We start from the raw sequence: 56,321 nt of genomic DNA, 5'->3' as shown, positions 1-56,321 counted from the left end.
TCGCAAGCGCCGTCGCCGGCAAGGCCGGCCGCAAGGTGATCGTGGCCGGCTCAGTCGGCCCGACCGGCGAATTGCTGGTGCCGCTCGGCGCCATGACCTATGACGAGGCGGTCGAGGCCTTTGCCGAGCAGATCGAGGGCCTGAAGGCCGGCGGCGCCGAAGTCGCCTGGATCGAAACCATGTCGGCGCCGGACGAGATCCGTGCCGCCGCCGAAGCCGCCATCCGCGTCGGCTTGCCCTATACCTATACCGGCTCCTTCGACACCGCCGGCCGCACCATGATGGGGCTGCTGCCGAAGGACATCCACGGTGTCGTCGACGGCCTGTCGCAGACGCCGCTCGGTGTCGGCGCAAATTGCGGTGTCGGCGCCTCCGATATTCTCGCTTCGCTGCTCGACATGACCGAGGCGAAGCCCGAGGCAACGGTGATCGTCAAGGGCAATTGCGGCATCCCCGAATTTCGCGGTGCCGAGATCTACTATTCGGGCACGCCCGAGCTGATGGCCGATTATGTGCGCCTGGCCGTCGATGCCGGCGCCAAGATCGTCGGCGGCTGCTGCGGTACCTCGTTCCAGCACCTTGCCGCCATGCGCAAGGCGCTCGATGCGCACACCAGGTCGGATCGCCCGACCGTCGAGCAGATCGTCGAACGCATCGGCCCGATGCGCAACAAGCAGGCGACGGTCAACGTCGCCGAGACCAGCGAAGCCCGCCGCGAACGGCGCCGCGGACGCGCCTGACGCTTTCGGCTGCGACGCGGTCCGCGAAGCGGTGCAGCCACGAAAAAAGGCCGGCAAGGTTTCCCTCGCCGGCCTGCCTCACCCGCCCGTAGGCCGGTTCCCCCTGTCAGAACGATCCCATCTGAAAGAAACCGGCCATCATTGCCACTACCGGTTACCGCCGAGCGCCGAGGCAAGGCGCACAAGCGAGAGGAACTCGGACCGGTACCCAAACGGGTCGGCTCCTCTGGCGGCGGTGGCAATCTCCATGATCTTGTCGTAGCCGAACTTCGCGGTCGCATCCTCGTCGCGCAGCTTCTGGCCGAAGGCAGCGACGGCAACGGAGAAACGCTGGTCGGTGCTGGCCTGGTCGAACGACGCCACCTCGTTGGCTGACGTCACCGGCGTGGTGATCAGCTTCGAAGTGTCCTCGTTCGGCAGCTTGTAGCGGATTTTGACGAAGGCATATTCGTCGGCATTGGCGACACCGCCATTGTTCACCGAGGCCTGGCCATAGCGCAGCTGATCGATCTGTTCGCCGCCGCTGCCCTTAGGCGTGATCTCGTAGATCGCGGTGACCGAATGGCCTGAGCCGATCTCGCCGGCGTCGACGCGGTCGTTGTTGAAATCCTCGCGGTTCAACGCGCGGGTCTCGTAGCCGATCAGCCGGTATTCCGAGACCTTGTTCGGGTTGAACTCGACCTGGATCTTCACGTCCTTGGCAATGGTGAACAGTGTCGAGGAGGCATCCTCGACCAGCACCTTCTCGGCCTCCGCCAAAGTGTCGATATAGGCGGCGGTGCCGTTGCCGTTCTGGGCGATGGTCTGCATCATCTGGTCGTTCAGGTTGCCGCGGCCGAAGCCGAACACCGACAGGAACACACCTGTCTTGCGCTCCTTTTCGATCAGCCGCTTCAGGTCGTCGTCGTCGGTCTGGCCGACATTGAAATCACCATCGGTGGCGAGCATCACCCGGTTGATACCGTCCTTGACGAAGGATTTCTGCGCCAGCCTGTAGGCTTCCTTGATGCCCGCCTCGCCTGCCGTCGAGCCGCCGGATGTCAGGTTGTCGATGGCAGCGAGGATCTTGTCCTTTTCCGAAGCCTTGGTGGGCTCCAGCACGGTACCGGCATCGCCCGCATAGGTGACGATCGAGACGGTATCGTCGGGTCTCAGCTTGTTGACCAGCAGCCGAAAGGCCGACTGCAGGAGCGGCAGCTTGTCCTGCTCGTTCATCGAGCCCGACACATCGATCAGAAAGACCAGATTGGCCTTGGGCTGCTCGGCCGGCTTCACGTCGAAACCCTTGATGGCGACATGCATCAGCCTGGTGTGCTCGTTCCACGGAGTCGGCATGACGCTGACGGTCGAGTTGAACGGCGTCGAGGCGGAGTCCGGGCCTTTCCAGTCATAGGGGAAGTAGTTGACCATCTCCTCGACGCGCACCGTATCGGCCTGCGGGATAAAACCTTCCTTCAGCGAGCGCCGGACGAAGGAATAGGAAGCGGTGTCGACATCGATAGAGAACGTCGAGACCGGGTCTTCGAGTGCGGCATGCACCGGATTGGTCTTGAAATCCTCGACCCGGTCACGGTTTTCCTCTCGCGGCAGCATCTGGTCGGCCGGCGCAGCGGCAGGCTGCTGTGCCATCAGCTTGGACTCGGCAACCGTGCCAGGCATGCGTCCGACCCGCGCGCCACCATCGACTGCCGGAGCCACGGAGTTTGCACCGCCATCCAGCGCAAACTCGCCGCTCTGCGCCGGTTCGGGTGCATTGCGGGTGAGCACATCCTGCTGCGTCAACCCGCCGACCGCGGTCGATTCCGCTTTCGGCGGCGATGTCGGCGCCACAAGCGCCTCGCCGGCGTCGCGGCTTTCGCTGTCGGCGTCCGCCTTCTTCTGCTTATCTGCTTCGGCAACAACCGGCGGTTTGACGGTCGCCGGCTTGTCAGCCAGCGTTTCGGTGATCTTATCGTCGCCGCCGAATTCGGGCCCGCCGAATTTGGATTCCCCAAGCATATAGATGGTGGCGTATCCGGCGATCGGCAGGGCAACGAGCCCGGCAATGGCCGGCGTGGCGAAGAGTTTCTTTTGCATGATTTCGCTCCAGAGCCTTTGTGCTCGCTCTGTGAGACGAAGCCCGCCTGCCGATCCTTGGGCGGCCGGTAAAGTTTTTTCTTCCATGTCATAGGCGCGCAGCGCGGCCTGGAGGGCACGCGCCTTTGCATCCGCGTCAGGCGCCGGTGCTGCGATATCGCGCAGCCTGTTCAGTTGCTTGTCGTCGACCATGGTCACACTTCCCCGGCTGAACGCATCAGCGTCTTCAACCGTTTCTTCGCCTCATGGATGTGCCAGGAAACCGTCGTCTCCGAGATCGCCATCGCCTCGGCGGCGGCTGCGTGGCTCAGCCCTTCGCCATAGACCAGCAGCACCGCGTCGCGCTGCTTGTCCGGCAGCTTGCGCACCGCTGCCCAGAGCGCCTCGACCGGGTCTTCCGCCTCGGACGAGGTTTCCCCCGAAATCAGCGCATAGGCGCCATAGGCCTCGGTCTTGGCCGTATCGCGGGCGGTCTTGCGCATCATGTCGCGCGCCGCATTCAGCGTCATGGTGTAGAGCCACGTCGTGAAGGCGCCGCTGCCGTGATAGTCGCGGATCGCCCGGCCGAGCCGAACGCACACTTCCTGGGCGATATCCTCGGCGTCGGCCTTTTTCCCGCACCAGCGATAGGCGGCGCGATAGACGAAACCGTAGTGCCTTTCGAGCAACTTGCCGAAAGCACCCCTGTCTCCGCCCTTCGCCCGCCCGATCAGTTCGGCGTCGGAGGCTTCGCTTTCGTCCAGCATCATCGCCATCATTTGCCTGTTGGACGAAGGCTAATGGCGATTCCTTGGGTGATGGGAAGAATTTTTTGGCGGGCAGTCACGTCGTAATGGTTGGCGCGCCTTGGCCGAGCGTCTCCGCAAACAGCATCGTCAGCCGCTCCCAGTGGCGTTCGGCGCCGGCTGCATCGAAGGCACTATGTGGAGCCGCCACGTTCACAAATGCGTATCGGGGTTGCTTTACGCTGGCTTTGTGCACAATTTCGCCGACTGCCTGCCATGCTATGGCGGCCTGAAGTGAACGGCGCGCTTCAATTTGCCAAGGGACGGAGCTCATATGTGGCTGACGGCATTCCTTGCTTTTTTCGCGGGTGTTTTTGGCGCCAATGGCGTCCCACATTTCGTGAGTGGGATAACCAAGGGTTCCTACCCGTGCGTCTTCGGTAACTCCGCCGTGCCCAATCTGATAGCCGGCTGGGCGAGCTTCGTGGTGGCCCTCTTCGCGTACGGGGCCAACTTCGCACAGTATCCCATCGTCTCGTTGGTCTCTGGTGCCATCGGGGTGCTGCTGATGGGTCTCTTTCACGCGGCGGGGCTGGCTTTCGGCCAAAAATCCTGAGATCGGAACGGTCGACGTCTTTGCGTGCAGCGGGGTCTTGTCTGGCTAGCGCGCGAATGCTGCCATGTGAAAGGCCTGAACCTCGGCCGGATAGCGATAATCGATGCCGTAAGGACAGGCGTTGCGATCAAGGCAGCCGCCGGTCCGGCAAGGTCCGCCGTTTTGCCCACGCACATGCGCCAGACAGGTTTCATGCACAAAACCATCCGCAGAATAAGCCGCGACCGGACAGGATTTCAGGCAAGGTTTTTCCAAACATGTGTCGCAAAGGTGAATCACGTCGCGACGTTCGTGGAGCGCAATCTCGTTCTCGAACAACAGCGCGCCGCGATAGGCATGCCAGAGCCCGTATTGCGGATGCATGAGGATGCCGAGCGGCGACGGCTTCAGCCCCTCCGCCTGCATCGCCCATTGCTGGAACGGCAGATAAGGCCTGTCGGACGGTGACACCGCGCGTGCCCCGAATTTTTCGGCCACAGCGCCGATCACTCCGCGCGACCATCTGTCGAGCGAATCGTCGATCGGCTGTGACTGTTTCTCCAACCAGCGCAGGAAGTGCGGCCAAGGTGCGGCGCCTGCCTGCCCCACCAGCAGGACGGATCTGGCGGCGGCGCCGGAGAGACCGGAAGGTGTCCCCTCACCGCCCGCAAAATTGAAGCCGCCGCGCAGGATGAGGCCGTGGGCGGAAAGCGCGGCCGCGATGGTTTCGACCATGCCGCGCTCGAGAATCATCCCTTCTTGTCCGGGTCGGAGAAGGCGCTCCGCCAGACTTCCTTGTGGATGATGTTGGCGACTTTAGCCCCGCCTGATTCGGGCTCCTTTCAGGTGAAGGCGTCGGCCATCGACGCCTTCTTCCTGGCGATGAAGTCCTTCAGCCCGTCGTCGATGCCCTGGTCGAGATAAGGCGCCTCGTAGCTCTCCAGCCAGCGGCGGGCGAGCTCGTTGGCGCGCTGCGGCGCGGTTTTTTCGCCTTCGGCCAGCCACTGCTCGTAGGAATTGTTATCGGCGATGTTGGAGCGGTAGAACGCGGTCTGGAAATTGGCCTGGGTGTGATCGCAGCCGAGGTAATGGCTGCCCGGACCCACCTGGCGGATGGCATCCATCGCCTGACCGTTTTCCGACAGGTCGACACCCTCGGAGAACTTCTGCGTCATGCCGAGTTGGTCGATATCCATCATGAACTTTTCGTAGCAGGAGGCGAGCCCGCCCTCGAGCCAGCCGGCCGAATGCAGCACGAAATTGGTGCCGGCGAGGATCGTCGAATTCAGCGTGTTGGCGCTCTCATAGGCCGCCTGCGCATCGGGGATTTTCGAAGCACAAAGCGAGCCGCCGGTGCGGAACGGCAGCCCGAGCCTGCGAGCAAGCTGGGCGGCGCCATAGGAGACCAGCGACGGCTCCGGCGTGCCGAAGGTCGGCGCGCCCGACTGCATTGAGATCGACGAGGCGAAGGTGCCGAACAGTACCGGCGCACCCGGCCGGATCAGCTGTGTGAACGACGCCCCGGCCAGAACCTCGGCCAAAACCTGGGTCAGTGTGCCGGCGACCGTCACCGGGCTCATCGCCCCGGCAAGGATGAACGGCGTGACGATGCACGCCTGGTTATGGCGCGAGTAAACTTTCAGCGCTCCCAGCATGGTCTCGTCGAAGACCATCGGCGAGTTGGCGTTGATCAGGCTGGTCAACACCGTGTTGTTCTCGACGAAATCGTCACCAAACACGATCTTGGCCATCGCCACCGTATCTTCGGCGCGCTCGGGCGCGGTCACCGAGCCCATGAACGGCTTGTCCGAATATTTGATATGGCTGTAGACCATGTCGAGATGGCGCTTGTTGACCGGCACGTCGACCGGCTCGCAAACCGTGCCGCCCGAATGGTGGATCGATGGCGCCATATAGGCAAGTTTTACGAAATTCCGGAAATCCTCGATCGTCGCGTAGCGCCTGACGCCGTCGAGATCGCGCACGAAGGGCGGTCCATAGACCGGCGCGAACACGGTCGCGTTGCCGCCGATCTGCACCGAGCGCTCGCCGTTGCGGGCGTGCTGGGTATAGACGGACGGAGCGGTCTTCAACAGCGAGCGGCAGAGGCCCTTGGGGAAATGCACCCGCTCGCCCTTGACGTCGGCGCCCGCCTCTTTCCAAAGCTGCAGTGCCTCGGCGTCGTCGCGGAAGATGATGCCGATCTCTTCCAGCACCGTGTCGGTGTTCTTTTCGATCAGCGCCAGGCCTTCCTCGTCCAGCACTTCATAGACGTTGATCTTGCGCTTGATATAGGTGAGCTGTGTACCGGGGCCGCCGCCCGAACGTGCAGCCCGGCGCGCTGCGGCGCCACCGCTGGCAGCGCGCCCGCGCCGTGCGTTTGACGCTTCCTGATCGACCGGCGCGTTCTCACTCATAATCGTTCTTCCCTGGCTTTCGTTCTGGCCTGATTTGCTTTGGCCGGGCTCTTGTTCCGGCCTGAAATCCATTTGCAGCCGCATATTGCGGTCTCTGGCCGGATCGTAGCCATGCACCTTATTCGAAACGGCCCGCCAGCGCCAACGCCTGTCGCAAAATCGACAAGAATTCCAAGAGATTTACGGTCGCTTTCGTTTTGCGGGAAGTCGCAAATCAGCTATGGACAACCGGCCCGCGCGGGTTAGGTAATGGCGCGATATTTTTAAGCTGCCGCGATAGTTGTAGCCGGCAAGGAGCCTGAGAAAAAATGGCCGACGACGAGATCATCCTTTCGGAACTCTCCGACGACGAGTTGGTGCAGCAGATGCACGACGACCTTTATGATGGGTTGAAGGAAGAAATCGAGGAAGGCACCAACATCCTTCTCGAGCGCGGCTGGGCGCCTTACAAGGTGCTGACCGAGGCTCTGGTGGAAGGCATGCGCATCGTCGGCGAGGATTTTCGCGACGGCATTCTGTTCGTTCCGGAAGTGCTGCTGTCGGCCAACGCGATGAAGGCCGGCATGTTCATCCTGCGTCCGTTGCTTGTCGCCACCGGCGCGCCGAAGCAGGGCAAGATGGTGATCGGCACCGTTAAGGGCGACATCCACGACATCGGCAAGAACCTCGTCGGCATGATGATGGAAGGCGCCGGCTTCGATGTCATCGACCTCGGCATCAACAATGCGGTCGAAAAATATCTCGATGCCATCGAAAAGCATCAGCCCGACATCATCGGCATGTCGGCCCTGCTGACGACGACCATGCCTTACATGAAGGTCGTCATCGATACGATGAAGGAAAAAGGCATTCGCGATGATTATGTCGTGCTGGTCGGCGGCGCGCCGCTCAACGAGGAATTCGGCAAAGCCGTCGGCGCCGACGCCTATTGCCGCGACGCCGCGGTGGCGGTCGAGACCGCCAAGGACTTCATGAAGCGCAAGCACAACGTCCGCGCTTCGGCCTGAGTCAATAAATTCGGCACCGACGAGAAAAGCCGCGCCTTGCAGTGCGGCTTTTTTATTCCCAAATGTTTGAAATCGTGCAGATCAGGGTTTCTTGACGGTATCGTCAACCGCCTTCGCAGTGGATTTGATATCCTTACCGACGCCGCGCACCGTGTTGGCGCAGGCCGAAACAGCCAGGGCGCAGGCGAGAATAGCGATTGGCGCAACGCGGAACAATTTCATGATTGGTGTCTCCCTCAGAATATAAATTCGCTGGACAGCAACGAAGATGGATTAGACTGGTTCCATGACTACCGCGCGAAAACAACAATCCGATCAAGGCGACAGGCTGCTCGTCATCGCCTGCGGGATGATTGCGCGCGAAGTTCTGGCGGTCAAGGAGCAGCTCGGGCTCGACCATCTCGACCTGACCTGCCTCCCGGCGGAGTTCCATTTCTATCCGGACCGCATTGCGCCGGCCATGGACAAGGCAATCGCCAAGGCCAGGGCTGACGGCTACAAACACATCTTCGTCGGCTATGCCGATTGCGGCACGGGTGGCCTGCTCGACCGGATCTGCGAGAAGCATGGCGTCGAGCGCATGGCCGGGCCGCATTGCTTTGCCTTCTACCAAGGCATGGATGCCTATGCGAAGGTTGCCGATGACGACATGATGTCGTTCTACATGACCGATTTCCTCTGCCGGCAATTCGATGCCTTCTTCATGAAGCCGCTCGGCCTCGACAAGCACCCGGAGCTGATCAAGGACTATTTCGGCAATTACGAGAAGCTGATCTACATCGCCCAGACCGACGACCCGGAACTCGACAAGGTCGCCGAAAAGGCGGCGAAAATGCTCGGCCTCGCCTATGAGCGCCGCTCGACCGGCTACGGCGACCTGACGAAGGAACTGGCTGGGGCCTCAGCCCTGGCCTGACACTTTAGGCACCGTTTTCTTCAGCTTCGAGCCCAGCGAGCACATCGGCAAAGCTCGTCTTGCAGACGAAATCCAGCCGGTCCCTCGCCCGGGACGCATCGTAGACCCGGTTGATCGACGAAAACATCGTCCAGCCTTTCTTCAAGTAGAGTGCCGGATAATCCGGAAAATAGCGCGCGACGATCGACGGTGCGTCGGCGATCAATGCCGCGCAATCGTCGGGCTGGAAAGGTGTCGGTGCCGAGATGATGAAGGTGTCGAAGCCCAATTGCGGCGCTTTCTCCAAGGCAGCGATGTGGGCGTCGGCAGCATCCTCCACCGTCAGCCGGCGAAACAACAGCTCATTGGCCTTGGTGTTGGCGTCCGACTGTTCGATCACATGCGCCATATCGTCTGCTTCGGGAAAGAAGCGGGCGGTGCGCAGTACGATCACCGGCAGGCCGAACTGGATATGGTAGAGCCGACAAAGATGTTCCGCCGCAAGCTTTGTCACGCCGTAGATGTTGCGCGGTTCAGGCGACATGTCTTCCGTTAGCCAAGCCGCCCTGCCGGGCAAGCCGGCGCGGATGGCCTGGGTAATCATCAGCGATGTCGTCGACGTGAAGATGAAGCGCTGAACGCCGAAAGTTGCCGCCGCATCGAGCAGGTTGAGCGTGCCGCGCACATTCGTCTCGACGAAATTCTCGTTGCGATGATGTTCGATGTCAGGCTTGTGCAGCGCGCCACTATGGATGATGGCCTCGATGCGGTTCTCCTCGACCGCCCTCATGACCAGGTCGCGATCGGCGACTGAGCCGACGATTCGCGTTTCCGAGGATGGGACGGGATCGAGGCCAGTGACGTCATGGCCGAGAGTCCGCAGGCGTGGCGCCAAGGCCCTGCCCAGCCAACCCGACGATCCCGTCAGCAAGATCCGCATTCTTTCCACCTCGTTTCTGCTGTCGATGCTCAAGCAAGGATGACAGAGCGCGGCGAAACATTAAGGTATGCGCCAGACAAGAAAACAGGCTGCTCCAGTCATCAAAAGGGAAACGCCACCAATGATCGCTCGCCTTATGTTTGCCGTAGCAGCTGTCCTCTGCTTGACGTTGCCCGCGTTCGCCGATGGCGAAGTGCAGAAGCTGATCACCGCTGCCGACAAGGCGCGCCTCGACAAATATGGCGAGACGCGCAAGGCAGCGCTTGACGAGGCGAAGGCCGGCGATCCCGCCGAGGTCAAGCAGCTCGACGCCTTGCTGGCAAAGCCGCTGGTTTCCTTCTCCGACAAGGACCTGACCGGCAATTGGCAATGCCGCACCATCAAGGCCGGCGGATTGAGCCCGCTCGTCATCTATGGCTGGTTCAAATGCAAGGTGAGCGACGACGGTTCCGGCTGGAGACTGGAAAAGATCACCGGTTCGCAGCGCACCAAGGGCCGCTTCTTCGACGATGGCGAGAAACGCGCGATCTATCTAGGTTCCTTCTACGTCAACGACGATCCGGCAAAGCCCTACGGCAGCGGCCCGGAAAGCGATCAGGTCGGCTATGCCTTCCGCCACAGCGCCAGCGAATGGCGCATCGAGTTCCCGGCGCCCCACTACGAATCGAAGCTCGACATCCTCGAATTCAAGCGCTGAGCCCGCCCCCGATCACCAAGGGTTAACCCGGTCAACCTAGCATTCGCGCACAAAGAACAGCTCTTTGCGGGGGTCGCGAAGCATGGCACGGTCGAAAACAAACCAACGGCCGATCGTCGTCGTCACCGAAGGCGGCCCGCATATCTGGGCGATCGTCAACGCCATCGCCGACCACCTCGCGCCTGTCAGCGTCATCCTCGAAACCCCTGAATCCAAAAGGCAATTGCTTCTCGGGCGGGCGCGGCGGCAAGGCTGGACCTCGGCCATCGGTCAACTCGGCACGATGATGCTGACCCGGCTCGGCAAGCGCTTCTTCGCCGGCCACGCAGCACGGCTCGCCGCCGAGCAAAAGCTGCAAACCGAACCGAAGCCTGGGCAAAAGATCGTCCAGGTCTCGTCGGCCAACGCGCCGGAGTGCCTGCAGGCGATCGAGAAAATCCAGCCGGGTGTCGTGCTGCTCGCCGGCTGCCGCTTGCTGTCGCGGCAGACGCTGGCGAAAATCCCTTGCCCGGTCCTCAACTACCATGCCGGCATCGCCCCGAAATATCGTGGCATGAACGGCGGCTATTGGGCGCTGGCTTCAGGCGATGCGGAAAACTTCGGCACCACCGTGCATCTGGTCGACGCCGGCGTCGACACTGGCGGGGTGCTGCGGCAGGCACGCGGCAAACCCCAACCTGGCGACACTATTTCAAGCTACGCGTTGCGGCAGGCGGCATTCTCGCGCGACATCTGCGTCGAGGCGGTCAGGGATGCGCTGGTCGGCAAGCTCGGCACGGTCGATCCCGGTCTGCCTTCGAGACAATGGTATCATCCGACGGTCTGGTTCTATCTCTGGACCGGGATAAGAAACGGCGTCTGGTGACACGCGCGCCGATTTACCCGACAGCCACCCGCCGCTAACATTGCATCATGAGCGACATCGACCACCGCACCATCATTGCCGGCCTTTCGGTTGCGGAACGTCGCGACCTCACCGCCCGGGTCGACGGGCCAGGCATTGTCCGGCTGGCCGTCCATGGCGGGCTGGTTGTCGTGCTGGGCGCACTGATCGCCGCCCGCATCCCGTTCTGGCCGCTTCTCGTCTTGCCGCAGGGGATCCTGATCGTCTTCTTCTTCACGCTGTTGCACGAGACCATCCATGAAACGGCGTTCAGAACGGCGTGGCTCAATCGCGCTGTTGCCGCCGTGGCCGGCTTCTTGATCCTGCTGCCGCCCGCATGGTTCCGCTATTTCCATTTCGCCCATCACCGCCACACCCACGACCCGGACAACGACCCCGAACTGATGGCCCCGAAGCCGGAGACCATCGGCCAATATCTGCGCTATCTGTCCGGCGGCCCCTATTGGATAGGCATGGCTCGTGTGTTCGCAACCAATGCGGCGGGCCGCAACCGCGACGGCTTTGTGCCGGAAAAGGGCCGCGGCAAGGTGGTTATTGAAGCGCGGCTGTTCCTGATCGGCTATGCGGTGTTGCTGGCCGCATCGCTCGCCGCACAGTCGGCGCTGCTGTTGTGGGTCTGGATCGTGCCGGTGCTGGTCGGACAGCCGTTTTTGCGGGCCTACCTGCTGGCCGAGCACGCATTGTGCCCGCATGTCGCCAACATGCTCGAGAACACCCGTACCACCTTCACCACAAGGCTGGTGCGCTTCGTGGCTTGGAACATGCCGTACCATTCCGAGCACCATTCCTATCCGGCCGTTCCCTTCCATCGCCTGCCGCGCTTCCATGAGATCATCGCGGAGCATTTACGCACGACCGAACGAGGTTACGTGCGCTTCCACAGGAAACTGGTCGGCAGCTTCGATGGCCGCGCCGGCTGACCAGTGCTGGAAGAGACTCCGCTTTCAGCCGCAGCCGTCGATTGCGTCGCTTTTGAAGGCCCCCGCGTCGTCCCATAACAAGCAGCCCAACAGCGCTTCCGGCAATGCTCGAAACCACTGCATCGGCCCAAAGGATCGGAATCGATCTTCGGAGGGCACGATGCAACGGAGTTAGGTGGTAGAGCATCGTTTGTGCGTTCGATTGGACGCGCGGCGCTCTCCAGGAGCAGGAATTCATGGCCGATCTGATCGTCGTCTACTGGCGCGACATCCCCGCCCAGGTCATCATCAAGAAGGGCCGGCAGAACGCCAAGCGCGAACTGCCGCTGCGCTTCACCGAGGCGATCGACATGTGCGCCATGCGCACCGGCGCCGGCGGCACCGACGACTATCTTGCCGAATGGCGCAAGGCAGAGCCCGTCCCAGTCAGTGACGATCTTGAAGTCGAGGCCGAGAAGGCTCTTCAGGAGCTCGATGCGAAATACGACCGTGAGCGGCTGGTCGCTCTGGTCAAGGCGGGCGGCAAAGAAAATGTCTGATCCCCAATCAATGCCGGCGACGACGGCTCAAGCCGGCGTGACCCAGGCGACAATCGTCAAGAAGGCGGCGCCGAAATCCGACTACAAGCCGGCTGACGTGTCGCCGCAGCGGCGCGTGCAGCGCTCGTTTGCGGTGCGGCTTTGGTCGGTGCGGCATTCGCGGCTGCTCGAATGGTTCTACGCCAAATTCGCCGACATGTTCCTGACTCTCCACCCGCTATGGAAGGGCATCGGCTACAGCCGTGTCGAAGGGCCGGTGAAATTCGTCGAGAAGCGCGTCAAGGGCTTCATGTTCGACTGCCGCATGTGCGGTCAGTGCATTCTTTCCTCGACCGGCATGTCGTGCCCGATGAACTGCCCTAAGCAATTGCGCAACGGCCCTTGCGGCGGTGTGCGCGCCAACGGCAATTGCGAGGTCGAGCCTGATATGCCTTGCGTCTGGGTCAAGGCCTGGGAAGGCTCGCAGAACATGGTGCATGGCGACAAGATTTTGGACGTGCAGAAGCCGGTGGATCAGTCCTTGCGCGAAACCTCCGCCTGGCTGCGGGTGACCGCGCAGGCCGCGGCCGCCCGCAATGGGGTCCAGAATACTACCAACACCGGGGCGTCGGCATGATCGGCCGCCAGCCAGACGAGAATCCCGCCGGCATCCATTTGCCGCTCGATCCCCTACCCGGCCACACCTCGCGCGGCCGGCTTGAGCGGGTCCTGCGACGCGGCGAGTTCGCAGTGACGACCGAGCTCAATCCGCCCGACAGCGCCGATCCGGAAGACGTCTACAACCGCGCCAGGATTTTCGACGGCTGGGTCGACGCCATCAATGCCGTCGACGCTTCCGGGGCCAACTGCCACATGTCGTCGGTCGGTATTTGCGCGCTGCTGACCCGCATGGGTTATGCCCCGATCATGCAAATCGCCTGCCGCGACCGGAACCGCATCGCCATCCAGGGCGACGTGCTGGGGGGTGCCGCGATGGGTGTTGCCAACATGCTGTGCCTGACTGGCGACGGCGTGCAGGCCGGCGACCAGCCCGGCGCCAAGCCGGTGTTCGATCTCGACTGCATGTCGCTGCTCGAAACCTGCCGCATCATGCGCGATAACGGCAAATTCCTGTCCGGCCGCAAACTCACCACGCCGCCGCAGCTTTTCCTTGGCGCGGCCATCAACCCGTTCGCGCCGCCGATCGATTTCCGGCCGTATCGGCTGGGCAAGAAGATCGCCGCCGGCGCGCAGTTCGTGCAGAGCCAGTACTGCTTCGACGTACCGATGTTCCGCACCTACATGCAGAAGGTCCGCGACCTCGGCTATACCGAGAAATGCTTCATCCTGTGCGGAGTCGGGCCGCTGGCCTCGGCCAAGACGGCCAGATGGGTCCGCTCCAACGTGCCGGGCATTCACATTCCCGATCAGATCGTCAAGCGCCTGGAAGGCGCTCAGGATCAGAAGAAGGAAGGCAAGCAGCTCTGCATCGACATCATCAATGAGGTGAAGGAAATTCCAGGTGTGTCCGGCGTCCATGTGATGGCCTATCGCCAGGAAGAGTATGTCGCCGAGATCGTCGACGAGTCCGGCGTGCTGAAGGGCCGTCGGCCGTGGAAGCGCGAAATCCGCCGCGACGACCAGCTCGTTGCCGACCGGCTCGACCACATACTGCATGACGACCTCACCGAAACCCAGGTCGACATGGTCAAGACCGCGCATTGACAGCGCGAATCGTCAGCATTCGCTTGATCAGAAACAGATAACGATATAAAGAACTCTTTATATCACGATGGAGAGATTTCATGACCCGGACCATCGTCGCCTCGGCGACACGAGAAATCATCATCGGCTTCGATCAGCCCTTCTGCGTGATCGGCGAGCGCATCAACCCGACCGGCCGCAAAAAGCTGGCCGCCGAAATGATCGCGGGCAATTTTGAGACCGTCATCAGGGATGCGCTGGAACAGGCCGCCTGCGGCGCAACCATGCTCGACGTCAATGCCGGCGTCACCTCGGTCAACCCGAACGAGACCGAACCCGGCCTGCTGGTGCAGACCCTGGAGATCGTGCAGGGCCTGGTCGACCTGCCGCTGTCGATCGACTCCTCGGTGACCGCGGCGATCGAAGCGGCGCTGAAAGTCGCCAAGGGCCGACCGCTGGTCAACTCCGTCACTGGCGAGGAGGAAAAGCTCGAGGCCATCCTGCCTCTGGTCAAGAAATACAACGTTCCGGTCGTCGCCATTTCCAACGACGAGACCGGTATTTCGATGGACCCCGACGTGCGCTTTGCCGTCGCCAAGAAGATCGTTCAGCGCTGCGCAGACTTCGGTATTCCGGCGCATGACGTGGTCGTCGACCCGCTGGTCATGCCGATCGGCGCGTTGGGCGATGCCGGCCGCCAGGTGTTTGCACTGCTACGCCGCCTGCGCGAGGAGCTCAAGGTCAACACCACCTGCGGCCTCTCTAACATCTCGTTCGGCCTGCCGCACCGTCATGGCATCAACGCCGCCTTCATTCCGATGGTGATCGGCGCCGGCATGACCTCGGCGATCATGAACCCGGTGCGGCCGCAGGAAATGGAAGCGGTGCGTGGCGCCAATGTGCTGAACGGCACCGATGAGAACTGCACCAACTGGATCAGGACCTACAAGGATTACAAGCCTGCCGAAGGCGGCCAGGCCGTTGCCGCCCGGACGCAGGTCAACGCGCCGGGCGATGGCAATGGCAATGGCGGACGCAGGCGCGGCGGCCGCGAAGCGCGGATGGCCCGGGGTTGAGCCATGGCTTGGCCGACACGATATGGGGCCTAGGACTGGGGAGGAACCGAAACACTGCGGCATCGCTGCCGCGGCCAAGACCTGAGCAGCGTAGAAAGTAAAGTCTGGAACGTATGAACTCTCCCGTCAACATCACCGATCCGCTCGTGCTGTTCATGCCGTCTGGCAAGCGGGGGCGGTTTCCGGTCGGCACGCCGGTGCTGGATGCCGCGCGCCAGCTCGGTGTCTATGTCGAGAGCGTGTGCGGCGGGCGTGCCACTTGTGGGCGTTGCCAGATCGAGGTGCAGGAAGGCAATTTCGCCAAGCACAAGATCGTTTCCTCCAACGACCACATCTCGCCCAAGGGCGCAAAGGAAGAGCGCTACGAGCGCGTTCGTGGGCTGCCCGAACGCCGCCGCCTGTCCTGCTCGGCGCAGATTCTCGGCGATCTCGTCGTCGACGTGCCGCAGGACACCGTCATCAACGCGCAAACCATCCGCAAAGACGCCGACACCAGGGTCATCGCCCGCGATGCGGCAATCCGCATGTGCTATGTCGAGATCGAAGAACCCGACATGCACAAGCCGCTCGGCGACCTCGACCGCCTGAAAATCGCGCTGATGAAGGACTGGGGCCTCAAGAGCCTCGATTTCGATTTCCTTCTGTTGCCGCAGGTGCAAGGCATTTTGCGCAAAGGCAACTGGGCAGCGACCGCCGCCATCCACAAGGACACCGACAGCGAGACCGCACGGGTCATCGCCTTGTGGCCAGGCCTCAAGAACGAGGCGTACGGGCTTGCCTGCGATATCGGCTCGACCACGATCGCCATGCATCTGGTGTCGTTGCTATCGGGCCGCGTCGCCGCCTCGTCGGGTACATCCAATCCGCAGATCCGCTTCGGCGAGGATCTGATGAGCCGCGTCTCTTACGTGATGATGAACCCGGACGGCCGCGAAGGCATGACAGTCGCCGTGCGCGAGGCCATTTCGGGCCTCGTCGACAAGGTCTGCGCCGAAGGCAGCGTCCAGCGCAACGACATACTGGATTCCGTTTTCGTCGGTAATCCGATCATGCACCATCTGTTCCTCGGCATCGATCCGACCGAGCTCGGCGGCGCTCCCTTCGCGCTAGCGATCTCCGGCGCCGTCCACATCAAGGCATCGGATATCGGCCTGAAGCTCAACCAGGGCGCCAGGCTTTATATGCTGCCTTGCATTGCCGGCCATGTCGGCGCCGATGCGGCGGCGGTGACGCTGTCGGAGGGGCCGCACCGCCAGGACGAAATGATGCTGATCGTCGATGTCGGCACTAATGCCGAGATCGTGCTCGGCAATCGCCAGCGGGTCGTGGCGGCATCCTCGCCGACCGGCCCGGCCTTTGAGGGCGCGGAAATCTCCGGCGGCCAGCGCGCCGCACCGGGTGCCATCGAGCGCGTCCGTATCGATCCCGAAACGCTGGAGCCCAAATATCGCGTCATCGGCTCGGAACTCTGGTCCGACGAGCCGGGCTTCCTCGACAGCGTGCAGGCGACCGGCGTCACCGGCATCTGCGGCTCCGGCATCATCGAGGTAGTCGCCGAGATGTATCTCGCCGGCGTCATCTCCGAGGACGGTGTCGTCGACGGATCGCTGAGCGCCCGCTCGCCGCGCGTCGTCGCCAACGGCCGCACCTTCTCCTATGTGCTGAAGGAAGGCGGGCCCAAGATCACCATCACCCAGACCGACGTGCGCGCTATCCAGCTTGCCAAGGCCGCCCTTTATGCCGGCACCAAGCTTTTGATGGAAAAGCAGCACACTGATCATGTCGACCGCATCCACTTCGCCGGTGCATTCGGCTCGTTCATCGACCCGAAATACGCAATGGTGCTGGGCCTGATCCCGGATTGCGACCTCGACAAGGTCTCGGCCGTTGGCAATGCGGCCGGCGCCGGTGCCCGCATGGCGCTGTTGAACCGCGGCTATCGCCGCGAGATCGAGGAAACCGTCAGCAGGATCGAGAAGATTGAGACGGCCCTGGAGCCGAAATTCCAGGAGCATTTCGTCTACGCCATGGCGCTGCCGAACAAGATCGACCCGTTCCCCAAGCTTTCGGCGGCGGTCAAACTGCCGCCGCGCAAGACGGTGAGCGAAGACGGCATTGCCGGCGACGCCGCCCCGCGGCGGCGTTCGCGCGAAGGCCACGCCGCGCGGCGCGGGCGGGGATGACTCGCCCCCGCTAGGCCTGTCATACCTTCCATTTTCATTTGTATGCAAATGTTTCCAGATCGCGCCGATCTGGAAACGAAATCGCGTTTTCGTGAAATCCGCCAGATACATAGGCGGTGCATTTAACCGGCATCGAACGGCAGGCAGAACCAGTTTCCGGCCACCGCAACGCTCCAAAGGAGATCAAGATGTCGATGTTCGAAAGCCTCGGCCGCTATGGTGCGGCCTTCAAGAAAGCACGCGAAGCGCGCAAGTCACTGCGCATCCTGAACAGCCTGCCGCCTGAGATCCAGAAGGACATTGGCTGGCCGGTGTCGCCGCGATCGAGCAAAAAGCAGCTTTCGGTCGGCTGGGGCATGCAGCGCGGATGAAATTCACCGACAAATGCAAGCTGCTCGGTATTCGCCGGGGCCGCAATGCGGCTCCGGCTGCACCCAGCAATTGGCTGCGCGCCGCATTACTGCCCCGGCGTTGAGCTGCGCCGCTGGGCCAGGGACTCCATAGGCCGGACACTTTGTCGCCGGCCGGGATCAAACCACCGTGTTGAGATCGCATAAATCTTGACTTTTTTGGTGGCGACACAATCTTCGAAATAGTCGGGGGTTCTCTTAGTCGGCTCAGCCGAAGTCCGTGTATCTGTATGCCCAGCCTCAAAAGCCACGTCGTGTCGTTCGTCCTCAGGTACAGCCGCAAGAAGGCGTTTTCCAGCCCGGAGAACCTGCAGCGCTGGATCGCCTATGCGCGCAAGACTGAAAACCATCAGCCGCCTGCGTCGCTGCAGTCGCGCCTGGAGATCACAACCCGCACGATCAGCGGCTTCCCCGTCTACGAGATCGCGCCCAAGGCTGGCGAGCGGAGGCGGATTCTCTACCTGCACGGCGGCGCTTACGTCTTTGAAATCACACCCTATCATTGGCGGCTGATCGCGGACATGGCCGACCGTCTCGGGTTCGGCATCACTGTGCCGATCTATCCCATTGCTCCCGAACACGATTTCCACGCCATGTTCGGCATGGTCGGCGCCGTCTACCGCCAGATGTTCGGCGAAACCGGGGCGAATGACATCATCTTCATGGGCGATTCCGCCGGCGGAAACATGGCCGTCGTGCTGACCATGATGGCTGCGCAAGACGGCCTGCCCTTGCCATCACGCCACGTGCTGATTTCGCCCGGCCTCGACGTGTCGCTCGCCAACCCAGAAATGTATGAGGCTGAACGCAACGATCCGTGGCTGGGCATTGCTGGCGGCCGCGAGGCGATCCGGCTTTACAGCGCCGGTATAGATCCCACCGACTGGCGCATCAGCCCGGTTTACGGCGACCTGTCGGTGCTGCCCAAAACGTTGCTGCTGACCGGTTCACGCGATCTGCTCACCCCCGACAATCTGATCTTCGCTGAAAAGGCACGCGCGGCCGGCGTCGAAATTGAGGTCGTCCACGAGCAAGGCATGTTCCATGTCTGGCCGTTGATCGACATGCCGGAGGCGCGACGCGCGCGGGACAGTATAGTGGCCTTCTTGACCAACGAAACTGACAGTTATCATGCCACGGCAGGCGTGTTGTCGCTGCAGAGGACAGACCGCGACGGAACCCCTCGCGATCTGGTTGCGCCGCTCAGGTCGTAGTTTGGGTCAGAACTTCCCAGTTTCCCTGAACATCTCAAACGTCGCGCGGATATGGTCGGCGACTGCCTTCACCGGCGCGCTGGCGTCTGGCGTCACCACCATGGCGAGATTGTAGGTGCCGATGTCAGGCATACCGTCCTTCGGGCACAACTCGACCATGTCACTGCCGAGGAACGATTTCGGCAGCGGCGCGACTGCAAGATCCGCCATGATCGCGGCGCGCTGGCCGGCCGTGTGTGCGCTCATATAGGCGATGCGGTAGTTGCGGCCCTCGCGGCCAAGCGCCTCCAATGCCCCTGCCCGCCAGGCACAGCCCTCTTCCCACAATGAGACCGGCAGCGGCTCGCGCAGATGCGCGCAACCGCCCTTGGCACCGGCCCAGACGATCGGCTCTGTGAGCAGCACTTCGGCGCCGATCGCGCTGGTCTTGTAGGAGTTGGTGAGCAGCGTGATGTCGAGCGCCCGGTCGTCCATGCGCCGGCGCAAATTGACGCTCTGGTCGATGGTGACGTCGACTGCGATCGATGGATGCGATTGTGCGAACCGCTTCAGCACATGCGGCAGCACACGTTCGCCGTAATCGTCCGGCGAGCCGAGCCGCACCACCCCGACAATGTCTGGAATGATGAACTTCGACACCACCTCGCGATTGATCGACAGCAGCCGGCGCGCATAGCCGAGCAGCATCTCGCCATCGGTGGTCAGCGTCACCGAACGGGCGTCGCGCGCGAACACCGAGCGGCCGAGAATGTCCTCCAGCTTCTTGATCTGCATGGAGACGGCCGACGGCGTGCGGAAGACCGCATTGGCCGCAGTGGTGAAACTGCCGGTCTCGGCGATTGCGACGAAAGTGCGCAGAACATCGAGATCGAGCAGCGGCAGTGGATGATTGAGTGGGGCGTTCATGGGAAGCGACCTTCAATTTTTCTGATGCAAACCATCATTCCATTTCGTTTGATTGAACATCAGTTTGGGAGGATAGTCAACTCCATCGAAGGCAAGACACGTAGAAGTGGTCCCGAAACAACCATGACACGGACCTGCAATCGACACGAAATGAAGCTGAAACAAACCCGGTGTACCGCCTGACGCTGCAAGCGCCGGGACAATCCCGGCCCAACGCGAAGGAGAATGAGATGTCTATCCTGTCATCCATCGGTCGGATCGCGACCGAGTTCAGCGAGGCCCGTGCCCGCTACCAGACGGAACGCGCCATCCGCGCGCTGCCGATTGAACTGCAGAAGGATATCGGCTGGCCCGAAGCTGCCGATGCCAAGACTGGCACTCGCCATGGTGTGGGATCTTGGGCCGGAGCAAAGTAACCGTGTGTATCAACAGCTGAAGGCCTGCCGCGCAGATCAGCCCGGCAGGCCTTTTTGTTTGTATTCAAATGATTTCCCCGAGCCATGTCGCCGCCGCATGACGCATATGAGCAAGTCGCATAGCAGCCCGCGCCGGCAATCAACACGTTGTAAATAATCGTAAATCCTGGGCAGAATGCCCAAATTTGTGGCATTCCGTGTCGCTTTTCATATCAAGTGCTTCGCTTTTGCGATTTAGTTTCCCCTCACCTAAGCCTATATCATCATCAACAAACGAGCTGCCCCACTCCATCAAGCGAAGGCGACCCGTCTGAGCAACCGAATGGAGATGATCATGAAGCTTTTTGCCCGCCTCTTTGCCCGCCGCGAAATGAACCTGACGACCGCGCTCGAGCGCCAGCGCCTGGCTAACACCATGCCTGGCCAGACCGGTGCCATGGCCGCCGCGCGCCTCGGCTTTGTCGCCTGAAACAGCAAATCTTGGCAGAAGCAGCCTAGCGCTGCTTCGAAGTCGATCCAGCGCCGCTTCGGCTTTGCCGAGGCGGCGTTTTCGTGTGCGCAGACTGTTCGGCTCGTTTGGACAATCCGGCGGCACGTTGTGCCCTTCGCCGCATAGCGATTGCCCATTTGCGACCCATGTCGCAAATAAAGTCTTTCCGTTGCCATCTAGCCAATTGACAGGAAACGTTTTTCCTGATGTCGCTATGCTGATCGCGACATCCTGTTCGCGCCATTGCAGCGTGAGGATCTACCCGTGAACGTCGTAAAGCACCCGATCCGGCGATCGTTTGTATTCTTCCTGATCCCCGATTTCACCATGATCGCCTTCGCGACGGCGCTTGATCCGTTGCGTTCGGCCAACCGCATGCTCGGCTATGAAGCCTATCGCTGGCGGCTCGCCAGCATCGACGGCAAGCCGGTGCGCGCCTCGAATGGCGTCGAATGCGCCGTCAACACCTCGCTGGAGGAAGAGCGCAAGAAAATGTCCGGACCGGACCGGCCGAACATGGCCATCGTCTGCAGCGGCATCAATGTCGAGCGCTACCAGAACAAATCGGCCTTTGCCTGGCTGCGCGAGGAGTACAATCGCGGCGTTGCCGTCGGTGGCCTGTGCACCGGCGCGCATATCCTGGCCGCCGCCGGCCTGCTGTCCAACAAGCGCTGCGCCATCCATTGGGAGAACCTGCCGGGCTTTTCCGAGGCGTTCCCCAAGGCCAATGTCTTCGCCGACCTCTTCGAGATCGACCAGAACATCTACACCTGCGCCGGCGGCACCGCCGCGCTCGACATGATGCTGAAGCTGATCGGCGACGATTTCGACGAGAGCCTCGTCAACCGCGTCTGCGAGCAGGTGCTGACCGATCGCGTGCGCAGCCCGACCGACCGCCAGCGCCTGCCGCTACGCGCCCGTCTCGGCGTGCAGAATTCCAAGGTTCTGACCATTATCGAGCTGATGGAGGCCAATCTCTCCGAGCCGCTCTCGCTGATCGAGATCGCTGACCATGTCGACCTGTCGCGCCGGCAGATCGAGCGCCTGTTCCGCACCGAGATGGGGCGCTCCCCTGCCCGTTACTATCTGGAAATCCGCCTCGACCGCGCCCGGCACCTGCTGATCCAGTCGTCGTTGCCGGTGGTCGAAGTGGCAGTCGCCTGCGGCTTTGTTTCCGCCTCGCATTTCTCCAAATGCTATCGCGAACTCTATGCCCGCTCGCCGCAACAAGAACGCGTCGACCGCAAGCAGCTTCTGGCGGCTTGATCCGAGCCATCAGCTGAAGAAAGTCCACTGAGTTAATGCGCTTCGGCCGTGCGCATTGCCTCGACGCGGATGTCTTCCGTCAGCCGCGCCTTCAGTGCCGAAAACTCCGGGCTGGTCTTCAGCGTATAGTGGCGCGGATGCGGCAGGTCGACGGCAACGTCCGACTTGATGCGGCCGGGCCGCGCCGTCATCACCACCACGCGCGACGCCATGAAGATCGCCTCCTCGATGTCGTGGGTGACGAACAGCACCGTCTTTTGCCGGCGCTCCCAGATGCCGAGAAGCAGTTCCTGCATCAGCCCGCGGGTCTGGTTGTCGAGTGCGCCGAACGGCTCGTCGAGCAGCAGGATCTCCGGATCGTTGGCCAGTGCCCGGGCAATCGCCGTGCGTTGCTGCATGCCGCCGGAAAGCTGCTTCGGCCAATGGTTCTCAAAACCTTTCAGACCGACCAGATCGACATAGGACGCGACGATGTCGCTGCGCTCGCGCTCGGCCACTCCACGTTCGCGCAGGCCGAAGGCGATGTTCTCGGCGACCGTCAGCCACGGGAACAGCGTATAGGACTGGAAAACCATGCCACGGTCTGGACCCGGCCGGTCCACCGCCTTGCCGTCGAGCAACACGCGGCCCTCACTCGGCGCTTCGAGGCCGGCGACGATCCTGAGCAGCGTCGATTTTCCACAGCCGGACGGCCCGAGGATGGTGATGAAGTCGTTGGCGGCGACCGCCAGATCGATCGGCATCAGCGCCTGGACCGGTTGCCCGCCGCCGACACCGGCAAACGTGCGCGAGACGCCTTCAATAAGAAGCTTGCTCACGCCAGGCTCCATGGAAACAGCCAACGGTTGAGCGCCTTGAAGGCGAAATCGGACAACAGCCCAATCAGGCCGATGACGATGATGCCGAAGATGATCTGCCCCGTCGCCAGCCGCGATTGGCTGTTGATGATCATGTAACCGATGCCCGACGACGAGCCGATCAGCTCGGCGACGATGACATAGGTCCAGGCCCAGCCGAGCACCAGGCGCAGGGTCTCGGCAATCTCCGGCGCATTGGCCGGCATGATCACGCGCCGCACGATGCCGTTGTCGGACGAGCCAAGCGTGTAGGCCGCCTCGACCAGGTCGCGCCGTGTGCCGCCGACCTTGACCGCGATGATCAGGATGATCTGGAATACCGAGCCGACGAAGATCACTAGTAGTTTTTCGAGCTCGCCGACACCCGCCCATAGGATGAGCAGCGGGATGAAGGCCGATGCCGGCAGATAGCGGGCGAAGGAGACGAACGGCTCCAGGAACGCTTCCACCGGCTTCCAGGCCCCCATCACGATGCCGAGCGGCACGGCCACGATGGCCGCCATCAGAAACCCGCCGAAGACGCGCCAGATGGTGATGAGGATGTCGAGCCAGAAGCGGTCCTCGACCAGCAGCCGCCAGCCGTCTCTCAGCATCGAAAGCGGATCGGCAAGGAAGATGCGATTGACGTGGCCGCCAAGCGTGATCCATGCCCAGAACGCCACGAACAGCACGAAGAACGAGATGCCGAGCACGGTTCGAATGCCCGGCGAGACCGGATGCAAGGGGCGCGGCATCGTCAACCGTCCTTTGATCTGAATGAAAAGGCGGCGGCGCAGGGCGCCGCCGCCGGGCGACAATTCTGCCGGTCAGTCCGCGACGGCGCTGGTGTCGGCCAATGTCGAGACGTCGGGCGCTTCTTTGATCAGTCCCATCTGCAGCAGAAGCTCGCCGGCAGTCTTGGAAAAGTCCTGGAATTCCTTGGTGAAGAACTGCTTGTTTTCGGCCTTGTCCGCCCATTTCAGATATTTGGCCGACTCTTCGAACTCCTTGGCCGACTGCTTCACGTCGGCGCCCATGGTCTCATAGGATTTCGCCGGATCGCTCTTGATCAGGGCGAGTGCCTCGAAATAGCTGTCGGCAAGCGCCTTGGCCGCATCCGGATTGGCCTTGAGGAACTCCGGCGTGCAGCCGACCGTGTCGAGCACCATCGGATAGTCGAGAGTGGTCACAAGGATATGGCCCTGGTCGGATTTTTCGCGCACCGCCGAGATGAACGGCTCGTAGGTGACTGCCGCATCGTTCTGTCCGGCAAGAAACGCCTGCGCCGCCGCATCCGGCTCCAGATTGACGACCGTCACGTCCTTGGTCGACATGCCGTTCTTGTTGAGCACCCAGGCCAGCATGAAATAGGGCGACGTGCCCGGCGCCGATGACGCAACCGACTTACCCTTGAGGTCGGCAACGGTCTTGATGTCGTTGCGGGCGACGATGCCGTCGGCGCCGTAGGACTTGTCGAGCTGGAATATCTGCTTAGTCGTCACACCGTTGGCGTTCCAGACCAGCCAGGTCTCGACCGTGGTGGCGGCGCATTGCAGGTCGCCGCTGGCGATGGCGAGCGGCCGGCTGGCTTGCGGCACCTTCTTCAAGGTGACGTCGAGGCCATGCTTTTCGAAAATGCCGGCCTGCTTGGCGAGCGTCAGCGGCGCAAAGCCCGTCCATCCGCTGATGCCGATGCTGACCGATGTGGCGGCTATCGCCGGCGCGCACAACCCAGCGGCAAGCGCCAAGCCTGTGGCAAGAATTCCGATCCTGTTCATGTCGGTTCCCCTTTTTTGTTCGGATGGGAATTGTGTCACAGACGCCCGCAGGCTTGTCAATGAAGCCGATGCTGCACTGCGGTATGTGGCCGCCGGCAGCAAACTTCGCCATCAGCGGCTGTTGTACATCCAGCTGCGGTCGCGCCACATTTTTTCGCCGACCAGACAGTCGGTGACGGGGATGTCCTGTGCCAGCACCAATGGCGGATGCGCCGCCTCTTCCGTCGCTCGCTGCGGCGAGGCCGGACCGGCAAGCTCCAGCACCAGCTTGCGGCGGATGGCCTCCGGAAACTGCGTCCAGTCATTGACCGGGATCATGAAGGAACCTGGCCCACCGATGACGCAATCGCTGTAGTAACGGTCGAGATTGTTGACATCGTAAGCGCTGCTGAACCCGCCGCCCTTGGTCATCAGCGGCAGGCCGTTGACAGTGATGCCCTGCTTGATCACGGCGTCGCGGGTGATGTCGACAGGTGCGCCCTGGTTGTTGGGGCCGTCGCCCGAAATGTCGATCACCCGCTTGACGCCCTGGAAGCCGCTTTCGGCGAACAGATCGCTGGCGAATTCCAGCGCGCCGGAGATGGAGGTGCGCCTGGCACTGGCCGGCGGATGAGCGGAAAGCTGCGCTGCCAGCCGCTCGGCGTCGGCACGGTTGGCGATTACCGTCCACGGCACAACGACCTGCTGCCAGGTCGCGCCTGCCCATTCGACGTAGGTGACGGCAATCTTGCCGTGAGCGCCGTCGCCGATTGCCTGCAGCACGTCGTCGTGCGTCAGCGCCGCCGCATAGCCGTGGCGCTGGATTTCGAGCTCGTCGGGCGACATGGACAAGGACACGTCGACTGCCAGCACCAGTTCGACGTCAACCGGCTCGGCGGCGCGGGAGATTGCCGCCGGCCATAGCACCGACGCCAGCGCGGCGGCACCCGAGACGAGATGTCTTGCACAGGCAAAAGCAGACATGCCGCACGGTAAGCTAAAATCGACGACCGACAAAGAGGAAAGCCCGGCCGAGAGCGCGGCTGTTCCAGTCACGTTTTTGCGAGCACGTCTCTAAGTTCAGCTGCGCGGATTGAGGTTCTCCGGGTCGTAGAGCGGCCTGTAGCCGACGGCGGCCACTTCGACCGGGTATTTCTCGCCGAAATATTCGACGCTCAACTTGCGGCTCTCCTGGCAATAAGCCCAGGGCAGGTAGGCGAGCGCGATATTCTTGCCGAGGGTCGGACCATAGGCCACCGAGGTCGTGAACGACCGACGGCCGAGCTCGTCGACCAGCGTCTCACCGGTTTGCGGGTCCATCACCGGCATCGTGCCGACCGGATAGCGGGGAACGCCGTTGGAATCGGTATTGTCCGTCATCACAAGGGTGCAAAGCATGGCCGGCTGATGCGCCCGGGCGCGATATTCCAGATGCTTTGCCTTGCCGCAGAAATCGGCCTCCTTGACCTTCGGCCGGGCAAGATCAGCCTCCAGCAGATTGTACTCGGTCAAGAGATCCGCGTTCTGCAGGCGCAGGCTCTTCTCCATGCGGCGGCTGTTGGCATAGGTCTCGACGCCAAAGGCCATTACGCCGGTCGACCGCAGGGCGTCCCAGACGGCCAGGCCGTCCTCGTAGCGCATATGCAGTTCCCAGCCTTGCTCGCCGACATAGGAGATGCGGAAGGCGGTCACGTCCTTGCCGGCGATCCTGACAGGCTTGATGGCGGCAAAGGGAAAATTCTCCGGCGTCAGTCCGTCGGGATTTTCCACGACCTTGCTCAATGCCGCCCGCGCATTCGGACCCCAGATGCCGACGGTCACGTACTTCTCGGTCACGTCGGTGACGGTAACGTCGAAGCCTTTGTCTTCTGCCGTCCGGCGCATGTACTGGAAGTCGCGCGGTCCGGCATCGGCGCCGTCGATCACGCGGCAGCGGTCGGCCATGCGGATGACGGTCAGGTCGGCGCGCACCATGCCTTCCTCATCGAGGAAATGGGTATAGATGCCCTTGCCGATATTGCCGTCGCCGCCGATCTTTGCCGCGCACAGCCATTCCATCAGCGCGACGTGATCGGGGCCTTCGACGTCGTACATGGCGAAATGCGACAGGTTGACGATGCCGCAATCCTCGCTCATGGCGAGATGCTCGGCATTCGAGACGCGCCAGAAATGGCGGTTGTCCCACTCGTTTTGACGCATCGGCACCCGGTTGCCGTATTTCTCGAGCAAATGCTCGTTGGCGGCGTAGCCATGGGCGCGTTCCCAGCCGCCGAGCTCCATGAAATAGCCGCCGAGTTCCTTCTCGCGCTCCCAGAAGGGCGAGCGGCGGACATTGCGGGCCTTGGAGAAGGGTTCGCGCGGATGCACCGCCGGGTTGTAGACCTTCATCGCCGTTTCGGTGCAGCGGTCCCAGATGAACTGCTCTTTCGTCTGGTGCGGATAGAAGCGCGAATAGTCGATGGCGTGGTGGTCGATCGCCGTGCGGCCGTCCGTCATCCAGTCGGCGATGAGCTTGCCCATGCCCGGGCCATCCTTGACCCAGATGGCAACGGCATACCAGAGGCCCCTGACCTTCTGGCTTTCGCCCATCGACGGGCCGCCGTCCGCCGTCACCTGCAGCAGGCCGTTGAAGGAATGGCTCTCATTGTAGCCCAACTCGCCCAGGATCGGCGTCAGTTCCATGGCGCGCTCGAGCGGCGCCATGATCTGCTCCATGTCGAGATCGCGCTGCGACGGCGAAAGCCGTGCCTCGTTTTTCTCGAGAATGTCGCGCGGATGGCAAAGGCGCGGATTGGTCTCTTCGTAGTAGCCCCACTCGATCTGCCCGCCTTCGGCCGTCTTGGGATCGCCGGTATCGCGCATGTAAGCCGAGTTGCCCTGGTCGCGCAGCAGCGGCCAGCCGATCTCCTTGCCGGTGCCGGCGAACTCGGTGTACGGCCCGAAGAAGGTAAGCGGATGGTCGATCGGCATCACGGGCAGGTCCTCGCCCGCCATTTCCGCAATAAGCCGTCCCCAGATTCCGGTGCAGACCACGACATAGTCGGCTTCGATAGTGCCGCGGTCGGTCACCACGGCCTTGATGCGGCCGTTCTCGATGACGAGCGACTTGGCGGAGGTATTGGCAAACGCCCTGACTTTGCCGGAGGCTTCCGCCTGGTCGACCAGCTTGCCGGCGACCGTCTGCGAGCGCGGGATGACGAGGCCGGCGTCGGGATCCCACAGGCCGCCCTGTACCGTCTGTTCTTCGATCAGCGGGAATTTTTCCTTGATCTCGGCGGGATCGATCAGGCGGGCGCGTGTGCCGAAGGCCTTCGCCGAGGCGATCTTGCGCTTGATCTCCGCCATGCGGGCGTCGTCGCCGACGCGGGCGACCTCGAGGCCGCCGATGCGCGCGTAATGGCCCATCTTTTCGTAGAAATCGATGGAATAGAGCGTCGTCCAGCACGACAGGAAATCGTGGCTGGTCGTGTAGCAGAAGTCGGAGGCATGCGCCGTCGAGCCGATATCCGTCGGGATGCCTGATTTGTCGATGCCGACAATATCGTCCCATCCGCGCTCGATCAGGTGATGGGCGACCGATGCGCCCACGATGCCGCCAAGCCCGACGATGACGACCTTCGCCTTTTCCGGAAACCCTGCCATTGCCCGCGACTCCAAGATGCTATTGCGCCAGACTATAGGGCGGCGCCGCGCCGCGCTTGCAGCCTGTTTGCGACATCGCCAAAAAAGCCCGCGCCACCAGCCCGTCGAATGCAGTTAGACCTACGCCTTCGCCCTGCTCAGTACGAAGGCGCTGCTAGAGCCCGTCCTGCGCAGCTTCGAAGAAAAGTGCATACCTTCATCGCCGATTACCGGAAGCAAATAAAAGGCCGGGCGTTTGCCCGGCCTTCAAAAAATCATGGCGTCGACTTTACTTGATGCGCGCGACGCCGCCCGAGATCTCAATGGTCTCCGAACCGGTCAGCGCCTCGAGGTCGCCATTCGGCAAGGTAACAAAACAGCCGCTCGGGCAAAATTCCACGGTTTCGCCGGCGGCCAGCGCCAGCTCGGTCTTGCCGCCGCCTTCGGTCACGATCAGCGTGCGGGTCTCAGCGTCCTTGTTGACCGCGCTGGCGGCATGGGCCGAACCGCCCACGGCCAGAAAAGCGATGGCGGCGACGAGAGACTTCCACATTTTGCAGTATCGGTGTTGCCACCGCCTCTGTTGCATTTTGCAAGGCATTCTCGCCGTTTGCAGGTGAGCTTATATGCAATGCAAGCTGAACGGCAACTGAATGCCGCATTCATGCCGCAATTGGTTTCCGAAGGCTTGAAGGCAAGCTCCAAACAGCTAGTCAGGATCAGGCTTCCGCACCTTGCGTCCCGACTTGGCGAGACGTTTCGCCTCCGCCACTGCCAGTGCTTTTGCTTGCTCTCGCTCGGCGAATTCGACTTCGATCTTGTCGTCGTCGATCGGCCACGCCTCGTGCTTTTTGGTCTCGACGACGGCGCGCGGCGCCGACGGAATTTCGATATGCTGGTCGGCGAACACATCGAAGATTGCAAAGCGGATGTCGTTCTGGACGATATTGCCACTAAGAACGTCTGCCAGGAACACGCGAATCTCGAATTCGAGCGCGGCCGGGCCGAAATTGGAAAACAGCACAAAGGGTTCCGGGTTCTTCAGCACCAGCGGATGGCTGCGTGCGATCTCCAAAAGGACGCCATGCACGTGCTTGACGTCGCTACCATAGGCAACGCCGACCTTGATGTCGACGCGGCCGAGCTTGTTGCGGTGCGTCCAGTTGCCGACCGCATTGTTGATCAGGTTTGAATTGGGCAGGATCACCGATTGCCGTTGGAACGTCTCGATCTCGGTGGCGCGCACGCTGATCTTCTTGACAGTGCCGCTGATGTCGCCGGCGACGATCCAGTCGCCGACCTTGAACGGCCGCTCGGCCAACAGGATCAGGCCCGAGACGAAGTTCGAGACGACATTCTGCAGGCCGAAGCCGATGCCGAGGGACAGCGCACCGGCGACCAGCGCGAGGCTGGAGAGGTCGATGCCGGCGGCCGAGATGCCGACCAGTGCCGCGACGGCGACGCCGGCATAGCCGACCGCCAGCCGGATCGAATTGCGCACGCCGGTGTCGACGCGGCCGCGCGCCATCACCGAGCCGTCCAGCCATCCCTGGAACCAGCGCGTCAGGAAATAGCCGATGATGAAGACAACGACGCCTGAGAGGATGCCGGTGATCGAGATCGTCACCGAGCCGATGGTCAGCCCCGTTGCCAGCTTGTAGGCCCAAGCCTGGATGTCGCCGGGCTGGAAGCCCCACGTCAACAGGATCAGCGGCAGGAACACCAGCACGATCATCACGTTGATGGCGACGCTGACGACCAGGCCGAGCTGGTCGAGCGCGGTCGGCTCATAGCTTGAATTGGCGGATAGCCAACGGCCGATCGAGCTATTGGCGAAGCCGCCTTCCTCGCCGATCGCCCGCGCCGACAGGAAGCCGATATAGGCGGTGACCAGGATGGTGCCGGTGATCACGACCTGCACCGAGACGAACATGGCAAGGCCGATATAGCCGAACAGCGCCGACGCGATGGTGAACAGCCCCAGCGCCACGGCGGTGTAACGCAGCCACGCCGGCCACGGCCGCCAGATCCCGTCGGCGGCCTTGAACGGCTTCAGCAGGCCCATCAGGATCAGGATGACGCCGACGATGATGGTGGCGACAAAGCTTCTGGCGATGGTCAGCGACAGCGGCGAGCCCATCTTGTCGTTCACGACCGACAGGAAATAATTGATGCCGATGGCGACGGCCATGGCCGTCGTCAGCCGCACCAGCCAGCGCGCCGGGCCGGTTTCGACAGGGATCAGACGCCAGTTCGGCAGTCGCGGCTCAAGCGCCGCATTGGTCAGCCGGTTGACGCAGAACACACCCGCGACAACGGCAGCCAGCGCATTCAGGAAGATGCCGATATCGCCGCGCAAGACGTTGTAATAATTGAAAAAGAAAATGGTCGAGGCAAGGAAGACGCCGACTGCCAGCGTCGGCAGCAATGTCGACCAGAACGCCACCGACAGCCGGCTGAGATAGGAGGGATCCTCCACCGAGGGGTCCGCTTCGAACACACGGCCGAACAGGCGCCGCCCGCCGACGAAAAGCACGGCGGCCAAGGCAAGCGCCATCAAGGCCGCGGCAAGAACGGCCTGGAACTTGAACTTGAAGGCAAAGCTCAGCCAGGACGACACCGCCTTGTAGAAACTGGTAAATTCGTTGTTGGCATCGGAAATGACCTCCGGGCTCAATGCATCGGACAGCACGTAGCGCTTGGTGAGCTGGTTGCGGAAAAGCTCGCTGCGCATATTGCCGATCTTCTCGATCAGCCCGCTGATGCGGATCGACAGGTTTTGCGCCGTGGCGATGACGGCATTGATCTCGGCTTTTTCGGAGGCCAGCGCCTGGCGTTCGCCGGTCACGATATCGGGCTCGGCCGGCTGGCCCGCGGCCGGCGGCGGGCCTAGCTGCTCTAGCCGGCTGTTGATCTCGCTCAGCCGCGGCCGGAAAGCGAGCGCGCTGTTGAGCGAGGCACGCGACATTTCTTCCAGCTGCAGCCGAATATCGACAAGGCTGGCGTCATCGTCGCCGTCCTGCTGGAACTTCGTTTCGAGATTGTCGGTCTTCGTCGTCAGGTCCTGGAGGATTTTCTGCTGATCACTGACCAGTCCCGCGGGCGCCTGGCCAAGCCCTTGCGCCACCGCTCGCAACGAAAGCGGCGCCGAGGCGACAAGCATCAGGACCAGAACGAAGCGGAGCAGTCGGAAAAACATGATTGTCTGGCGACTCACGGGCGATAAGGCGTTCTAAAGGCCCGCTCTTGATAAAGACCGACATATCTGGGGGCAAGCCGTCCCTGACGGCCCGCTTTCGAAGTCGGCCATATCCAATCGAAGTCGGGGAGTCGAAAAGCGATGGCGCAATCTTGGCTTTGCGTTGGCCGCCTGCTCTATAGTCTGCCGCCAAGCCTGAAATGGATGACAATAAGAATGGCGGAATATTCGGCCTTTTCGCTTCTCAAGAACGCGCTGACCGGAAACAAGGACTGGAGGCCGGCCTGGCGCAAGCCCGACCCGAAGGCGTCCTACGATGTCATCGTCATCGGCGGCGGCGGCCATGGCCTGTCGACCGCTTACTATCTCGCCAAGGAGCACGGCATCACCAATGTCGCGGTGCTGGAGAAGGGCTGGCTCGGTTCCGGCAATGTCGGCCGCAACACGACGGCCGTCCGCTCCAACTACCTGCTGCCCGCCAACACGCGCTTCTACGAACATTCGATGAAGCTGTGGGAGAACCTGTCGCATGACCTCAACTATAACGTCATGTTCTCGCAGCGCGGCTGCCTGAACCTCGCCCACACACCTGCTCAGCTCGACGACTATGCCCGGCGCGGCAACGCCATGCGCCATCTCGGCGTCGACGCGGAACTGATGACCACGGCGGAGATCGCCCGCCTGGTGCCGGCGCTGGACGTCTCCGCCACGGCGCGTTTCCCGATCGTCGGCGGCCTGATGCAGCGACGCGCCGGCACCGCCCGCCACGATGCGGTCGCCTGGGGATATGCGCGTGGCGCAGATCGCCGCGGCGTCGACATCGTCGAAAACTGCGAGGTCACCGGCTTCCTGCGCGACGGCGACCGCATCACCGGCGTCACGACGACCCGCGGCGAAATCCGCGCTAAAAAGGTAGCGGTCGCGGTGGCCGGCAGCACCGGGCGGGTCATGCGGCTTGCCGGCATCGAGACAATGCCGATCGAGAGCCACGTGCTGCAGGCCTTCGTTACGGAATCGCTGAAACCGTTTATCGATACGGTCCTGACCTTCGGCATGGGCCATTTCTATATGTCGCAATCGGACAAGGGCGGCCTTGTCTATGGCGGCGACCTCGACGGCTACAACAGCTACGCCCAGCGCGGCAGCCTGCCGATCGTCGATGAGGTGATGAGCGAGATGCTGGCGCTGTTCCCGGGGCTCGCCCGCGTCCGCATGCTGCGCTCATGGGGCGGCGTCTGCGACATGTCGATGGACGGCTCGCCAATCATCACCACCGGTCCGCTGCCGGGCATGTATCTCAACTGCGGCTGGTGCTATGGCGGCTTCAAGGCGACGCCGGCTTCCGGCTGGTGCTTTGCCTGGACCATTGCCAAGGACGAGCCGCACGATCTCAACGCGGCCTTCACGCTCGACCGCTTTTACCGTGGCATGGTGATCGACGACAAGGGCCAGGGCGCCACGCCCCGGCTGCATTAGGCCATGATCCCGAACCGCAGGTCCGCGTCAGCGAAAAGTGGAAACCGGTTTTCGGACAAGATCATGGTCAAACGAGAAGTTTAAGAGATCCATGCTCATCACCTGCCCCTATTGCGGCCCGCGCGACGTTATCGAATTCACCTATCAGGGCGACGGCAATCGCCAGCGCCCACAGCCCGCGTCGCAAAACCTCGACGCCTGGAACGCTTATGTCTACGACCGGCTGAACCCCGCCGGCGACCACAATGAGATCTGGCAGCATTCCGGCGGCTGCCGCGCCCATCTCAGGGTGGTGCGCAACACGCTGACGCACGAGATCTCCAGCACTGCCTTCGCGCGCGGCGACCACAACTCGGTTGCGCGGCACAGGGCCGAGGACAAGTCATGAGCCCGCGCCGTACCGAGACCGGCGGCCGCATCGACCGGCTGCGGACCATCCGCTTCACCTTCGACGGCGCGCCTTATACCGGCCATGCCGGCGACACGCTGGCTTCGGCGCTGCTGGCCAACGGCGTCACCCTGTTTGGGCGTTCGTTCAAATATCACCGCCCGCGCGGCGTGCTGACTGCCGGCGTCGAGGAGCCAAACGCGCTCGTGACTGTGTTGAGGGGCGAGGTTCGCGAGCCGAACATTCCCGCCACCATGGTCGAGATCTATGACGGGCTGGCCGCAATGAGCCAGAACCGCTTCCCCTCGCTTGCCTGGGACGTCAATGCCATCAACCAGCTCGGCGGCAAGCTTTTGTCGGCCGGCTTCTACTACAAGACCTTCATGGGACCGGTGGTCGGTCCGCTGAAGGGCACGCGCTTCTGGATGTTCTGCGAGCATTTCATCCGCCGTGCCGCCGGCCTGGGCAAGGCAGGCACGGCTCCCGATACGGCGCGCTACGAACGCATGAACGCGTTTTGCGACGTGCTGGTGGTCGGTTCCGGCCCGGCCGGGCTGATGGCCGCCAGGGCGGCCGCCGATCAGGGTGCACGCGTCATCCTGGCCGAGCTCGAGCCGCATTTCGGCGGCTCGGCCAATTGGTCGGGCGAGACGATCGATGGCATGCCGGCCGCCGATTGGGCGGCGCGCGCCGCCGGCCAGCTCGAAGGCCATGACAATGTTCGCCTGCTGCCGCGCACCACCGTCTGGGGCTATTACGACGGCAACACGCTTGCCGCGATCGAACGCGTCACCGACCATAAGGAAACGCCGGACAAAGGCGAGCCGCGCCATCGCTACTGGACCATCCGCGCCAAATCGGTGGTGCTGGCCACCGGCTCCCTGGAGCGTCCCTTGGTCTTTCCTGGCAATGATCGGCCAGGCGTGATGCTGGCGCATGCGGCCGAGCGCTATGCCAATGAATATGGCGTGCTGCCGGGTCACAGGGTCGCGCTGTTCACCAACAATGACAGCGCCTATCGCGCAGCACTGGCGTTGAAGAAGGCCGGTGCCGCGGTCGTCGCCATCGTCGACGCGCGCCCGGAGCTTTCGAGCGAAATGCGCAAGCTGGCCGGCGAGACCGAAGCCGAGATCTTTTCTGGCCACGCGGTGATAGCCACCGAGGGCGGCAAGGCGCTTTCCGGCTTCAAGGTGCAGCGCTTCGACATGGCCAGTGGTGCGCTTTCCGGCGATGCGCGCAGCATCCACGCCGATTGCCTGCTGATGTCGGGCGGCTGGTCGCCGACCATCCATCTGGCCAGCCAGGCCGGAGCCAAAGCGGAATGGAACGAAGCGTTACAAGCGTTCCTGCCGCCGAAACCGACAACACGGCAATGGATCGGCGCCGGCGCCTTCACCGGCAGTTTCTCCACCGCCGAGGCGATCGCCGAAGGTCGCGCCGCCGGCCTTTCCGCTGCGGGCGCAACAGCCACGCCGGCGGCCTTGCCTGCCGTCGGGGCAGCACCTGGCGATCCCGATCCGGCACCGGTGTTCGAGATCAAGGCCGCAGGAAAAAGCTTCGTCGACTTCCAGCATGACGTGACGGCCGACGACGTGCGTCTGGCACACCGCGAAGGCTTCGTCTCGGTCGAGCATCTGAAGCGCTACACCACGCTCGGCATGGCGACCGACCAGGGCAAGAGCTCCAACATACCAGGCCTCGCCATCATGGCCGAGGCGCTGGGCAAGCCGATCCCGCAGGTCGGCACGACGCGCTTTCGTCCGCCTTTTTCGGCGGTGTCGATCGGCTCGCTTGCCGCCGAACGCTTCGGCGATCTGAAGCCCGAGCGGCTGACGCCGATGCATGACTGGCACGTCGCCAACGGCGCCTCCATGTATTCGGCCGGCCTCTGGTACCGGCCGATGATCTACGGCCATCCCGGTGAAACGATCGAGCAGGCCTATGTGCGCGAGGCGAGAGCCACGCGCGGGAGCGCCGGCATTGTCGACGTCTCGACACTGGGCAAGATCGCGGTGCAAGGCCCGGACGCGGCGGAATTCCTCGACCGCGTCTACACCAACATGTTTTCGACGCTGGCCGTCGGCAAGGCGCGTTATGGGCTAATGCTGCGCGAGGACGGCCTCGCCTTCGACGACGGCACCACCTGGCGGCTTGGCGAGCAGGATTTCCTGATGACCACCACCACCGCCAATGCCGGCAAGGTAATGCAGCATCTGGAGTATTTTCTCGACGTGATCTGGCCGGAGCTGAAGGTCCACGTCACCTCGGTCACCGACCAATGGGCCGGTGCCGCCATCGGCGGGCCGAACGCCAGGCAGATATTGGCTGCTTGCGTCAGCGGCACCGCTGTCGACAATGCCGCCCTGCCCTTCATGGGCATCGTCCACGGCGAAATCGCCGGCGTGCCGGTGATGATCTGCCGGCTGTCCTTCTCCGGCGAAATGGCCTTCGAGGTCTATTCCGGCACCGGTTACGGCACCCATGTCTGGGAGGCGCTGATCGAAGCCGGCAAGCCGTTCGGGCTGGTGACCTACGGACTGGAGGCGCTGGGCACCCTGCGCATCGAGAAGGGCCACGTCACCGGCGCCGAGATCGACGGTCGTACCACGGGGCGCGACCTGCATCTCGACTGGATACTGTCGAAGAAGAAGCCGTTTATCGGTTCGGCGATGATGGATCGCGAGGGGCTGATCGCGCCCGACCGCCTGGAACTCGTCGGTATTGTTTCGCTCGACAACCAGCCGCTAAACGGCGGCGCACACATCGTCGAGGAGCTTGACGAAGCCAATCCGCACGGCTCGCTCGGTCACATCACCGCTTGCTGCTATTCGCCGGCGCTCGGCAAATATATAGCGCTTGCCTTGGTCAAGGGCGGCAAGGCGCGGCGCGGCACGCGCGCTTATGTCTCCGACCCGTTGCGCAACCGGTTCGGGCCGGTCGAGATCGTCTCCAACCATTTCTTCGATCCGGACGGGAGCCGCATGCATGGTTGAGCGCCAATCACCGCTTGAGCCGGTGCTGCATCCAGGCTCGCATGGCAATTTCGAGCACGGTGTCGAAATCATCCTCTCCGAAACCAGGCCGGGTTCGATCCTGCAGCTCGCCGCCTGGCCCGGCCAGGAGAAGGCGTTGATGGCCGGCATCCATGCGGTCACCGGCCTGGCTCTGCCCGACGGCGCCGGCGGCGGCGTCACGGACGGCGTCAGATCGGTGTTCGGCTTTGCGCCGGGAAAGTTCACAATGGTCGATGAGGCCGAGGGATTGGCGTCGGCCTTTGCCGACGTCGTCACTCCGGCTATCGGTACGGTGACCGACCTTTCGCACGGCCGCACCGCGATCCGTATCGCCGGGCCGAAGGCCGAGTGGGTCCTGGCAAAATTCTTCGCCATCGACTTCGCGCTGCCGGCCTTCCCGATCGGCGCCGGCCGCTCGACCATGCATCACGACGTCTTCGCGCAGATCCAGCGCACCGGCGCCGATCAATTCGACATTTATGTGTTCCGCTCGTTCGCACGCTCGTTCTGGAAGGCGCTCTGCCACGCCAGCGAGGAAGTCGGTTACGAAGTGCAGTAGCTAGACGGCGCGTCGTCACCCTACTCCGCGAACGTAACCCACTCTTCCAGCGGCGCGCGGTCGGTGCGGAAGGCATTTTCGGGCTTGGACGTATCCTCATGGCCGAGCGCCATGCCGCAGACGACGATCTCCTCGTCGGGGATGTCGAGCACCGGCCTGATCTGCCGGTGATAGGGCGCGAAGGCGGCCTGCGGGCAGGTGTGTAGGCCCCTGCCCCGCGCCGCGACCATGATGTTCTGCAGGAACATGCCGTAATCGATCCACGACCCTTTGTTCAGCCGCCGGTCGACGGTGAAGATCATGCCGACCGGCGCATCGAAGAAGACGAAATTGCGGTCGTGCTGGGCGCGCATCCTGTCGACCTCGCGCCGGCCGATGCCGAGCACGCCGTAGAGGCCGAAGCCGTTGGCCCGCCGTCGCGTCAGATAGGGTTCGAAGAACTGGTCAGGATAGTAGCGGTACTCGTCCCACTCCGCCTTTTCGGCGCGGATGCCCGAACTGAGAATGGCGTCGGTGATGCGCTGCTTGACCTCGCCCTTGGTCACATAGACCTTCCAGGGTTGCATGTTGGTGCCTGAAGGCGCGCGCGCGGCAACGGCGAGAATATCGCGGATGGTGTCGTCATCGACCATGTCAGGCAAGAAGGCGCGTACGGACCGGCGCGAGGTGATCGCGTCATCGACGATCGCCGCCGCAATCCGGGAGTTGTTTTCCAGCATGGGCCGTCCCTTTGCGCATAATCCTGGAACCCGGCTTTTCCGGAAAGGATCATGCGCCGACTAGAAGTGATGGAGCATCCTTGCGAGTTTCTATGAACGCTCGACGCCCTATCCGCCTCGACCGGACGCCCCACTCGCCGCTCGTGTGCCGAGCCTTTGCCTGAACCGTCAAAATGGCGCAAGTAAATCTTGTGGGTTCATGAAAATCATCTTGATTTTTTCACAGACCTGCGGTCACATGAAATTTGCTGGGAATTTTTCATCGAGACAGGGATGGCTTTGCCCTCAACCGCCGCAACACCGGAACAAGATAACGGCGAACGGCTGCTGGCCGGCGACATTCGCGCGTTGCGCAAGGCGCGCGGCCTGACGCTTGCCGAAATCGGGCTGAAGCTCGGCCGTTCCGTCGGCTGGGTCAGTCAGGTCGAGCGCGGCCTGTCGATCCCGTCGCTCGGCGATCTCAGGGCCTTCGCCGAATTGTTCGGCGTGCCGGTCAGCCTGTTCTTCAGCCATGACGTGCCTGTCGAGACCGAACGCGGCGTGGTCGTGCGCGCCGGCAACCGGCGCACCCTTGGCACAAGCGATTCCGGCCTGGTGGAGGAGCTTCTGTCGCCGGATCTCGGCGGTAGCTTCGAGATGCTGCGTTCGGTCTTCGCCCCCGGTGCCGAGCTGAAGACCGAGGCCCGCCGGCCGACCGAGGAAGCCGGCTACGTCGCGTCCGGCAGCTTCGACATCGAAATTGCCGGCGTCTGGCACCGGCTTGGAGCAGGCGACTCCTTCCGCTTTGACGGCAAGCCGTTCCGCTGGCGCAATCCTGGAGCGGAACCGGCTGTGGTGATCTGGGTGGTTTCGCCGCCCGTCTATTGATCTGGAGAAGAACATGGCCAGTTTGCCGACCACGGCACGCGTGGTGATCATCGGAGGCGGTGCCGTCGGCGCCTCCTCGCTCTATCATCTCGCCAAGGCGGGCTGGACCGACTGCGTGCTTCTGGAGAAGAACGAGCTGACTTCCGGCTCGACCTGGCATGCCGCCGGCAACGTGCCGACGTTCTCCTCGTCATGGTCGCTGATGAACATGCAGCGCTATTCGACCGAGCTCTATCGCCGGTTGGCCGACGAGGTCGGCTATCCCATGAACTATCATGTCACCGGCTCGCTCAGGCTCGCCCATACGATCGAGCGTATGCAGGAATTCCAGCGCGCCAAGGGCATGGGCCGCTATCAGGGCATGGACATCAATGTCGTCGGCCCCGACGAGATCAAGCGCCGCTACCCCTTCATCGAAACGCATGAGCTGAAGGGCGCGCTCTACGATCCGAGCGACGGCGACATCGACCCGGCGCAATTGACCCAGGCGCTGGCCAAGGGCGCGCGCGACATGGGTGCGAAGATCATCCGCTTCTGCCCGGTCACCGGCGTGCGCCGCGAGAACGACGAGTGGGTGGTCGAGACGCCGCAAGGCGAGATTCGCTGCGAGATTGTCGTCAACGCCGCCGGCTACCGCGCCGCCGAAGTCGGCAGGATGTTCGGCCGCGAGGTGCCGATGATGGTGATGAGCCATCAATACATCCTGTTTGAGGAAATCCCCGAACTGGCGGCGTGGTCGAAGGAACAAGGCAAGAAGCTGCCGCTGCTGCGCGACGTCGATACGTCCTATTATCTGCGCCAGGAAAAGAACGGCATGAACCTCGGCCCCTATGAGCGCAATTGCCGCGCCCATTGGGTCGGCCACAACGACCCGATGCCGGACGACTTTTCGTTCCAGCTGTTTCCCGACGACCTCGACCGGCTGGAACATTACCTGGCCGATGCCGTCGCCCGCGTGCCGATCCTCGGCACCGCCGGGCTGTCCAAGGTCATCAACGGGCCGATCCCCTATGCGCCGGACGGCAACCCGCTGATCGGCCCGATGCCTGGCGTGCCCAACGCCTTCGAGGCCTGCGTCTTCACCTTCGGCATCGCCCAGGGCGGCGGCGCCGGCAAAGTGCTGGCCGAGTGGGTGACCGAGGGCCAGACCGAATGGGACATGTGGTCCTGCGATCCACGCCGTTTCACCGCCTTTGCGTCGGCGCCGGATTACTGCGTCGCCAAGGGCATGGAGATCTACGGCAACGAGTATGCCATCCAATTCCCGCGCCACGCCTGGCCGGCTGGGCGCGACCGCAAGCTGTCGCCGCTCCACGGCCGCATCAAGTCGTTCGGCGCCCGGTTCGACGCCTATAATGGCTGGGAACGCGCCACCTGGTATGCGAAGCCAGGCGACGACATCTCCGAACAATCCACGCTGACCTTCCGCCGTGACGGCCCCTGGCAGCATCGTGTGCGCGAGGAATGCCTCGCCGTCCGCGATGCCGCCGGCATTCTGGACCTGCCGGGATTTTCCCGGTTCAATCTAGACGGTCCGGGTGCCGCCGAATGGCTGAGCCTCCAGGTGACAGGCCTGGTGCCGAAACCCGGCCGCATCGGCCTCGTCTACTTTGCCGACGACAAGGGCCGCGTCGTCACCGAGATGTCGGTGGTGCGTCACGACGAAGATCACATGACGCTGATCACCGCCGCGGTGGCGCAGTGGCACGATTTCGAATGGCTGAAATCGCGCATGCCGAAGGACGCGACGTTCAAGTTGACTGACCGGACAGAAGAGTATTCGACCCAGATCCTCGCCGGACCCAACTCGCGAAACACCCTCGCCGAACTCTGCGCGGCCGACCTCACCCTGCCCTGGCTGACGCATCAGGAAACATCGATCGCCGGGCGCTGGGCCAAGCTGGTGCGCGTATCCTTCGCTGGCGAGCTCGGCTGGGAAATCCACAGCAAGGTCGACGATACCGCAGTCATCTTCGACGCTGTCTGGGCGGCCGGCCAGAGGCACGGCCTGAAACCATTCGGCATGTACGCGCTGGATTCGCTGCGGCTCGAAAAAGGCTACCGTACGTGGAAGGGCGATCTGTCGACCGACTACTCGATCCTGCAGGGCGGGCTGGAGCGCTTCGTCAGATGGGACAAGCCCGACTTCCGCGGTAAGGCGGCGTTGCAGAGCGAAAAGCAGCAAGGCGTCAAGAAACGCTTCGTCACGCTGGTCGTCGAAAATCCCGGCGACTGCGACACACCTTACATGTCGACGCTTTGGCATGACGGCCGGATCGTCGGCGAGACGACATCCGGCGGCTGGGGTCATCGCATCGACAAGTCGATCGCGCTCGGCATGCTGCGCGCCGACCTCACCGAGCCGGGAACCGCGGTCGAGGTCGATATCTTCGGCGAACGTTTTCGGGCGATCGTGCAGAAGGATGAGCCGTTATGGGATCCGAAGAACGAGAGGCTCAAAGCATGAAGAAAGTCATCCTCACCGATGGCGGCATGGGCCAGGAGCTGGTCCGCCGCAGCAGCTCCGAGCCGACGCCGCTCTGGTCGGCCAGGGTGCTGATCGACGAACCGGATCTGGTGCGCGACCTGCATGCGGAATTCATCCGCGCCGGAGCCCGCGTCATCACCATCAACACTTATTCCGCAACGCCGGAGCGGCTGGCGCGCGAGGGCGCGGAAGAGCTGTTCAAGCCTTTGCAGAAGCGCAGCATCGAACTGGCAAGGCAAGCACGCGACCAGACCGGCGACGCGGCGATCGCCGGCTGCCTGTCGCCGCTGTTCGGCAGCTATGCGCCGGCGCTGACGATATCCTTCCAGGATACGCTCGACATCTATCGCCGTATAGTTGCCGAGCAGGCGGACGGCGTCGATCTGTTTCTGTGCGAAACCATGGCGTCGGCCGAAGAGGCGCGCGCCGCCGTCACCGCGGCGTCGGAAAGCGGCAAGCCCGTATGGGTGTCGTGGACGCTTGCCGACCACGGCACGCCGCGCCTGCGTAGCGGCGAAGCCATTACGACGGCGTCGAGCGCTCTTGACGGACTGCCCGTCGCGGCCCGGCTGATCAATTGCTGCCGGCCCGAAGCGATCGCTGCAGCGCTGCCCGGACTGATCGCTCTCGGCGGTGCGGTCGGCGCCTATGCCAATGGCTTCACCTCGGTCGAGGCGCTCAAGCATGGCGGCACCGTCGAAGTGCTGCACGCCCGCCACGACCTCGATCCGGACGCCTATGCCGGCCAGGCGATCGGCTGGGTCGAGGCCGGCGCCGGCATCGTCGGCGGCTGCTGCGAAGTCGGACCGGCCCACATCGCCGCCTTGCGCGACCGGCTCGAACAGGCCGGCTACGAAATTTCGGGAGTAGCATAATGCCCAGGCCATCATCGCGCATTTCCGGCATCGTGCCTTCGGGCAAGGATGGCTGGGAGGTTCATTCCGCTGCCTGGGCGCGCAAGCAGGCCGGCGAGGACATCATCATGCTGTCGGTCGGCGACCATGATTTCGACACGCCGAGCGAGACGATCGAAGCCTGCGTGACGGCGGTCCGCGCCAGCAATCACCACTACACCCCACTTGCCGGCGTTCCGCGGCTGCGCAAGGCGATGGCGGCGGCCTCGACGCTCTGCACCGGTGTTGCGACCAGCCCCGACCAGGTCATCGCCACGCCGGGCGGGCAGGCCGCGCTTTACGCAGCTATTCAAGCTGTTCTCGACCAGGGCGACCATGCCATCGTCGTCGCGCCCTATTACGCCACCTATCCCAATACCTTCAGCGCGGCGGGCGCCGCGTTCAGCGTCGTCGAGACACCCGCCGAGGATGGCTTTCAGCCGCGCGCCGCCGAGATCCGCGCCGCCCTACGGCCGAACACCCGCGCCATTCTGATCAACACGCCGAACAACCCGACCGGTGCCGTCTATTTGCGCGAGCGCCTGGAAGAGCTGGCGCAGATCTGCCGCGAGCATGACCTATGGCTGCTGTCGGACGAGGTCTACTGGACGCTGGGTGGCGGCGAGCACGTCTCACCACGCTCGCTGCCCGGCATGGCCGAACGTACGCTGGTCATCAATTCGATGTCCAAGAGCCACGGCATGACCGGCTGGCGCATGGGCTGGCTGACCGGGCCCGAACCAATGGTCTCGCTGCTGACCGACCTCAATCTGGTGATGACCTACGGCCTGCCGGCCTTCATCAGCCTCGCCTGCGCCGAGGCGCTCGAAAACGGCTACGGCGTCAAGGAGATCGCCGAGCGCTATGCCGCAAGGCGCGCCGTCGTTCTCGATGCCATGCGCGGCATGAACAACATCACCGTGCGCGGCTCCGAGGGCGGCATGTACGTGATGCTCGACATATCGGCGATCGAGCCGGACGATGAGAAATTCGCCTGGGCGTTCCTCGACCAGGAGAAGGTCGGCGTCATGCCCGGCTCGAGCTTCGGCGAAGCTGCAGCCGGCCACATCCGCTTCAGCCTCTGCCAGCCTGAGCCGGTGCTGATGGAGGCTGCCACGCGCCTGCGCCGCTTCGCCTCCAGCTACCGCCGCGAAGCCGCATGAACTCGCCGCCCGCCAAAACCATACCGACCAAGGCCATTCCTCCCAAAGCAAGGGCGGTCATCATCGGTGGCGGCGTCTCCGGCTGCTCGGTCGCCTATCATCTGGCCAAGCTCGGCTGGACCGACATCGTTCTGCTCGAGCGCAAGCAGCTGACATCGGGCACGACATGGCACGCTGCCGGCCTGATCGGCCAGCTGCGCGGCTCGCAGAACATGACCCGGCTGGCGAAGTATTCGGCCGATCTCTACGTCAAGCTCGAGGCCGAGACCGATGTCGGCACCGGCATGCGCCAGGTTGGCTCGATCACGGTGGCGCTTACCGAGGAGCGCAAGCACGAGATCTATCGGCAGGCGTCTCTCGCCCGCGCCTTCGATGTCGACGTGCGCGAGATTTCGCCAGGTGAAGTCAAGCAGATGTACCCGCATCTCAATGTATCCGATGTGGTCGGCGCCGTGCATCTGCCGCTCGACGGCCAATGCGACCCCGCCAACATCGCCATGGCGTTGGCCAAGGGCGCACGTCAGCGCGGTGCGACGATCGTCGAGAACGTCAAGGTGACCAAGGTGCATACCAAGGCAGGCCGCGTCACCGGCGTCTCCTGGGCGCAGGGCGACGAGCAAGGCACGATCGAAGCCGATATCGTCGTCAACTGCGCCGGCATGTGGGCACGCGAACTTGGCGCCCAGAACGGCGTCACCATCCCGCTGCACGCCTGCGAGCATTTCTATCTCGTCACCGAGCCGATCCCGGGGCTCTCCCGCCTGCCGGTGCTGCGCGTGCCGGACGAATGCGCCTACTACAAGGAAGATGCCGGCAAGATGATGCTCGGCGCTTTCGAGCCGGTGGCCAAGCCGTGGGGCATGAACGGCATAAGCGAGGAGTTCTGCTTCGACCAGTTGCCGCAGGACATGGACCATTTCGAGCCGATCCTCGAAATGGGCGTCAACCGCATGCCGATGCTGGCCACCGCCGGCATCCACACCTTCTTCAACGGCCCAGAGAGTTTTACCCCCGACGACCGTTATTATCTCGGCGAGGCGCCGGAGCTTTCCGGCTACTGGATGGCGACCGGCTACAATTCGATCGGCATCGTCTCCTCCGGCGGCGGCGGCATGGCGCTGGCGCAATGGATCAATGACGGCGAGGCGCCGTTCGATCTCTGGGAGGTCGACATCCGCCGCGCCCAGCCGTTCCAGAAGAACCGCCGCTATCTCAAGGAGCGCGTCTCCGAAACGCTCGGCCTGCTCTACGCCGATCATTTTCCTTACCGGCAGATGGCAACCTCGCGGAACGTGAGGCGTTCGCCGCTGCACGAGCACCTGAAGACGCGCGGCGCGGTGTTCGGCGAGGTCGCCGGCTGGGAGCGCGCCAACTGGTTCGCTAGGCCCGGCCAGGAGCGCGAATACCGCTATTCGTGGAAACGGCAGAACTGGTTCGACAACCAGCGCGAGGAGCATCTGGCGGTCCGGAACGGCGTCGGCCTGTTCGACATGACCTCGTTCGGCAAGATCCGCGTCGAAGGCCGCGACGCCTGCGCCTTCCTGCAAAGGCTCTGCGCCAACGACATGGACGTGGCGCCGGGCAAGATCGTCTACACCCAGATGCTCAACCAGCGCGGCGGTATCGAGAGCGATCTGACCGTCTCGCGATTGTCCGAAACAGCCTTCTTCCTCGTCGTGCCGGGCGCCACGCTGCAGCGCGATCTGGCCTGGCTGAAAAAACATCTTGCCGACGAGTTCGTCGTCATTACCGATGTGACCGCTGCCGAAGCGGTGCTTTGCCTGATGGGCCCGGATTCGAGGAAGCTGATCCAAAAGGTCAGCCCGAATGATTTCTCCAATGACAACAATCCGTTCGGGACGTTTCAGGAGATCGAGATCGGCATGGGCCTGGCCCGCGCCCACCGCGTCACCTATGTCGGCGAGCTCGGCTGGGAGCTTTATGTCTCGACCGATCAGGCCGCCCACGTCTTCGAGGCGATAGAAGAGGCCGGCGCCGATGTCGGTCTGAAGCTATGCGGCCTGCACACGCTGGACTCCTGCCGCATCGAAAAGGCGTTCCGGCATTTCGGCCACGACATCACCGACGAAGACAATGTGCTGGAGGCCGGCCTTGGCTTCGCCGTGAAGACGGCCAAGAGCTATTTCCTCGGCCGCGATGCGGTGCTGAAGAAGAAAGAAACCGGCCTGTCACGCCGGCTGGTGCAGTTCCGCCTGAACGACCCCGAGCCGCTGCTCTTCCACAACGAGGCGATCCTGCGCGACGGCAAGATCGTCGGTCCGATCACCTCGGGCAATTACGGCCATCATCTCGGCGGCGCAATCGGGCTTGGCTACGTGCCTTGCAAGGGTGAGAGCGAGGCGGATGTGCTGTCGTCGTCCTACGAGATCGAGATCGCCGGCGAGCGCTTTGCCGCCGAGGCCTCGCTCAAGCCGATGTACGATCCGAAGGCCGAGCGAGTGCGGATGTAGCTCAGAACGCATCCATCTCGGCCGCGACCTTCGCCACGAATCTCGTCCGCCTCTCGTCGGTCGATAGGTTCATCGAGTACTGCGCGAGGTAGGAAACCGACCCGCCAGGCTTGATGGTCGCACGCAGCACCCGCTTGACCAGCTTGCGCGGCGGGTCGCCCATCAGCATGGCTCGGAACCGACTGCCGCCATAGGTGGCGACCGCGGCGACCTTGCGAATGTTGTGCAGCGACGGCTGCACCTTGCCGTCAACCAATTTGAACGACACGCCGGGCAGGAAGACGCGATCGAAAAAGCCTTTCAGAATGGCCGGATAGCCGAAGTTCCACACCGGAAACGATAGCACCAGCGCCTCGGCCCGCAGCAAGCGCTCGACGTAAGCCGCTGCAGGATCGCCGTCACTGCGCGCGTCGTGATAGGAGAGCCGTTCGGCCCGCGTCAGCCTGGGATCGAACCCCTCGGCATAGAGATCGCAATCGTCGACGGCATGGCCGGCGGCCTTCAGCCGCTCGACGATGGTCCGGTGCAGACCGGCATTGAAGCTGGTCTCGACCGGATGAGCGTAGAGGACGAGGATGTTCACCCAAGTCCTCGCAGGTCGGCGCGAGGCACCCCCCTCTGCCCTACCGGGCATCTCCCCCTCAAGGGGGGAGATTGGCGGTTCCATCGTCTCGACCATCTTCCAACGTCGTCAACTGGCGAAAGCGATACCGACAGCCGATCTCCCCCCTTGAGGGGGAGATGGCCGGCAGGCCAGAGGGGGGTGTTCAAGCGCAAACCTCTCCTCAACCCGTCTTCTCCAGCCCCTTGAACAGGAACGACTTGCCTGAGCGATAATCATAGTCCGGATTTTCCCAGGCGATCATCTTGCCCGGATTGAGCAGCCCCTGCGGGTCGGTCTCGCGCTTGAAGGCGAGCTGCACCTCGTCGGTGCGCTTCATGCCGCCCTCTTCCAGCGTGTAGCGGTGCGGGTTGAAGATCCAGCAGCCATTGTCCTCGTGGATGCGAATGATCTCGTCCAGCCGCTCCGCCGTGGTGAAGCGCACTAGCGGCAGCCCTGCGATGCCGATGGCGCCGTCGAAGCGGATGAATTCGAGATGCGCCGGCACCTCGTCGCCGAAGCGTTCGACCATTGCCTTGACGTGGCCGAGGTGGTCCGGCGACGGGTAGCGGGTCTGCAGATAGGTGATCGTCGGGTCGACCCGGATGGCGCGCAGCGTGGTGTGGTTCCAGGTCAGCTCATAGGCCGGCGGCAGCCCCTTGAGATCGGCCTCCTTATCGGCGCGAAAGACGATCTCGCCCTTACTGCGCGCAGTGAAGGCGAGGAAGGCATCCATCGCATGCGGCGCGATCATCAGGACGACGATGCTTTGGCCGCGCCGGAAAAACCGCTGGTGGCGCTTGAAGTAATCGTAGGGGATGGGTGCTGCTATCGGCGTGATCAGCTTCGCCAGGATGCCGTCCTGGATGGCGAGATCGTTGCCGAAGCCGGCCGCATCCATGAAATCGTCGAAGCCGACGATGACGTCGATCCAGTCATAACTGGCGGTTAGCGGCATCTCGACTTCGGTGATGATGCCGTTGGTGCCGTAGGCGTGCATCACTTTCAGCACGTCCTCGCCGGTGAGCTCCATGACGCGGGGCTGTGCCTCCATCGTCACGGTCCTCAGCCGGATGACGTTGCCGAGGTCGCGCAAGCCGCCCCAGCGGATCGAGCCAATACCGCCGGAGCCGCCGGCGACGAAGCCGCCGATCGATGCCGTGTTGTAGGTCGACGGCGACATGCGGAGCTCCTGGCCGGAATGCGCCCGAGTCGCCTTGTCGATGTCGGCGAGCACGGCGCCGGGACCGGTGACGACACGACCGGGCGCGATCGCCTTGATCGCGTTCATCTCGGCGAGATTGAGCACGACGCCGCCGGACAGAGGCATCGCCTGCCCGTAATTGCCGGTGCCGCTGCCGCGCGGCGTCACCGGCACGCCATGCCGGTGGCAGGCGGCGAGCACGCGGACGACCTCATCTTCCGTTTTCGGCGTCACGATCAGGTCGCCGGTGACATGCTCGAGCTGCTGCTTCAGCACCGGGCTGTACCAGTAGAAGTCGCGGCTCTTCTGCTGGACGATCGCCGGATGGTCGTCGACCTTGAGGCCGTCCAGGTCGCGCTTGAGCGCCGCAATATCCATCATTCCACCATCAGATCATCGAGTTCGGCATAATCGGGCAGCTGGCGTTCGATCGCCTGGCCGTCGCGCACCACGATGCGATCCGATTCGGGCCGTGACAGCAATTCCGTCCAGCTTCGCCCCTTGAAGACGACGAAATCGGCCGGCCCTCCGGCGGCAAGCGTGCCGAAACCATCGAGCCGCATCACCTTGGCCGGCGTCGCTGTTACCGCTTGCGGCCAGTCAGCGACGGGATGGTCGAGATGCAGGATGCGCGTCGCCATGCGATAGACCTCCAGCATATCGAGATCGCCATAGGCGTAGAACGGGTCGCGCGTATTGTCGGAGGCGACGGCGACGGCGATGCCGCGCGCCTTCATCTCGTGCAGCAGCGTCACCCCGCGCCAGCGCGGCGTGGTGTTATCGCCGCGCCGGTCCTGCAAATAGAGATTGCACATTGGCAGCGACACCACCGCCAGGCCGGCCTTGGCGACCTTGTCCAGCGTGTCGAGCACCTCGAGATCGGGCTGGCGCGCCAGCGAGCAGCAATGGCCGACCAGGATGTTCCCGTCAAAACCGTTCCAGAGGGCGGCTTCGGCAATCTTCTTGAGCGAGATCGCCGAGACATCGTCGGTCTCGTCGGCATGGAAATCGAGGTCGAGGCCATGCTTGATCGCCTGCGCAAACACCTGGTCAAGCAGTTCCTCGAGGTCCGGCACCATATAGGTGACGACGCCGAGCACGCCCTTGGCGGCAGCCACCCGCTTGGCCAGCCTCTCGAACCATTTCCTGTCGCGCACGCCTTCGATGCCGAGCAGGCAGGCCGCCTGCAGCTCGATGCGGCCGCGCCATTTCTCCCGCATCGTCTCGAACACCGGCCAGGAGATCTCTTCCTGCGGCGCAACGCTGTCGAGATGCGTACGCAGCGCCTTGGTGCCATGCGCATAGGCAGAGCGCAGCGAAAAATCCATGCGGCGGGCAACGTCGTCGGCGCTCCAGTGCGCCGCGCGGTCGGCGCCCGTTGCGTTCAGCGCGCCCATGAAGGTGCCGTCCGGGTTCGGCTTTCGAGGCCAGATATGGCCCTTGTCGATATGCGTGTGGCAGTCGACGAAGCAGGGCAAGACGATCCGGCCGCCAAGGTCGATGGCGCCTGCCTGTGCGTTGGATCGATGCGCCGTAATCCCGGAGATCTTGCCATCGGCGATGGCGATATCCGCGAGCCCAAACCCGTCGGTATCGAAGGCTCCAGAAAAGCCCGGCGTCAGTGAGGCATGAAGCCGAACCTTGGCGAGATGGTAGGAACCAGAAGCTGGTATCAAGGCGGCGCTGTCCACCATCACCGCTCCTGCCTCAGCGCGCTCTCGTGCCAGCGCCGCAAAATGAGATGCGAAATCAGCGACAGCACCAGGAAGATCAGGATGCCGGTGAGCGAGATCAGGATCAGCGCCGCGAACAGCCTCGGCGCGTTGAGCCGGTAGCCGGCCTCGATTATGCGCGAGGCGAGGCCGGACGACTGGCCGGTGGCGCCGGCGACGAACTCGGCCACCACCGCACCGATCAGCGACAGGCCGCCGGCGATCTTCAGCCCGCCGAGGAAATAAGGCATCGCCGCCGGCAGCCGCAGATAGCGCAATTGCTGCCAGCGGGTGGCGCCGTTGAGCTTGAACAAATCGCGCAGATTGCGGTCGACGGAATTGAGGCCGAGCGTGGTGTTGGAGAGGATCGGGAAGAAGGCGACGATCCAGGCGCAAAGCAAAAGCTTTGTCGTCTGGTTGTCGACATAGATATTGATCAGCGGAAAGATCGCGACGATCGGCGTCACCTGCAGCACGATGGCGAAGGGAAAGAACGACATCTCCACCCATTTCGACTGCGCGAACAGCACTGCCAGCCCGACGCCGCCGATGACGGCGAGAAGCAGGCTCAAGAAGGTGATCCTGAGTGTCACCAGCAGCGAGGAGAACAGCAGCCCGGCATCGTCGTGCAGCGTCTGCAGCACCACGCCGGGACGCGGCAGGATATATTTCGGGATGTCGTTCCAGACGCAGACGCGGTCCCACAGCCAGATCGCCAGGATCATGATCGCCAGCGGCAGCAGCCACCTGCCGATGCGCTCGAAGCGCTCCTGGCGAACGCGACGCGCCTCCTCCGGGTCGAGCGCCAGGACTTGTTCTTCAATGGCCGTCATGATGCGGTCCGGCAGTTGAGTTGATGGCGCCGATCAGCACGTCGGATGCCTGGCGGCAGAGCGCGGCATAATCGGGCGAGGTGCGAAACGCCTCGTCGCGCGGATAGGATGCATCGACGGCAAGCTCGGCAAACACCCGGCCCGGCCGCGCCGCCATGACGACGACGCGGTTGGAGAGGAAAACGCTTTCGAAGACGCTGTGAGTGACGAAAACGACGGTAAAACGCTCATCCTGCCATAGCTCCAGAAGATCGTTGTTGAGCTTGAAGCGGGTGATCTCGTCGAGTGCGGCGAATGGCTCGTCCATCAACAGAATGCGCGGCTTGGTCACCATGGCGCGGGCAATCGAGACGCGCATCTTCATGCCGCCTGATAATTCGCGCGGCACGGCATTCTCGAAGCCGGTCAGGTGAACCCGCGCCAGCATCTCCATCACCGCCGGCGCCGCCTTGGCCCGCGACACACCCTTCAGCCGCAGCGGCAGCCAGACATTGTCGAAGACATCGGCCCAGGGCAGCAGCGTCGGCTCCTGGAAGACGAAGCCGATATTCGAGCGGTCGCCGATATTTGAACGATCGAGGGCGCCGCTGCCGCGCCAGTCGAGCACACCCGAGGTCGGCGTCGACAGGCCGGCAATCAGCCGCAGCGCCGTCGACTTGCCGCAGCCCGACGGTCCGAGCAGGCTGAGGAAATCGCCTTCCCGGATCGTCAGCTCGACATTGCTGAGCGCGGTGACGCCGTTGGAAAACACCTTGCCGACGCCACGCAGCGCCAACAGCGTCGGCCCCGATACGCTTCCTGGCTGTTGCGCCACTTTCTCCAGCTTCACGGCCTACTTCTTCAGGTCGAGCCCGACGCTCTTGTTGACGAAGGCCAGCGTGTAGGCCTTCTTGATGTCGATGCCCGCCGGTGTTACCTTGGCCTTGACCATCTTGTCGTAAAAACTCTGGATGCGCGCATCGGTCATGGCGCCGATGCCGAGCTTTTCGCTGTCGCCGGAATCGACCACGCCGAACTTCTTCAGCTGCTCGATCGAGAAGGCGATCTGCTCATCCGTCATGTCCGGATTTTCCTTCTTGATCATCTCGTTGGCGGCCTTGTTGTCGCCGTAGAGATAATTGTACCAGCCCTTGGCCGAGCCATCGACGAAGCACTGGACCACCTCGGGCCGCTTGTCGACCGTCTCCTGCATGGTTTCGACCGTCGTTGCATATGTGTCCCAGCCATAGTCGGCCAGCAGGAACTGGTTCGGCGTGAAACCGCCCTGCTTCTGGACGGCGAATGGCTCGGAGGTGACGTAGCCCTGCTGGATCGACTTCTTGTTGGCGATGAACGGAGCCGGGTTGAAAGTGTAGGGCACGCGTTTTGCGGCATCGAAGCCGAGGTCGGTGACCATCCACTGGAAGAAGGTCTGCGCACCTTCGTCGCCGAGGATGTACTGGTCGGCGTTCTTCAGGTCTTCCCATTTGTCCAGCCCCTGGCCGGGATGGGACATGATGACCTGCGGGTCCTTCTGGAAGTCGGCGGCCACGACGCGCATCGGTATGCCTTGCTGCACGGCATCGAAGGCCGACAGCAGATTGCCGCCCATGTAGAAATCGATCTTACCTGCGAGCAGCAGCGGCCGGCCGCTGACCTGTGGGCCGCCCTGCATGATCGTCACGTCGATGCCGCATGCGGCATAGGTACCATCCACCACGGCTTGGTAGTAACCGCCATGTTCCGGCTCGGCCAGCCAGTTGGTGCCGAAGGTGACTTTTTCGTTCGCTGCCGCGGCAAGCGTACCTGCGCCAAGCAGCACGATCACGCCCGCCGAAATCTTGAGTCTTCCGTACATCCACACCACCCTTTGTTCGCTCCGGCGCATCACGCGCCGGGCTCGACACCATTGTTTCAAGAAGCAAGACACATGCCACCGGCGCGTTGCGTCGGGACCGCCCGCTTGTGCAATGCCCGCCTGTGCAATGGCGGCGCGAAGGCCGGACGGGTCATGCTGTACGGAAGGCATCGTGCCTATTTTTTGATCGCCTGTCCACAATCGCCCTCGTGACATGCACCGCCATCTTGATGCCCGCCTACATCCAGCTTTACGCTGCCGTGAACGGAGATTGCCATGTTCAAATTTCTCACGCCGAAGTCGATCAAGCCGCCCTTCGCCCGCTACAGCCATGGCGTCGAGCTGCCGCCCGGCAAGCGGCTGGTGCTGTGTTCGGGCCAGGTCGCGATCACAGCGGACGACCAGATCCCCGAGGAGGCCGGCGCACAGGCCGAGCTCTGTTTCCAGAACATAGCGGCGATTCTCGGCGAGGCCGGGCTCGGCCTGTCCGACATCGTCCGCATCAACGCCTACGTCACCGACCGCGCCTTCCTGCGGCCCTATATGGAGGTTCGCGACCGGCTGTTCGCCAGTCCGGCGCCGGCCTCGACGCTGATGATCGTGTCCGGCTTTGCCCGGCCGGAGTTTAAGGTCGAGATCGAGGTCATCGCGTCGGGTTGAGGAGCGCTGGCCAGCGGCTGGAATCGACAGGCCGATGATCTCAAGTTACACGACAAAGGTTGGTGCCGCCCCTCATCAAGCGCGCATCCAGTCTCTTCGAGGTAAAAAATGGCCGGAACAAAAAAACGCGTATGGTGGGGTGACTACCGGACCACCGAATACGCGACCGTCGATCCTGAGGCGACCATTGCCGTTCTGCCACTGGCGGCGATCGAGCAGCACGGGCCCCATCTGCCGGTTTCGACCGACACCTCGATCATGAACGGCATGCTGGAAACGGTGATCGCGCGCCTGCCCGGCGATCTCGACATCCGCATCCTGCCGGTTCAGGCGGTGGGCAAGTCGAACGAGCATTTGCATGCGCCCGGCACCCTCACTCTGCCGGCGACGACCCTGGTCGAGGCGTGGACCGAACTTGGCCTGTCGGTCGCACGCGCCGGCGTCCGAAAACTGATTGTCGTCAACTCGCATGGCGGCAATGAGGAGATCATGGGCATCGTCACCCGCGAATTGCGCGTGCGGGCAAAGATGCTGGCGGTAAAGACCAGCTGGCAACGGTTTGGCCGGCCGGCCGGCATGTACACCGACCTCGAAGACCGCCACGGCATTCATGGCGGCGACGTCGAGACCTCGCTGATGCTGCACTTCCGGCCCGACCTCGTCGACATGGCCAAGGCCGATAATTTCGTCTCCAAGGTTGCGCGCGCCGAAAAGGAATTTTCGCTGCTGCGCCACACCGGAACGCACGCCTTCGCCTGGATCGCCAGCGACCTCAACCCGAATGGCGTGGTCGGCGACGCCAGCATTGCAACCGCCGAAAAAGGCCGGCTCACCGCCGAGCATCAAGCCGACGGCTTCATCAGCTTGCTGAAGGACGTGCGCAAGGCAAAGCTGGCGGATTGGCTGGCGTAACTAGCCCTCGATCCTCAGCGCAAACGGCGTGCCCTCAAACGCTTCGGCGCCGCGCCCGATCGCCTCGATGGCGCGGCTCATGCGGCCGTCGCGCTCGAGCAGTGCGTCGGCAATTGCGATCAGCCGCGGATTGGGTGTCGCCGTGGGCGACAGCGCGCGCAGCGTCTTGGCCAGTTCGGCTTCGTCGCGCTTCGGCGCCAGCGCTGCCGCGATAATGTAGGCCGAGGCGGTCGACCGGCTGATGCCGGCATAGCAATGCACCACCAGCGGCCGCGAGCGATCCCATTGGCGGGCGAAATCGAGCAGGTTCAAGACATGCTCCTCGCCCGGCATGGTCATGCCCTCCTGCGCTACCGCAATGTCGTGCATGACCAGGTGCAGATGGTTTTCCCTGGTGATCGAGGCCGGCCGCATCACCTCCGTGCCGGCAGCGAGCAGCGAAAGCAGCCGCCCGGCCCCGGTCTTCGTCACCGTTTCCTCGACTTTGGACAGCGAGCAGACATGGATCATTGGATCGTTTCTCCCTTGGCATCATCGTCGCGCCGCGAGGCCCAGCCGGCAAGCGCTGATTCGAGCCGCCGCCATTCTTCGTCGGCTCCCGGCAGGCCGGCGCGCAACACATCCGGCCGGTCGGCGAAATGCCGAAGCAGGATGCCGCGCTGGCCGAGCACCGAAAACAGGCGGGCGGCGTTCGCCAGCCTGATATAGCGGAACAGCGCGGTGCCAGCGGCGACAGGCACGCCGAACCGGCCGAACAGCGCATCGAGCCGTGCGGCATCCTCGGCCAATCGGCGCCGCATCCCGGCCTGCCAGCCGGTATCGGCAAGCGCCCTTATGCCATATTCGAGCGCCGGCCCGGAAATCGCCCATGGCCCGAATTGCGCCTGCAGCCGCTCGACCGTCAGCGCCTCGGTCAATGCAAAGCCAAGCCGCAGGCCGGCCAGGCCGAAGAACTTGCCGAACGAGCGCAGCACGACGATGCCGCCCTGGTCGACGTCGCCAGCGAGACTTTCGCTGCGTGGGCCGACATCCATGAAGGCCTCGTCGACGACCAGCAGCCCGCCTCTGGCGCGCAATTTTGCGGCAAGTCGAAGCAATCTTTCGCGCTCGACGACGCGCCCGTCCGGGTTGTTGGGATTGACGACGACGGCAAGGTCGGCCGCCGCCAAGGCTTCGAAATCATCGACTTCAGCCGCCGCATGGCCGGCGATCGCCGCTGCCCGCCGATGCTCGGCATAAGTCGGCCCGAGCACCAGCGCCCTGCCCGGGCTGACCAGCGAAGCGACGCGCGGCAACAGGATCTGCGTGCCGGGCGCCGCTGCGACATTCGCCGCCGATGGAGCGCCATAGGCGCTTGCCGCGACTTCGGCCAATTCGCGGGCACGCGCTGCTTCCGGCAATCGCGACAGGGCGGTGGCGGGCAAATCGAAAAGCGGGTAGGAGTGCGGATTGATCCCGGTCGAGAGGTCGACGAAAGGCAGCGGCGCGTGAGGGAAAAGCGCCCTCGCCCGGCCAAGGCTTCCGCCGTGGTCCACTGCCGCCGTCACTCCATCAAGAGACTTCATGTCGATCCTGATCACTTTCCTGTCGCTGGCCATCGAACTTGTACTCGGCTACCCGGCCCAGCTCTTCGATGCCATTGGCCATCCCGTCACCTGGTTCGGCAGGCTGATATCCTTTCTCGACGGCAGGCTCAACCGCGCCACTGATTCCGACGCCCACCGTCGCCGCTGGGGCGTCTTCGCGCTGCTGGTCATCGTGCTGGTGCCGGCCGCCCTCGCCTTCTGGATCGAAGCCATGCTTTGGAGCATTCCCCTCGGCTTGTTGGTCATCGCAATCCTGGCGACGTCGCTGCTGTCGCAGAAGAGCCTGGCCGAGCATGTCGAAGCGGTGGCCGACGCCCTCGACAGCGGCGGACTGGACATGGGCCGCATTGCCGTCTCGCGGATCGTCGGCCGCGACCCGGAAAAGCTCGACAGGGCCGCTGTCTGCCGCGCCGCGATCGAAAGCCTGGCCGAGAACTTCTCCGACGGCGTCGTCGCGCCGGCGTTCTGGATCGGCGTTGGCGGGCTCGCCGGCGGCGTCGCCTACAAGGCCGCCAACACCGCCGATTCGATGATCGGCCACCGCACCCCGCGCCACGAGGCCTTCGGCTGGGCGGCGGCGCGCTTCGACGATTGGATCAACCTGCCGGCATCACGGCTGACGGCGCTGCTGATCGTGCTTGCCGCTTTCCTGGTCAAGGGCGCCGATGCCAAAGCCGCCTGGCATGCTGTGCGGCGCGATGCGAAAAAACACCGCTCGCCCAATGCCGGCTGGCCGGAAGCAGCGATGGCCGGTGCGCTCGGCCTGGCGCTCGCCGGCCCCCGTTCCTATGACGGCGTCATGGTCGAAGACGCGTTGATGGGCGAAGGCGGCCGCCGCGACGATATCGAGAGCACCGACATCCGACGGGCGCTGAAACTTTACCGGGTCGCCGACTTACTGCTGATCGCGCTGTTCGGGGTGATCGCAGTGGTTGTTATCTTGGCGTGACCTGCGCCCGAGATCGAGCGGAAACAAAAAACCCGCCAAGCGGCGGGTCGTTGGAGCCAGTTAGCACCATAGCGAGATTAGTACCATAGCTGCCGGCACAAAGCAAGAACAAAATTGCTGTGCCCAAAGAATAATCGCCCCAGCTTTGCGCTTCTCATTCCCTGCCTTTGACGTTCGAGGTTGGCGAAATCCGAAGCGCCATCCAATCTCCCCCCTCGCGGGGGAGATGTCCGGCAGGACAGAGGGGGGCGCGAAGGATCGCCAGCCTCTTGACCGTTCACCTGCTAATGACGGTCTGACGACGTAGTTGTCTCCGACTGACAGGCCGAGGGACAGTGCCCCCCTTTGCCCTGCCGGGCATCTCCCCCACAAGGGGATAGTGTCCTGAAGGTTCTGCAAAAAGTTTTGGAGAGAGAACGGCGCTTGCTCTGAAGGGCGAGCGGCCATGGCACGGTGGTGACGTTGCAATCACCGATT

At 63.2% G+C, this 56,321-nt stretch carries 52 protein-coding genes (1 of these 52 running past the window's edge); 29 read left to right on the top strand and 23 right to left on the bottom strand.

The features are described from left to right. Positions 1 to 740 carry the 3' portion of a betaine--homocysteine S-methyltransferase gene (gene bmt / locus NKJ09_RS00260; protein WP_023719944.1) on the top strand. Its footprint begins 277 nt before the window's first position, so only the last 740 of its 1,017 coding nucleotides appear in the window; the start codon falls outside the window, past its left edge; its stop codon occupies positions 738 to 740. Positions 741 to 887: 147 nt separating this feature from the next. On the opposite strand, the gene NKJ09_RS00255 is transcribed toward bmt, so the two are convergent. After that, complete coding sequence (locus NKJ09_RS00255; RefSeq protein WP_352495950.1) at positions 888 to 3,008, bottom strand: vWA domain-containing protein; 2,121 nt, start codon at positions 3,006 to 3,008, stop codon at positions 888 to 890. 2 nt (positions 3,009 to 3,010) lie between these two features. Next, complete coding sequence (locus NKJ09_RS00250) at positions 3,011 to 3,571, bottom strand: RNA polymerase sigma factor (protein ID WP_023719942.1); 561 nt, start codon at positions 3,569 to 3,571, stop codon at positions 3,011 to 3,013. A gap of 304 nt (positions 3,572 to 3,875) precedes the next feature. On the opposite strand from NKJ09_RS00250, the gene NKJ09_RS00245 reads away from it, so the two are divergent. Then, complete coding sequence (locus tag NKJ09_RS00245) at positions 3,876 to 4,157, top strand: hypothetical protein (protein WP_031194271.1); 282 nt, start codon at positions 3,876 to 3,878, stop codon at positions 4,155 to 4,157. 45 nt (positions 4,158 to 4,202) lie between these two features. Here NKJ09_RS00245 and NKJ09_RS00240 read toward each other — a convergent pair whose 3' ends face one another. Next, positions 4,203 to 4,889, bottom strand: coding sequence for a hypothetical protein (locus NKJ09_RS00240; protein ID WP_031194270.1), 687 nt, complete (start codon positions 4,887 to 4,889; stop codon positions 4,203 to 4,205). An 89-nt stretch (positions 4,890 to 4,978) separates the two neighbouring features. Beyond that, entirely contained in the window at positions 4,979 to 6,553 is a 1,575-nt protein-coding gene (locus NKJ09_RS00235; protein WP_023719938.1) for a trimethylamine methyltransferase family protein, read from the bottom strand. Positions 6,554 to 6,861: 308 nt separating this feature from the next. Here NKJ09_RS00235 and NKJ09_RS00230 point away from each other — a divergent pair, with 308 nt between their 5' ends. Beyond that, complete coding sequence (locus NKJ09_RS00230) at positions 6,862 to 7,560, top strand: cobalamin B12-binding domain-containing protein (RefSeq protein WP_023676506.1); 699 nt, start codon at positions 6,862 to 6,864, stop codon at positions 7,558 to 7,560. 81 nt (positions 7,561 to 7,641) lie between these two features. On the opposite strand, the gene NKJ09_RS00225 is transcribed toward NKJ09_RS00230, so the two are convergent. Further along, positions 7,642 to 7,782 (bottom strand): entericidin A/B family lipoprotein, encoded by a 141-nt coding sequence (locus NKJ09_RS00225; protein ID WP_023676507.1) that lies wholly within the window; start codon positions 7,780 to 7,782, stop codon positions 7,642 to 7,644. A gap of 64 nt (positions 7,783 to 7,846) precedes the next feature. On the opposite strand from NKJ09_RS00225, the gene NKJ09_RS00220 reads away from it, so the two are divergent. Next, positions 7,847 to 8,476: a DUF1638 domain-containing protein gene (locus NKJ09_RS00220; RefSeq protein ID WP_023719937.1), complete on the top strand. Its 630-nt coding sequence runs from the start codon at positions 7,847 to 7,849 to the stop codon at positions 8,474 to 8,476. Positions 8,477 to 8,480: 4 nt separating this feature from the next. On the opposite strand, the gene NKJ09_RS00215 is transcribed toward NKJ09_RS00220, so the two are convergent. Continuing rightward, a complete protein-coding gene (locus NKJ09_RS00215) occupies positions 8,481 to 9,395 on the bottom strand; it encodes an NAD-dependent epimerase/dehydratase family protein (protein ID WP_023719936.1) in 915 nt (304 codons plus the stop codon). A 121-nt stretch (positions 9,396 to 9,516) separates the two neighbouring features. On the opposite strand from NKJ09_RS00215, the gene NKJ09_RS00210 reads away from it, so the two are divergent. The 10 genes from NKJ09_RS00210 to NKJ09_RS00165 all read left to right on the top strand — a co-directional run bounded on the left by NKJ09_RS00210 (position 9,517) and on the right by NKJ09_RS00165 (position 19,021). Then, on the top strand, positions 9,517 to 10,092 hold the full coding sequence (locus NKJ09_RS00210) for a DUF4893 domain-containing protein (RefSeq protein ID WP_023719935.1): 576 nt from the start codon (positions 9,517 to 9,519) through the stop codon (positions 10,090 to 10,092). 82 nt (positions 10,093 to 10,174) lie between these two features. After that, positions 10,175 to 10,957: a formyl transferase gene (locus NKJ09_RS00205; RefSeq protein ID WP_352495949.1), complete on the top strand. Its 783-nt coding sequence runs from the start codon at positions 10,175 to 10,177 to the stop codon at positions 10,955 to 10,957. 47 nt (positions 10,958 to 11,004) lie between these two features. After that, positions 11,005 to 11,916, top strand: a complete 912-nt coding sequence (locus NKJ09_RS00200; RefSeq protein WP_352495948.1) for a fatty acid desaturase — start codon at positions 11,005 to 11,007, stop codon at positions 11,914 to 11,916. Positions 11,917 to 12,152: 236 nt separating this feature from the next. Then, a complete protein-coding gene (locus NKJ09_RS00195; protein WP_023719932.1) occupies positions 12,153 to 12,455 on the top strand; it encodes a virulence factor in 303 nt (100 codons plus the stop codon). Next, positions 12,448 to 13,071 (top strand): methylenetetrahydrofolate reductase C-terminal domain-containing protein, encoded by a 624-nt coding sequence (locus tag NKJ09_RS00190; RefSeq protein ID WP_352484523.1) that lies wholly within the window; start codon positions 12,448 to 12,450, stop codon positions 13,069 to 13,071. The genes NKJ09_RS00195 and NKJ09_RS00190 overlap by 8 nt, the downstream gene beginning before the upstream one ends. Continuing rightward, on the top strand, positions 13,068 to 14,159 hold the full coding sequence (locus tag NKJ09_RS00185) for a methylenetetrahydrofolate reductase (RefSeq protein ID WP_023719930.1): 1,092 nt from the start codon (positions 13,068 to 13,070) through the stop codon (positions 14,157 to 14,159). Before NKJ09_RS00190 ends, NKJ09_RS00185 begins: the two co-directional genes overlap by 4 nt. Positions 14,160 to 14,239: 80 nt before the next feature. After that, positions 14,240 to 15,214: a methyltetrahydrofolate cobalamin methyltransferase gene (locus NKJ09_RS00180; RefSeq protein ID WP_023719929.1), complete on the top strand. Its 975-nt coding sequence runs from the start codon at positions 14,240 to 14,242 to the stop codon at positions 15,212 to 15,214. Positions 15,215 to 15,327: 113 nt separating this feature from the next. After that, on the top strand, positions 15,328 to 17,397 hold the full coding sequence (locus NKJ09_RS00175) for an ASKHA domain-containing protein (RefSeq protein ID WP_352495947.1): 2,070 nt from the start codon (positions 15,328 to 15,330) through the stop codon (positions 17,395 to 17,397). Positions 17,398 to 17,585: 188 nt separating this feature from the next. Continuing rightward, positions 17,586 to 17,768 carry a hypothetical protein gene (locus NKJ09_RS00170; RefSeq protein WP_023719927.1) on the top strand — a complete coding sequence of 61 codons (183 nt, stop codon included), beginning with the start codon at positions 17,586 to 17,588 and terminating at the stop codon, positions 17,766 to 17,768. A 269-nt stretch (positions 17,769 to 18,037) separates the two neighbouring features. Then, positions 18,038 to 19,021: an alpha/beta hydrolase gene (locus NKJ09_RS00165; RefSeq protein WP_023719926.1), complete on the top strand. Its 984-nt coding sequence runs from the start codon at positions 18,038 to 18,040 to the stop codon at positions 19,019 to 19,021. 6 nt (positions 19,022 to 19,027) lie between these two features. On the opposite strand, the gene NKJ09_RS00160 is transcribed toward NKJ09_RS00165, so the two are convergent. Next, a complete protein-coding gene (locus NKJ09_RS00160) occupies positions 19,028 to 19,927 on the bottom strand; it encodes a LysR substrate-binding domain-containing protein (RefSeq protein WP_023676521.1) in 900 nt (299 codons plus the stop codon). A gap of 230 nt (positions 19,928 to 20,157) precedes the next feature. Between NKJ09_RS00160 and NKJ09_RS00155 the strand changes: the two genes are divergently transcribed. From NKJ09_RS00155 to NKJ09_RS00145, 3 genes are all read left to right on the top strand, one after another. Beyond that, positions 20,158 to 20,343, top strand: coding sequence for a hypothetical protein (locus NKJ09_RS00155; protein WP_023719925.1), 186 nt, complete (start codon positions 20,158 to 20,160; stop codon positions 20,341 to 20,343). Positions 20,344 to 20,665: 322 nt separating this feature from the next. Further along, positions 20,666 to 20,812 (top strand): hypothetical protein, encoded by a 147-nt coding sequence (locus NKJ09_RS00150; protein ID WP_198030510.1) that lies wholly within the window; start codon positions 20,666 to 20,668, stop codon positions 20,810 to 20,812. A gap of 348 nt (positions 20,813 to 21,160) precedes the next feature. Next, positions 21,161 to 22,099, top strand: coding sequence for a GlxA family transcriptional regulator (locus tag NKJ09_RS00145; protein WP_302895626.1), 939 nt, complete (start codon positions 21,161 to 21,163; stop codon positions 22,097 to 22,099). A 32-nt stretch (positions 22,100 to 22,131) separates the two neighbouring features. On the opposite strand, the gene NKJ09_RS00140 is transcribed toward NKJ09_RS00145, so the two are convergent. From NKJ09_RS00140 to NKJ09_RS00110, 7 genes are all read right to left on the bottom strand, one after another. After that, the gene (locus tag NKJ09_RS00140) at positions 22,132 to 22,917 is read right to left on the bottom strand and encodes an ABC transporter ATP-binding protein (protein ID WP_352495945.1); all 786 of its coding nucleotides are present in this window, start codon (positions 22,915 to 22,917) and stop codon (positions 22,132 to 22,134) included. After that, complete coding sequence (locus NKJ09_RS00135; RefSeq protein WP_352484520.1) at positions 22,914 to 23,690, bottom strand: ABC transporter permease; 777 nt, start codon at positions 23,688 to 23,690, stop codon at positions 22,914 to 22,916. The genes NKJ09_RS00140 and NKJ09_RS00135 overlap by 4 nt, the downstream gene beginning before the upstream one ends. Positions 23,691 to 23,762: 72 nt before the next feature. After that, positions 23,763 to 24,713, bottom strand: a complete 951-nt coding sequence (locus NKJ09_RS00130; RefSeq protein ID WP_352495944.1) for an ABC transporter substrate-binding protein — start codon at positions 24,711 to 24,713, stop codon at positions 23,763 to 23,765. 111 nt (positions 24,714 to 24,824) lie between these two features. After that, the gene (locus NKJ09_RS00125; protein WP_352495943.1) at positions 24,825 to 25,676 is read right to left on the bottom strand and encodes a DUF1194 domain-containing protein; all 852 of its coding nucleotides are present in this window, start codon (positions 25,674 to 25,676) and stop codon (positions 24,825 to 24,827) included. Between the two features lie 96 nt (positions 25,677 to 25,772). Then, positions 25,773 to 28,334, bottom strand: coding sequence for a GcvT family protein (locus tag NKJ09_RS00120; protein ID WP_352495942.1), 2,562 nt, complete (start codon positions 28,332 to 28,334; stop codon positions 25,773 to 25,775). 268 nt (positions 28,335 to 28,602) lie between these two features. Beyond that, positions 28,603 to 28,866, bottom strand: a complete 264-nt coding sequence (locus NKJ09_RS00115) for a hypothetical protein (RefSeq protein WP_023676533.1) — start codon at positions 28,864 to 28,866, stop codon at positions 28,603 to 28,605. A 156-nt stretch (positions 28,867 to 29,022) separates the two neighbouring features. After that, on the bottom strand, positions 29,023 to 31,512 hold the full coding sequence (locus NKJ09_RS00110; RefSeq protein ID WP_352484517.1) for a mechanosensitive ion channel family protein: 2,490 nt from the start codon (positions 31,510 to 31,512) through the stop codon (positions 29,023 to 29,025). A gap of 216 nt (positions 31,513 to 31,728) precedes the next feature. Here NKJ09_RS00110 and NKJ09_RS00105 point away from each other — a divergent pair, with 216 nt between their 5' ends. From NKJ09_RS00105 to NKJ09_RS00090, 4 genes are all read left to right on the top strand, one after another. After that, complete coding sequence (locus NKJ09_RS00105) at positions 31,729 to 32,988, top strand: sarcosine oxidase subunit beta (RefSeq protein WP_023719918.1); 1,260 nt, start codon at positions 31,729 to 31,731, stop codon at positions 32,986 to 32,988. A gap of 91 nt (positions 32,989 to 33,079) precedes the next feature. After that, a complete protein-coding gene (locus tag NKJ09_RS00100; RefSeq protein ID WP_023719917.1) occupies positions 33,080 to 33,376 on the top strand; it encodes a sarcosine oxidase subunit delta in 297 nt (98 codons plus the stop codon). Then, positions 33,373 to 36,369 carry a sarcosine oxidase subunit alpha gene (locus NKJ09_RS00095; protein WP_352495941.1) on the top strand — a complete coding sequence of 999 codons (2,997 nt, stop codon included), beginning with the start codon at positions 33,373 to 33,375 and terminating at the stop codon, positions 36,367 to 36,369. The genes NKJ09_RS00100 and NKJ09_RS00095 overlap by 4 nt, the downstream gene beginning before the upstream one ends. Further along, the gene (locus NKJ09_RS00090) at positions 36,362 to 36,949 is read left to right on the top strand and encodes a sarcosine oxidase subunit gamma (protein WP_352484514.1); all 588 of its coding nucleotides are present in this window, start codon (positions 36,362 to 36,364) and stop codon (positions 36,947 to 36,949) included. Before NKJ09_RS00095 ends, NKJ09_RS00090 begins: the two co-directional genes overlap by 8 nt. A 20-nt stretch (positions 36,950 to 36,969) precedes the next feature. On the opposite strand, the gene NKJ09_RS00085 is transcribed toward NKJ09_RS00090, so the two are convergent. Then, positions 36,970 to 37,668 (bottom strand): nitroreductase, encoded by a 699-nt coding sequence (locus tag NKJ09_RS00085; protein WP_352484513.1) that lies wholly within the window; start codon positions 37,666 to 37,668, stop codon positions 36,970 to 36,972. Positions 37,669 to 37,941: 273 nt separating this feature from the next. Here NKJ09_RS00085 and NKJ09_RS00080 point away from each other — a divergent pair, with 273 nt between their 5' ends. Genes NKJ09_RS00080 through NKJ09_RS00060 form a run of 5 tightly spaced genes read left to right on the top strand, consistent with a single transcriptional unit; the run spans position 37,942 to position 45,550 of the window. Beyond that, the gene (locus NKJ09_RS00080) at positions 37,942 to 38,535 is read left to right on the top strand and encodes a helix-turn-helix domain-containing protein (protein ID WP_352484512.1); all 594 of its coding nucleotides are present in this window, start codon (positions 37,942 to 37,944) and stop codon (positions 38,533 to 38,535) included. 13 nt (positions 38,536 to 38,548) lie between these two features. Next, positions 38,549 to 41,002 (top strand): GcvT family protein, encoded by a 2,454-nt coding sequence (locus tag NKJ09_RS00075; RefSeq protein ID WP_352515906.1) that lies wholly within the window; start codon positions 38,549 to 38,551, stop codon positions 41,000 to 41,002. Beyond that, entirely contained in the window at positions 40,999 to 41,898 is a 900-nt protein-coding gene (locus tag NKJ09_RS00070; protein ID WP_352495939.1) for a homocysteine S-methyltransferase family protein, read from the top strand. Before NKJ09_RS00075 ends, NKJ09_RS00070 begins: the two co-directional genes overlap by 4 nt. Next, complete coding sequence (locus tag NKJ09_RS00065; RefSeq protein WP_023719911.1) at positions 41,898 to 43,079, top strand: pyridoxal phosphate-dependent aminotransferase; 1,182 nt, start codon at positions 41,898 to 41,900, stop codon at positions 43,077 to 43,079. Before NKJ09_RS00070 ends, NKJ09_RS00065 begins: the two co-directional genes overlap by 1 nt. Next, entirely contained in the window at positions 43,076 to 45,550 is a 2,475-nt protein-coding gene (locus NKJ09_RS00060) for a GcvT family protein (RefSeq protein WP_352762193.1), read from the top strand. Before NKJ09_RS00065 ends, NKJ09_RS00060 begins: the two co-directional genes overlap by 4 nt. A gap of 1 nt (position 45,551) precedes the next feature. On the opposite strand, the gene NKJ09_RS00055 is transcribed toward NKJ09_RS00060, so the two are convergent. From NKJ09_RS00055 to NKJ09_RS00030, 6 genes are all read right to left on the bottom strand, one after another. Beyond that, positions 45,552 to 46,133 carry an NAD(P)H-dependent oxidoreductase gene (locus tag NKJ09_RS00055; protein ID WP_352495937.1) on the bottom strand — a complete coding sequence of 194 codons (582 nt, stop codon included), beginning with the start codon at positions 46,131 to 46,133 and terminating at the stop codon, positions 45,552 to 45,554. A gap of 202 nt (positions 46,134 to 46,335) precedes the next feature. Beyond that, a complete protein-coding gene (locus NKJ09_RS00050; RefSeq protein ID WP_352495955.1) occupies positions 46,336 to 47,733 on the bottom strand; it encodes an FAD-binding oxidoreductase in 1,398 nt (465 codons plus the stop codon). After that, on the bottom strand, positions 47,733 to 49,031 hold the full coding sequence (locus tag NKJ09_RS00045; RefSeq protein WP_352495954.1) for a cytosine deaminase: 1,299 nt from the start codon (positions 49,029 to 49,031) through the stop codon (positions 47,733 to 47,735). The genes NKJ09_RS00050 and NKJ09_RS00045 overlap by 1 nt, the downstream gene beginning before the upstream one ends. A 17-nt stretch (positions 49,032 to 49,048) precedes the next feature. After that, on the bottom strand, positions 49,049 to 49,900 hold the full coding sequence (locus tag NKJ09_RS00040; protein WP_352495936.1) for an ABC transporter permease: 852 nt from the start codon (positions 49,898 to 49,900) through the stop codon (positions 49,049 to 49,051). After that, the gene (locus NKJ09_RS00035; protein WP_023719906.1) at positions 49,887 to 50,729 is read right to left on the bottom strand and encodes an ABC transporter ATP-binding protein; all 843 of its coding nucleotides are present in this window, start codon (positions 50,727 to 50,729) and stop codon (positions 49,887 to 49,889) included. The genes NKJ09_RS00040 and NKJ09_RS00035 overlap by 14 nt, the downstream gene beginning before the upstream one ends. A 3-nt stretch (positions 50,730 to 50,732) precedes the next feature. After that, a complete protein-coding gene (locus tag NKJ09_RS00030) occupies positions 50,733 to 51,737 on the bottom strand; it encodes an ABC transporter substrate-binding protein (protein WP_023719905.1) in 1,005 nt (334 codons plus the stop codon). A 276-nt stretch (positions 51,738 to 52,013) separates the two neighbouring features. On the opposite strand from NKJ09_RS00030, the gene NKJ09_RS00025 reads away from it, so the two are divergent. Both NKJ09_RS00025 and NKJ09_RS00020 read left to right on the top strand, forming a co-directional pair. Beyond that, positions 52,014 to 52,397, top strand: coding sequence for a RidA family protein (locus NKJ09_RS00025; RefSeq protein WP_352484505.1), 384 nt, complete (start codon positions 52,014 to 52,016; stop codon positions 52,395 to 52,397). Between the two features lie 108 nt (positions 52,398 to 52,505). Further along, positions 52,506 to 53,309: a creatininase family protein gene (locus NKJ09_RS00020; RefSeq protein ID WP_023719903.1), complete on the top strand. Its 804-nt coding sequence runs from the start codon at positions 52,506 to 52,508 to the stop codon at positions 53,307 to 53,309. Here NKJ09_RS00020 and NKJ09_RS00015 read toward each other — a convergent pair whose 3' ends face one another. Continuing rightward, positions 53,310 to 53,819 (bottom strand): tyrosine phosphatase family protein, encoded by a 510-nt coding sequence (locus NKJ09_RS00015; RefSeq protein ID WP_023719902.1) that lies wholly within the window; start codon positions 53,817 to 53,819, stop codon positions 53,310 to 53,312. Continuing rightward, positions 53,816 to 54,874, bottom strand: a complete 1,059-nt coding sequence (cobD, locus tag NKJ09_RS00010) for a threonine-phosphate decarboxylase CobD (protein ID WP_352484504.1) — start codon at positions 54,872 to 54,874, stop codon at positions 53,816 to 53,818. The genes NKJ09_RS00015 and cobD overlap by 4 nt, the downstream gene beginning before the upstream one ends. On the opposite strand from cobD, the gene cbiB reads away from it, so the two are divergent. Beyond that, the gene (gene cbiB / locus NKJ09_RS00005; RefSeq protein WP_352495935.1) at positions 54,873 to 55,844 is read left to right on the top strand and encodes an adenosylcobinamide-phosphate synthase CbiB; all 972 of its coding nucleotides are present in this window, start codon (positions 54,873 to 54,875) and stop codon (positions 55,842 to 55,844) included. The two genes, cobD and cbiB, sit on opposite strands and share 2 nt — an antisense overlap. Positions 55,845 to 56,321: the final 477 nt, after the last annotated feature.

Origin of the sequence: Mesorhizobium sp. M0189, from assembly GCF_040322135.1 — a bacterium.
GTDB lineage: Bacteria > Pseudomonadota > Alphaproteobacteria > Rhizobiales > Rhizobiaceae > Mesorhizobium.
The sequence above is the reverse complement of the archived record's forward strand: the minus strand, read 5'-3'. Positions and strand labels throughout refer to the sequence as shown.

What these genes read in the sequence shown, in the direction of transcription:
- NKJ09_RS00075 (WP_352515906.1), top strand. Translation starts at nt 38,549, where the DNA reads ATGGCCAGTTTGCCGACCACGGCACGCGTGGTGATCATCGGAGGCGGT.
- NKJ09_RS00125 (WP_352495943.1), bottom strand. Translation starts at nt 25,676, where the DNA reads ATGTCTGCTTTTGCCTGTGCAAGACATCTCGTCTCGGGTGCCGCCGCG.
- NKJ09_RS00180 (WP_023719929.1), top strand. Translation starts at nt 14,240, where the DNA reads ATGACCCGGACCATCGTCGCCTCGGCGACACGAGAAATCATCATCGGC.
- NKJ09_RS00160 (WP_023676521.1), bottom strand. Translation starts at nt 19,927, where the DNA reads ATGAACGCCCCACTCAATCATCCACTGCCGCTGCTCGATCTCGATGTT.
- NKJ09_RS00185 (WP_023719930.1), top strand. Translation starts at nt 13,068, where the DNA reads ATGATCGGCCGCCAGCCAGACGAGAATCCCGCCGGCATCCATTTGCCG.
- NKJ09_RS00050 (WP_352495955.1), bottom strand. Translation starts at nt 47,733, where the DNA reads ATGGATATTGCGGCGCTCAAGCGCGACCTGGACGGCCTCAAGGTCGAC.
- NKJ09_RS00060 (WP_352762193.1), top strand. Translation starts at nt 43,076, where the DNA reads ATGAACTCGCCGCCCGCCAAAACCATACCGACCAAGGCCATTCCTCCC.
- NKJ09_RS00170 (WP_023719927.1), top strand. Translation starts at nt 17,586, where the DNA reads ATGTCGATGTTCGAAAGCCTCGGCCGCTATGGTGCGGCCTTCAAGAAA.
- NKJ09_RS00230 (WP_023676506.1), top strand. Translation starts at nt 6,862, where the DNA reads ATGGCCGACGACGAGATCATCCTTTCGGAACTCTCCGACGACGAGTTG.
- NKJ09_RS00020 (WP_023719903.1), top strand. Translation starts at nt 52,506, where the DNA reads ATGGCCGGAACAAAAAAACGCGTATGGTGGGGTGACTACCGGACCACC.
- NKJ09_RS00065 (WP_023719911.1), top strand. Translation starts at nt 41,898, where the DNA reads ATGCCCAGGCCATCATCGCGCATTTCCGGCATCGTGCCTTCGGGCAAG.
- cobD (WP_352484504.1), bottom strand. Translation starts at nt 54,874, where the DNA reads ATGAAGTCTCTTGATGGAGTGACGGCGGCAGTGGACCACGGCGGAAGC.
- NKJ09_RS00195 (WP_023719932.1), top strand. Translation starts at nt 12,153, where the DNA reads ATGGCCGATCTGATCGTCGTCTACTGGCGCGACATCCCCGCCCAGGTC.
- NKJ09_RS00100 (WP_023719917.1), top strand. Translation starts at nt 33,080, where the DNA reads ATGCTCATCACCTGCCCCTATTGCGGCCCGCGCGACGTTATCGAATTC.
- NKJ09_RS00155 (WP_023719925.1), top strand. Translation starts at nt 20,158, where the DNA reads ATGTCTATCCTGTCATCCATCGGTCGGATCGCGACCGAGTTCAGCGAG.
- NKJ09_RS00135 (WP_352484520.1), bottom strand. Translation starts at nt 23,690, where the DNA reads ATGCCGCGCCCCTTGCATCCGGTCTCGCCGGGCATTCGAACCGTGCTC.
- NKJ09_RS00225 (WP_023676507.1), bottom strand. Translation starts at nt 7,782, where the DNA reads ATGAAATTGTTCCGCGTTGCGCCAATCGCTATTCTCGCCTGCGCCCTG.
- NKJ09_RS00130 (WP_352495944.1), bottom strand. Translation starts at nt 24,713, where the DNA reads ATGAACAGGATCGGAATTCTTGCCACAGGCTTGGCGCTTGCCGCTGGG.
- NKJ09_RS00070 (WP_352495939.1), top strand. Translation starts at nt 40,999, where the DNA reads ATGAAGAAAGTCATCCTCACCGATGGCGGCATGGGCCAGGAGCTGGTC.
- NKJ09_RS00165 (WP_023719926.1), top strand. Translation starts at nt 18,038, where the DNA reads ATGCCCAGCCTCAAAAGCCACGTCGTGTCGTTCGTCCTCAGGTACAGC.
- NKJ09_RS00110 (WP_352484517.1), bottom strand. Translation starts at nt 31,512, where the DNA reads ATGTTTTTCCGACTGCTCCGCTTCGTTCTGGTCCTGATGCTTGTCGCC.
- NKJ09_RS00150 (WP_198030510.1), top strand. Translation starts at nt 20,666, where the DNA reads ATGGAGATGATCATGAAGCTTTTTGCCCGCCTCTTTGCCCGCCGCGAA.
- NKJ09_RS00120 (WP_352495942.1), bottom strand. Translation starts at nt 28,334, where the DNA reads ATGGCAGGGTTTCCGGAAAAGGCGAAGGTCGTCATCGTCGGGCTTGGC.
- NKJ09_RS00255 (WP_352495950.1), bottom strand. Translation starts at nt 3,008, where the DNA reads ATGGTCGACGACAAGCAACTGAACAGGCTGCGCGATATCGCAGCACCG.
- NKJ09_RS00210 (WP_023719935.1), top strand. Translation starts at nt 9,517, where the DNA reads ATGATCGCTCGCCTTATGTTTGCCGTAGCAGCTGTCCTCTGCTTGACG.
- cbiB (WP_352495935.1), top strand. Translation starts at nt 54,873, where the DNA reads ATGTCGATCCTGATCACTTTCCTGTCGCTGGCCATCGAACTTGTACTC.
- NKJ09_RS00105 (WP_023719918.1), top strand. Translation starts at nt 31,729, where the DNA reads ATGGCGGAATATTCGGCCTTTTCGCTTCTCAAGAACGCGCTGACCGGA.
- NKJ09_RS00190 (WP_352484523.1), top strand. Translation starts at nt 12,448, where the DNA reads ATGTCTGATCCCCAATCAATGCCGGCGACGACGGCTCAAGCCGGCGTG.
- NKJ09_RS00205 (WP_352495949.1), top strand. Translation starts at nt 10,175, where the DNA reads ATGGCACGGTCGAAAACAAACCAACGGCCGATCGTCGTCGTCACCGAA.
- NKJ09_RS00030 (WP_023719905.1), bottom strand. Translation starts at nt 51,737, where the DNA reads ATGTACGGAAGACTCAAGATTTCGGCGGGCGTGATCGTGCTGCTTGGC.
- NKJ09_RS00245 (WP_031194271.1), top strand. Translation starts at nt 3,876, where the DNA reads ATGTGGCTGACGGCATTCCTTGCTTTTTTCGCGGGTGTTTTTGGCGCC.
- NKJ09_RS00090 (WP_352484514.1), top strand. Translation starts at nt 36,362, where the DNA reads ATGGTTGAGCGCCAATCACCGCTTGAGCCGGTGCTGCATCCAGGCTCG.
- NKJ09_RS00040 (WP_352495936.1), bottom strand. Translation starts at nt 49,900, where the DNA reads ATGACGGCCATTGAAGAACAAGTCCTGGCGCTCGACCCGGAGGAGGCG.
- NKJ09_RS00220 (WP_023719937.1), top strand. Translation starts at nt 7,847, where the DNA reads ATGACTACCGCGCGAAAACAACAATCCGATCAAGGCGACAGGCTGCTC.
- NKJ09_RS00085 (WP_352484513.1), bottom strand. Translation starts at nt 37,668, where the DNA reads ATGCTGGAAAACAACTCCCGGATTGCGGCGGCGATCGTCGATGACGCG.
- NKJ09_RS00095 (WP_352495941.1), top strand. Translation starts at nt 33,373, where the DNA reads ATGAGCCCGCGCCGTACCGAGACCGGCGGCCGCATCGACCGGCTGCGG.
- NKJ09_RS00025 (WP_352484505.1), top strand. Translation starts at nt 52,014, where the DNA reads ATGTTCAAATTTCTCACGCCGAAGTCGATCAAGCCGCCCTTCGCCCGC.
- NKJ09_RS00175 (WP_352495947.1), top strand. Translation starts at nt 15,328, where the DNA reads ATGAACTCTCCCGTCAACATCACCGATCCGCTCGTGCTGTTCATGCCG.
- NKJ09_RS00200 (WP_352495948.1), top strand. Translation starts at nt 11,005, where the DNA reads ATGAGCGACATCGACCACCGCACCATCATTGCCGGCCTTTCGGTTGCG.
- NKJ09_RS00235 (WP_023719938.1), bottom strand. Translation starts at nt 6,553, where the DNA reads ATGAGTGAGAACGCGCCGGTCGATCAGGAAGCGTCAAACGCACGGCGC.
- NKJ09_RS00215 (WP_023719936.1), bottom strand. Translation starts at nt 9,395, where the DNA reads ATGCGGATCTTGCTGACGGGATCGTCGGGTTGGCTGGGCAGGGCCTTG.
- NKJ09_RS00115 (WP_023676533.1), bottom strand. Translation starts at nt 28,866, where the DNA reads ATGTGGAAGTCTCTCGTCGCCGCCATCGCTTTTCTGGCCGTGGGCGGT.
- NKJ09_RS00145 (WP_302895626.1), top strand. Translation starts at nt 21,161, where the DNA reads ATGATCGCCTTCGCGACGGCGCTTGATCCGTTGCGTTCGGCCAACCGC.
- NKJ09_RS00250 (WP_023719942.1), bottom strand. Translation starts at nt 3,571, where the DNA reads ATGGCGATGATGCTGGACGAAAGCGAAGCCTCCGACGCCGAACTGATC.
- NKJ09_RS00015 (WP_023719902.1), bottom strand. Translation starts at nt 53,819, where the DNA reads ATGATCCATGTCTGCTCGCTGTCCAAAGTCGAGGAAACGGTGACGAAG.
- NKJ09_RS00240 (WP_031194270.1), bottom strand. Translation starts at nt 4,889, where the DNA reads ATGATTCTCGAGCGCGGCATGGTCGAAACCATCGCGGCCGCGCTTTCC.
- NKJ09_RS00080 (WP_352484512.1), top strand. Translation starts at nt 37,942, where the DNA reads ATGGCTTTGCCCTCAACCGCCGCAACACCGGAACAAGATAACGGCGAA.